Here is a 57671-nt window from a genome sequence, read left to right on the forward strand (position 1 = left end):
AAGCTTGTTTTTCGTCATTATCGTCACGGTCATTCACTCGTTTCAGTCGTTTGGACAGATCGATATCTTGACGCAAGGCGGCCCGGCGGAATCGACGAACCTGATCGTATACTCGATTTTCCAAAATGCGTTTATTCATTACAAGTTCGGCGTAGCGAGCGCACAGGCGATCATTTTGTTCATCGTTGTGCTTATTGTTACCGTTATTCAATTTAAAGTGGGCGAAAAGAAGGTGCATTACCAATGACAAGGACAATGGCTGGCAAGATCCTCTTTTATGTCATTTTGACGCTCATGGCCGTGCTGCTTTTTTTACCGGTCGTTTATGCGATTTCTGCCAGCTTAATGAGCACGCAAGAGTTGATGACAGGCAAGCTTTTTCCGAGCGTGCTTCATTTCAGCAACTACACGGCAGCGCTGGCCAATGTGCCGCTGCTGAAGTTTATGTTTAACAGCCTGGTCGTTTCCACTGCGGTAATGCTGGGACAGCTCGTTGTCTGCAGCTTGGCTGCTTACGCCATCGTATTTATCGATTTCAAGGGCAGAAACGTTGTGTTCTTCCTGCTGATCTCTACGATGATGATTCCTTGGGAAGCGACGATTATTCCAAACTACTTAACAATCCTCAATTTGAAGTGGGTCAATACGTATTACGGTTTGACGGTACCGCATTTTGCCATCGCCTTCGGGGTGTTTCTGCTGCGCCAGCATTTTATGACGATCCCGAGGGAACTGTCAGAATCTGCTCAAATCGAGGGCTGTGGCCGGTTCCGCTTCTTCCTGACGTTCGTCCTTCCGCTGTCGCGCTCAATGTTAAGCGCCTTAGGCGTTTACGGGTTCCTGACAACATGGAACATGTATCTGTGGCCTCTGTTAACGACAACTAATGACCGTGTGCGTACGGTCCAAATCGGCATCAAGATGATGCAGGCGCAGGAGACGAGCACGAACTGGCCAGTTGTCATGGCTGGAGTCATGATTGTATTGATACCGACGTTGCTTTTCTTGTTCCTGAGCATGAAGCAGCTAAAGAGAGGCTTAATGGCAGGGGCGTTAAAAGGATAAATTATAATGAAAAGGGGATAAAAACAATGAAATTGAAATCATTATGGCTCAGCTTATTGTCGCTTGTGATTGTATTTTCCCTTGTAGGCTGCAGTCCGGAGGCATCGACATCCGAAGCCCGTAAAACCGGTGACGGTAAAATCAAGGTTACGTTCTGGCATGCTATGAACGGAACGCCGGGCGACCTCATTAAGAGCATGGTAGACAAGTATAATGCGAGTCAGTCGAAATATTTTGTAGAAGCTTCATACCAAGGGACTTATGAAGAAGCGTTGACCAAGCTGAAGGCGGTAGGTGGGACGAAAGAAGCGCCTACGATTATGCAGGCTCAGGAAATCGCCACCAAATACATGATTGATAGCGGTTTCGTACAGCCCGTGCAGGATTTTATCGATAAAGACAATTATGATCTTTCCAAGCTCGAAGAAAATATTTTGGGTTATTATCAAGTGAATGGCAAGCTGTATTCCATGCCGTTTAACACTTCTAACTCCATTTTGTTCTATAATAAAGATAAGTTTAAAGCAGCAGGTCTGGATCCGGAGAATCCGCCGACAACGTACGCCGAGATTCGCGAGGCAGCCAAAAAATTGACTAACAGCAACGATAAAGGATTCTCCCTTGTTATTTACGGCTGGTTTGTTGAGCAGCTGTTGGCTAACCAGGGCGCAGATATGGTAGATCACGGCAACGGTCGCGATGCACTGGCTACCAAGTCGCTGTTGGACTCAAAGCAAAGCCTGGAAATTTTCAAATGGCTGGATGACATGAACAAGGATGGTTCCATCGGCAACTACGGCCGTAAGTTCGATGATGTTCGTGCAGCGTTCAGAGCAGGGAAAGTGGCGATGTTCCTGGACTCCACAGCAGGCACGCCGGGGAACGTGAAAGACGTGCCGTTCCAGGTAGGAACGGCATTCATGCCAAGTCCGGACGGCAAAAACAATGGTGTAATCGTCGGCGGCGCTTCGCTATGGATAATGAACAGCGTGGCGGAGGAGGAAAAAGAAGGCGCCTGGGATTTCATGAAGTTTATGACACAGCCGGAAACGCAAGCGGAATGGGCGGCCGGCACCGGTTATTTCCCGATCACGAAAGCCGCCTATGACCAACAAGTGCTGAAAGATACGTATGCCAAGTATCCGCAGTTTACTACGGCCGTTAAACAGCTTCAACAAACGAAATTGTCTTCTGCAACCAAAGGCGCTCTGATCTCCGTATTCCCGGAAGCGAGGCTGGAAGTAGCGACAGCGATCGAACGAGTCTATAAAGGCGAAGATCCGCAGAAAGTCGTAGATGAGCTGAATAAGAAAGTAACGGGCCTGATTGAGGAAAACAACAAGGTATCGCAAAAATAATAATTAAAAATGTGCTGAGACGGACATCGTCTCAGCACATTTTTAAAACAGAGGTGTTAAGGATGCTTATTATTGCGCATCGGGGAGCTTCCGGATATGCCCCGGAAAATACGATCGCTGCCTTTGAGCTGGCGATTAATCAAAATGCAGATGGCATGGAGCTGGATGTGCATCTCACGAAGGACGGCGAGGTGGTCATTTGTCATGACGATGATGTCAAAAGGACAACGAACAGTCAAGGCCTGATTAAGGACATGACGCTTGAGGAGCTGCGGCGTTTGGATGCGGGCTCATGGTATGGCGAGTCGTTCAGAGGGATAACGATTCCGACGCTGCAGGAATTTATGGCGCTCGCAGCCGACACCCATATGCTGATCAACCTGGAGATCAAAAATTTACCCTACTACCACAAAGGGATTGAGCAAAAGCTGATTCGTTCTGTTCATGAGCATGACATGCTCGACCGGGTCATCATTTCCTCCTTTGATCATTACGCGCTTGCGGAAACGGCACGTCTTGAGCCGGCGATGAAGCTCGGGGTGCTGTTCTCCACCAGAGTGATCGATCCTTGGGATTATGTACGCAAGCTGCCGTTTGCTGCATACAGCCTGCATCCGCATTATTCGTTTGTTGATGTGGAATATATTCGTCAATGTCACGCTCATGGCTACAAAGTGTATCCCTATACCGTTAACGAGGCGGAATGGGCAGGGCCTTTAGCCCAAGCGGGGCTGGACGGAGTGATCACTAATTATCCGGATCGTTTCCGGTGAGAGCAGGGTTGCAGATATGTCGTATGTTTTTCTTGGTAAACTGGGCTTTTCTCTCTTACTTGGGCTGTTGATCGGCATCGATCGGCAGCTCAAGCATAAGCCGCTCGGCATGAAAACGAGCATGGTGATCTCCGTCGCCAGCTGCCTGATCACGATTGTCTCCATCGAATCGGTGCACCAATATTCCGTTCCGGGGCATACGAACATGGATCCCCTGCGGCTGGCTGCACAAATCGTCAGCGGCGTCGGCTTTATCGGTGCAGGTGTCATTCTTCGGAGAAACAACGATGTGATTTCAGGTCTCACAACAGCTGCCATGGTATGGGCGGCGTCAGCTTTGGGGATTGCAGCAGGGGCCGGATTTTATTTGGAGGCGGTTACAGCCGTGATTCTCATTATTATGGCCATCAACTTGTTCCCCATGTTTATTAAGCTGTTTGGTCCTCAAAGGCTGAAAGAAAGAGACGTGTCTGTCAACATTATCGTGGAGAACAACGATGAAATGACGGCATTGATCGATGAGCTCCAGTGTGAAGAGATGCGGGTGAAGCATATTAAGGTGAAAGATGTCGACGAAGAAAAGCAGCAAATCCAAATGATTATGTCCGCTCCCAATAAACAGCGCACAACCTCGATCTATTACCGCATTAAGCAGTTAAGGCATGTTGTGGCGGTCGAAGTGGAAAATATCAGTTCGTAGCTTAGAAATAGAAACGGCGACCGCAGAGTGTCTGACGATAGCCAGACTTTGTGGCGGTGAGTAAAGCAGATGTTTTTGAGCATTATAAGCTTCTTGTACAAAGCGTCGACCGGATGGGATTCGGCGCTTTTTGGCGTGTTACAAAGAAGACGAAAACCATCTTTAAACCTGGTACATATGGTCGAACCATTCCTATAAGCTTGCCATACACTATTACCATCTCAAAAGAAAGGGTGGTAGATTTGGCAAACAGGGATGTAAGGCTTACTTTGTTCTCAGGCCTTAATTTTACAGGACGTCACCTCATCTTTAGACGCGGAGGGATTGCGGTCCGAAATCTGGGCGTGTTTCGTTTCAACAATATTCTCTCCAGCTTCCGGCTCAGAAACATTGTCAATCGGAATGAAGTTACACTGGTATTGTTTTCAGGCACGAACTTTCGAGGGGCATTCCGCATTTTTCGGGGGAGTCAGGACGTAGCCGATTTGCGGCGCTTTAATTTTAACAATGTTACCTCTTCTTTTATACTGGTAGGCCGTCGTCTTACGAGCGCTCAAATTAGAGAAATTCAACGTACAGGCCATCTTCCCGGAGATGTTATAACGATCTAACGGTCAGACCGTATTCCTATGAATCGGCAATAGACTTGAACCTTAGCTGTGGAATCTGTTCCATAAGCTAAGTTTTTTTCATTTTCAGCCAACTTTCAGGAAATGCACAACGATTCTTCAGTTGCCGCTCAGATGCAATTCAGGTAACGGGTCTATACTTCAACTTGTAAGAAAAAATAAAATGAAAAAGGTGGAAAAACGCTATGAAAACAATCGGTAAAAAAATGGTTGCAGGGACGATAATCGCCTCTTTTGTTCTTGGTGTCGGCTTTGTCGGGACGTTACATAATCAGGCCTTCGCGAATGAGTCGGCTGGCGCGAAGATTCAGAAGCCGGACTTCGGATCCGGGTGGGGAGACAAGGGCCGCGGAAAAATAAATCCGGGCGGCTTACGCGGCGGCCATGTCCTCCAAGAGACGGCAACCATACTAGGTGTGGAGCAGAGTGTAATTACAGATGCGATGAAGGAAGGTAAAACGTTACTGCAAATCGCACAGGAAAAAGGCTTGAGCGAAGAAGACTACCTGCAAAAGCTGGTTGACGTTCAAACGGCGGCCATCGACGCTCAAGTGACCGCCGGAACATTGACTCAGGAGCAGGCGGATCAAATGAAGTCCGGCCTATCCGACCGGTTGAAGCGGCAAATCGAAAACAAGGGCTTCGGTCACCCGGGTGAAGACCGCGGCAAAATGCCGTTTGGTCCTATGGGCAATCCGGAGGCATTGACACAGATTCTGGGTGTGACTCAAGAGGAGCTGGCTACAGAGTTGCAGGCCGGAAAGTCCCTGGCCGAATTTGCGGAAGCCAAAGGCATCACAAAAGAAGAACTGGTCAGCAAAATAAAAGATAGTATGACCGAGCAGTTAAACCAATTTGTTGATCAAAAGGGAGGCTGGCATGGAAAAGCAAAGTCCGCTTCCGATGCGGCTGCTTCGAGTGCCGAAGCCGTGAACTAATTCATACGAATCGTGCGGTCCGTTTCCGACGGATCGCACGATTTTTTTGCCCTATGGCATTCAGCGAATTTTCAGCATTCATTCAATTAACTTTCAGCTTGCGTTCAGATTGGATTCAGCAACCAATACTAGACTGTTATGGAAGGAAGCCGATGGAGAGGGGAAAGACGAATGGAGTTACGCCGCAGCAAAAAGTGGATGATTGTGATTCTAGCCGTGCTGTTATGCGGAGCGGGCACTTATTATTATGTACATAACTCGGCATCAAAGCCTGCAGCGTCCGGGGAAGCGCAGCGAACAACGATGAAAGTAACCAGGGGCGCCATTACTTCTACGGTGTCGGGGACAACCCAGTTCAAAGCTCAGGATATGCAAAATATTGTTGTTCCGGTAGACGGGATGATCAAAACGATGAACCTGACACAAAATCGGGCCGTAAAGAAGGGGGATGTGCTTGTAGAGCTTTCCGTCCCTTCGACGGAAACCAATTTGAAGGAAGCGCGGGTTGCTCTGCAGCAGATGGAAAAAGAGCTGGCCAAGCTTCGGGAAGAGCAAAATCACATGAGTTTTACCGCGCCGATCAGCGGAAAGCTTACATTGGCCTCCAATCTGGATGTGGGAAGTCAAGTCAATAAGCTGGCCAAGGTGGCGACCATTTCCGACCCGTCGCAATTCAAGGTCAAGCTGCCGTTTTATTTGCAGGAAGCCGTTCAGCTCAAAAAAGGCGATCCGGTGGAACTGACGGTTGACGGTTTTATGCTTACCAAAATGGGAACGGTGGAGACGGTCAGCAGAGACATCAAGGCCGATGCGAATGGAAACAAGCTGGTGGACGTCGAAGTGATCGTGAACAATGACGGGACACTCTCCGCGGGAACGGTAGTAAAGGGAAGCATCGCTTCATCTGACCGGAATAAGGAATCCGTGACGCAGGGTGCTCTTGATTATATACATACAGCCGCAGTTTATGCCGGGGCGAGCGGAAATATTCAAAAGCTGAACTTCAAGGATGGCGAGACGGTAAACCGGGGGGACGTGATTGGGACGATCTATAACGACTCGATCCAGGACGAGATCATCAGTAAGGAAGCGGCGATCGAGAGCCAGAAAATCAAAGTGTTCGATGCGGAGCAAAAGGTAAAGCAGCTGACCATTACAGCGCCGTTCGACGGTGTTTTTTCATCTGATTTCGCCAATAGCCAGACCAACGTGCTGAACAGCTATCCCGTAGGCGCTCAAATCGAAGCCAACACCATGCTCGGAGCGGTTGCCAGCTTAAGCACCATGCAGCTGCCCATTGCGGTGGACGAGCTGGACTTGACCAGCATCAGGGTCGGTCAAAAGGCGCAAGTGAAAGTGGACGCTTTGTCCGGCCGGACATTTGAAGGGGAAGTGACCTCTGTATCCAATGTGGGTACAACGAGCAATGGCGTTACCACTTATGTTGTTGTCGTTTCGGTGAAGAACACCGATCAGAACGAATTGAAGTATGCGATGACCGCCACAGCCGAGATTTATATTCAGGACAAGAAAGATGTTCTGATCCTGCCGATCGAGGCCGTCCAAACCCAAAGAGGAAAGACCTACGTTTCGCTCCAAAAAGCGGATGGAACAGTCGAGGAACAGCATGAAATCCAGATTGGCATTCGGAGTGAAACGCATGTTGAAATCATAAGCGGCCTGAAGGAAGGCGATCAGGTCGTTATGCCGACAAGGAGAGCGACGACGAACAATCCGCAGTTCCCCGGGGGCGGATTTCCTGGCGGGGGCGGCGGATTCAGGATTCAAGGCGGAGGCGGCATGGGAGGAGGAACATTCGGCGGCGGCGGACGAAACTAATGGGTTACATGGCGGAAGGAGTCGTTTCCATTGAATATTATCGAGTTGAATCAGATTACCAAAAGCTATAGGCGCGGAGAAGAGCAGCTTTCGATTTTAAAAGGAATCTCTTTGAATATCGCCAAAGGTGATTTTGTAGCCATTATCGGACCCAGCGGATCGGGAAAATCGACTCTGATGAATACGATCGGGCTTCTCGATTCACCGACGTCGGGGACTTATACCTTGGATGGCGTAGCGACGGAACATCTGTCCGATAACGAGCTTGCCGAGCTGAGAAACCGCAAGATCGGGTTTATTTTTCAACAGTTTAATTTGCTCCCGAGGCTGACGGCCCTTGAAAATGTGGAACTGCCCATGATCTATGCGGTGATGGGAGCAAAGGCGCGAAAAGAAAGAGCCCAGGCGATGCTCGAGGCTCTCGGAATGGGGCAGCGCGGCCATCATAAGCCGAGTGAGCTGTCGGGAGGACAGCAGCAGCGGGTAGCCATTGCCCGGGCGCTGGCCATTTCCCCGTCGCTTATCCTGGCGGATGAGCCTACGGGAGCGCTGGACTCGAGAACGGGCATTGAGGTGCTTGAGCTGATCAGAAAGCTTAACGAAGAAGGCAACACGATCGTTTTAATCACCCATGACAATCATATCGCCGATAACGCCAAACGGGTGGTCACCCTGCGGGACGGGGAAATCATCTCAGATGTGCGGAATGCTCCGATGCCTGCGAAGTCACAGGAGGCTGTGGTATGAGACCTTGGGAATTGGTTCGAATGGCGATGGCGACGGTGCTGGCCAATCCGCTTCGGACGGCGCTGACCATGCTGGGGGTCATTATTGGCGTCGCCTCGGTATTTACGCTGGTCTCGATTGGGCGGGGGTCGTCGGAAGCGATCGCCAAGCAGTATGAAAGTCTGGGCACAAATCTGCTCGTGGTCAATCTGATGGGCAATGGCCGGGCTACACAGCTGAACTATCAGGAGCTTATGCAGATGGAGAGCTTGCCCGGGTTTAAAGCGGTCGCCCCGACCATGACGAAAAACAACTCGAATATCAAATACGACCGGGAGACGGAAACCTTTAATGTGATCGGGACCAATGACCGTTATTTGGATATGCAGAAGGGAGAAGTGGCGAGCGGGCGATTCCTCGCCCAGGCGGATATCGACTTTCGGAATCACGTGGCTGTCATCGGCAGCGAGGTGGCTGCGAAGTTTTTTGGAACCGGCGATCCGCTCGGGGAGAAGTTGAATATTGACGGATATGTCTATACCATCATCGGATCGCTGAAAAGCAAAGGCTCGAATACGAGCGGAACCTCATTGGACAGTTCCATTTTTGTACCGCTGGATACGCTGAGCAGAGATTTCAAGCTTGGCAGCATTCGGACGACTTATATCGAAGCCGCAACGAGTGAGAATGTGGCCATCGTTCAGTCTATTGTGGAACGGTACCTGCAAAATAAATTTAACAGCACGTCGGGCTACAACATATTTAACTCATCCCAACTCATCAGCGCAAGGCAGTCGGCTTCGAGTACGATGACCAGTCAGCTCGTCAGTGTTGCCGCCATTTCACTGCTGGTAGGCGGGATCGGCATTATGAATATTATGTTGGTCACCGTGAGCGAACGAACGAGGGAAATCGGAATCCGCAAATCGATTGGGGCGAAGCGGCGAAACATTTTGCTGCAATTTCTGGTTGAGGCCGTCATCATCAGCGGACTGGGCGGATTGATCGGCTTCGTCCTGGGGATTGTGCTTTCCTTGGCATGGCCGTACATCAATCCGAATCAGACCACGAGTCTTTCTCTGGATATCGGGCTGTACGCTTTTTTGTTCTCCGTGCTGGTGGGCGTCGTTTTTGGGCTTTACCCCGCGAACAAGGCTTCCAAGCTCAAACCGATCGATGCGCTCCGTACCGATTGAGATCGCATGTTTAGTCTTTACTACCCCAGGGAGGTTGTTGGAATTGAAACGTAAATTACCGTCTGTTTCGTGGAAACATACAAGCATGGCCCTCTTATTGTCGGGTTCTCTAACCATCGTGTCGCCGCTAACGCCGGTATCCCTTGCAGCAAAGGAAGGGGTATACATTGCAGGCCAATCGTACTTTACGCTGGACCAAGCTGCTCTTTCTACTTCCACCCTGCAGTTTTCGGTTGTCCTGCACAATAGAGAAAGCCGGGCTATCGATTTCAACGCATACGGGGTTCGAGTAACGGACGATTCCGGACGCAGTTACACAGCCCGTCTAAGCGAAAAGAAGAGCGCTGTTGTGCTTCCGGGACAGGATCAGCGTTTCCGTTTTTATTCGGATATCATTCCGGGTATGACTGCGGCGCAACTCAAGGTGGAGATCTTCCGCTGGGACAGCAGCCAATCCGATTTTATGAAGCATTTGGGGAGGCTATCCGTAGCTTCTGTTGTACAGGAGGGTCAGGCGGCTGTTCCGGAGGAGATCATGAATTTGCATACAGTGGACAGCGCCCTGGCCAATGATGCCGCGGTCGCCTATCGATTGGGGCAAAGTGTTCGCGTGGTGGAGGACGGCAAGTGGTACTTGTACACGCAGTTGTCCGTAAAAAATATAGGGTCCGCCAGTGTGAAGCTTCCCGCCTCGCTTCAAGTACGGCTTAAAGGCGCCGACGGGTTGAAATACTCTGCTTCGTTCGCCGATGGCAGGGATCAAACCTTTTTTCCGAACCAATCGGGCATCGTAACATTAAAAACGGCGGTTTCAAAGGACCTGTCGGAAAAGGGCCTTGGGTTGGAGTTTTATTATATGAATCAGAGCGAAGAAGTATCGCTTAGCACCATGGACATCAGCTCCTCGCTGCGAACGGCCCGGTTGGGCGATACGTTGGATTATGCAAGGCAGCTTGAAGGGGAGCATTTGACCGTCAAAGCGGAGAAAGCGACCTATTCCAAGCAAGCGGACGGAATACATGTCCAAACGGTAGTTACTGTAAGCAATGAAGGGGATTCGATTGCTTCCGTGCCTTCCTTACTGGCTACATATCAGTTTGGGGGGGCCGGAGCGTCCATTACGTCAACCGATAATACATCGCGTATTTCTTACCTGTCTCCCAAAGAAACCGCGTCCTTTTACTTTAATGCGGTGCTTCCCGAAGGGATTGACCCGAATGCCGTCCGGCTCGTGCTCTGGGAGAAGAGTAAGACCGGTTCGTCTGCCAATACGGCTGCAGCAAGCTCTTCATCGAACGGTACATCGGGCAGTGGATCCGGCAATGCATCAAATAACACATCAAGCGATGCATCCGATGCGCCGGCGTCCACCGGGGCGGCAAGCACTTCATCTCAAGCCGCATCCGCTTCGGCAGCGCATGTTCCGGTTGCGGTGTACCTTTGGGAAGGGGCCAGTCAGGCAAGCAGCATGATCTCATCGGCTCCCGCCTACAAGCTGGGGGAAAAGTTGATTTTTAAAGATAACGGCGTTGTCGACAAAAATCTGGATGTATCTTTAGTAGAGCTTCATGTTCATGAAAACGATGATTTCGGCTACAAGACAGCCATCGGCAAATATAAAATTACGAATAAGGGTACGAGTTCCATTGCGCTTCCGAAGCTTCAAAACGAGCTGATTGACAAACAAGGAAAGTCATACACAGGCAGCAGACAAAGCTCGGTTCCGGAGCTCATCATGCCGGGCACCTCCTATGTGATCAGTTATTCTTACTTGCTGCCGAACTCGGTGGAGGATAAGACGTTTGCTTTGAATGTGTACGATGATCAATCCGTTTCGCAGGGAAAAGTTTCACTGGGCGCCTATCAGGTCGGAATCCAGGAGGAATCGGACAGCGATACGATATCTTTCTACCCGTTCCTGGTTCAGTTCCAAAATTATACGCTGGGCTGGTCTTACAGCAGCGGGTCTTATACGTATACTTTGAATCTTTCCATGGCGATAGAGCATCCGGATCCGGTCATTGTGGATTCAAATTTCTCCAAAATGCAGTTTGATTTGGTCGATGGGATGGATCGAGTCGTCGGTACACAGACGATGACCTTCACGGGAACCGACAGGCTCATAAACGGCAAACAAAAAATATCCTTCACCGGCTTAAAGGATGAGCAGGGTACCAACGGTATCCGAGTGAAAATCTATGAAGTCATCGAGACGGCGAATGGGACGGCCAAGCGTTTGGTTAAGGAATTAAAATATTAATATGTTCTCCATAGGGCGTCTGCAGTGTGCAGGCGCCCTTTTGGCGTGCAAAGAAGCATTTGCATCATCGCGTCGAATTAGCCATTTATTAAGTATTACTTTGACACACATAGTAATATGCGGAGGGCAGGCGCAAGTATTATAAAGTGACAGAATCGGGGATCCGGGCCTATAAACATAATCTTGCCGCCTGGAAAACCGCCAAAACGTTAATTGATCAGCTTATCGAATAGCAGGAGGTATCTTCATGGACCGTTTAAAACAACTTGTTGATCGGTTATTTTCCGGGCACAAGGAGCAGCCAAATTAGAGAGCTTAAGGAAGAAATTTTAAGTAATCTGGAAGCCAAAGTTGCGGATCTGACATCTAATGGTATGGAGTATTATCAAGCGGTAAGCACAGCAGTGGAGCAGTTCGATCATATCGATGGTTTAATTGACGATTAACAAGGAGGTTTACATGGGGAATGCTTCCAAGCAGAATTGCGGTATCCCTTAGAAGATTCCTCAGGATTAGCAACCTTGTACCGCTGGTGATATACTCAGAGATAATGACTGAGCCCAAAGGAGCTGAATAGGGTGGCGCAGATGGAAACAATGATTAAAGCCAGCGGCCTGGTCAAAAGATACGGCGACTTTACAGCGGTGAAAGGCGTGAATTTCGAAGTCTATAAAGGCGAGGTGTTCGGACTGTTGGGTCCCAACGGCGCAGGCAAGACGACGACGATGGAGATGATTGAAGGGCTCCGCCGTCCTGACGACGGCTACGCTGTAGTCGCAGGCTATGATACCCGAAAGGATCTGAAAAAAGTGAAAGAGGTGATCGGCGTTCAACTGCAATCCACCTCTTTGTTCGATCTGCTCAAGGTGCATGAAATTGTAAAAATGTACGCGAGCTTTTATCCGGAATCCGTACCGATCGACCCGCTGCTGGAAGATATGATTCTTCAGGAGAAACGGAACGACCGCGTCAGGAACTTGTCCGGAGGCCAAAAGCAGCGGCTGGCGATAGCGCTCGCGCTGGTGAACGATCCTCAGGTGATCTTTCTGGATGAGCCGACAACCGGACTTGATCCGCAAGCACGCCGGACACTGTGGGACATTGTGCTCAGGCTCAAGGAACGGGGAAAGACCATCGTCTTGTCCACGCATTATATGGATGAGGCGCACATGCTTTGCAATCGAATATGTTTAATGGACAGCGGCCAAGTTATTGCGCTCGATGCGCCGAGAAATCTCGTGCGAAGCCTGCAGTCGGAAAGCGCCATCGAATTCCGTTTGGAAGGAACGGAGGAGTGGGAACGGGAGCGCCTGAACCTGGCCCTCGTGTTGTTGGGCAGGGTGAGTGAAGTGAAGCAGGCGGATTACCGCAATGAGCTGTTCGTCCTGTATACCGACGATTTGCAGACATCTTTAGTCGAACTGATCGGTTTGGCTTCCCGGGAGCAGTGGAAGGTGCAGGATTTGCAAACGCGTACGGCGACCTTGGAGGATGTTTTCATTCATATGACCGGAAGGGGCTTGAGAGAGCAGTGAAGGCCTATATTCAATTAACGCTGGCTCAGCTCAGGCTGTTCGGGCGCAACAAACAGGTTTTGTTTTGGACGCTGTTATTCCCGGTATTTTTCATGGTCATGCTTGGGGCATTCCTCGGCAAAGATACCCCGGTCACGGTGTCGGGAGCGGTCATCGACCAGGACCGGACGGCGTCTTCGCAGGCTTTGATCCAAGCCTTGGAGGATCATCCGGTCCTGCAGCTTAAGGCCGCTCAGGATCTGGATGCGGAAGTGGAGGTGCTCAAGCGCGGGGATCATCAGCTTGTGATCGTCATTCCCCAAGGCTTTGCCAAGCACTTGGAGGCGAGGACGGGACCCGCCGCAGGGACGCCGAACCCGGAAAGCCGGACTTCTACAGCCATTAAGGTATATTATGACGAGACGAACGCCGCCGCATCGCAGATCGGTCTGCAGCTGATCACGCCCATTGTGGACGGCATCGACAAACAGCTGTCCGGCTATGTACCGGCCATCAAGATTGAGCCGGAAGGCGTGCAATCGTTGAAGCTCCGTTATATTGATTTTCTCGTACCGGGCATTCTGGCGATGATGATCATGTCCAACAATCTGAACGGCGTCGCCGCGCAAATATCATCGTGGAGGGAGCGGGGAGTTTTGCGCCGCATGCAGAGTACAACACTGCACGCTTCCACCTTCATTGCGGCGCAAATTACGGCGAGACTTATATTGAACGGGCTTCAGGCCGTCATTGTTCTGCTTGTGGGTTACTTGTTCTTCGGTACGCAGGTGAACGGGTCCTGGCTGACCCTGCTGTTCTTCATCATCCTCGGCACGCTGGCGTTCATGGCGACGGGGTTTATCGTGGCCGGTCTGGCCAAGACGCCGGAAAGCGCGGGACCGATTGCCGGTTTCATCTCGTTTCCGATGCTGTTTGTGGGCGGTGTCTTTTTTCCGATCAAAAATATGCCCGAGTTTCTCCAGCCGTTGGTGAAGCTCATCCCGATCAGCCATCTCACCACCGCACTGCGGCAGGTGATGAACGTCGGCGCGACGATGGGAACGATGTGGGTGGAAGCGGTATTTCTGGGTGCATGGTTAGTGCTTGCGTTTATCGCCGCCAGCCTGACTTTCAAATGGGAGTGAGACGGACACATCTTTTTGCTCAAAATGGGAAATACTAAATTCGTAAAGACGCATATGGTAATGGGGGAACATTTTTTAACAGTGCGTTGATGTTCCGTTAATCTTGTCCTCATGTTGGCAGGGTACCATGAAAGCAAGAACACCAAAAGCGAAGGGACGACGTTTAGCATGATCCTGTACCAAATGGCCAAAAGGCTGGAAGAGAGAAACCGGCTGCAGCAGTCGATCAACAATCGGACGGAAGGCGATGTCGCCGATCTCACGACGCTAAAGGAGCAGGTCGAAGCCCAACTAATATCGCAAGCCAGCGTATGGTCGGAAGAAGGGGAAGATGAATTCAGGCTGACCGTGTTGAGCCCGGAGACGGAATGGATGCAGTCGAACTCCCATATGCAATAACGGAAACAATGGATCCTGACGGTTCCATTTTTTTTGTTTTGTAGGTACAATTGATATGCAGACCATATCATCATGAGTCGCTGCCATACTTTTGTACGTGATAGGGGCTGGAGATCATGCCTACCCATGTGTCGGTTATCGAGGCAAAAGGGGATTTCGTTCAGGGGATTAAAGATTGTATCCCTACCCTGCTGGGATATTTAAGCATCGGATTTGCCGCAGGCATTATTGGAAAAACGGCGGGCTTAAGCACAGCTGAAGTCGCATTGATGTCCTTGCTGCTGTATGCCGGTTCGGCTCAATTCATTTTGGCTGGAATGGTCGCCGCGGGCCATTCGGCTACCGCCATTATTATTACCGTTTTCTTTGTCAATCTTCGCCATTTTTTGCTTAGTGCGGCCTTATCGCCTTATTTCCGCCATCTCACCCCGTTCAGAAACATGCTGATCGGTTCCCTGCTCACGGATGAAACCTTTGGCGTGGCGATAGGGCAGACGGCGAATCGAAAGGCTCTCGGCGAAAAGTGGATGCACGGCCTCAACTTGGCCGCTTACAGTAACTGGTTTGCAGCCAATGTAGCCGGGGCGATCCTGGGCCAATGGATTGCGCGGCCGGAGCAATTCGGGTTGGATTTTGCTCTGCCTGCCATGTTTATAGGCCTTCTGGTATTGCAGATGTTAAGCCGCGGCACCATTGCGATAGATATTAGCGTGGCGGTATTTGCGGTTATTGTGGTGATAGGCATCGGCTGGATGTGGTCGGGAAGCATCGCGATCATCGTGGCTACGGTGGCAGGAGCGACCTTGGGGATGGTGATCGAACGATGGAAGTAAGATGGGATATTTTATTGATTATTATCGGGGCATCGCTGGTCACGTTCATTCCCCGGGTCGTCCCCCTGATGGTTTTAAGCCGTATTCCACTGCCCGATTGGGCCCTGCAATGGTTAAAGCATGTCCCGATTGCCGTCATGGCCGCCTTGGTCGGGCAAGAGCTGTTCGTATCGGACAGCAAACTTGTATTGTGGAAGAATGTCGATCTGGCGGCCGGCCTGCTCACCTTTATCGTGGCCATCAAGACCCGGAGCCTGTTATGGACGGTGATTGCGGGTACCGCTTGCGCCATGGTACTGCGCATGGTGTTTCATTCATGAAGGGAACGCGGCAGGGGAGGCCGGTGATTTTGTCTTCCCTCCGGTTTGCGTGTACAATAGGTACAAATCGAGTAAGGCCAATTGTAAACAAAGAAGGTTTAAACCCAAGATGAAAAGCATTGTTTTATCCACACTTAATGCCAAATATATTCATACCTCTCTGGCTCTCCGGTATTTGAAGGCATATAGTCAAAAGGATTTTCCCGACATCCAGATTGCCGAATACACGATCAAGGACCCCGCGATGAACATCGTATCGGATTTGTATCAGCGAAAGCCGGATGTGGTCGGATTCTCCTGCTATATATGGAATATCGAAGAAACCATCGTCGTCATCGGCATGCTCAAAAAAATTATGCCCGACTTGGTTGTGGTGCTCGGCGGACCGGAGGTGTCTTACGACACGGACTATTGGATGAACCGTCTTCCGGAGGTTGACTTCATTGTCATGGGCGAAGGGGAAGAAACGTTCCACCATTTGCTGTCGGAGCTGCGGGGGGACCGCGCCTTCTACAGCGTGTTCGGCGCCGCTTACCGCAAGGATGGCCGTGTCGTCATCAACCCGCCGCGTCCGAAGCTGGCGCTGGATGATATACCGTCGCCGCATCGTTTTGCGGAGGACGTGCCGAGTCTTGCCAACCGGGTCGTTTATTTTGAAACCAGCCGCGGTTGTCCTTTCAGCTGCCAATTTTGTCTTTCTTCTATAGAAGTGGGCGTCCGGTATTTTGATATGGAGCGTACGAAAAGCGACTTGTTGTATTTGATCGAATCCGGCGCCAAGCTGATCAAGTTCGTGGATCGGACATTCAACATCAAGCGCGACTATGCCATGGAGATTTTCGAATTTCTCATCCGGAATCATCGCGGCTGCGTGTTCCAATTCGAGATCACTGCGGACATCATGCGTCCCGAGGTGCTGGATTACTTGGCGGAGCACGCGCCGCCGGGGATATTCCGCTTTGAGATCGGCGTACAGTCGACCAACGATCTGACCAACACGCTGGTGAAGCGGCGGCAAAATTTTGCCAAGCTGACTCGTACGGTGACGAAGATCAAAGAGAGCGGCAAGATTGACCAGCATCTCGACTTGATCGCCGGATTGCCGGAGGAGGATTACAGTTCCTTCCGCCGCACGTTCAACGATGTGTTCGAGCTGGAACCCGAGGAGCTTCAGCTCGGATTCCTGAAAATGTTGCGCGGTACCGGGATGCGCCACGATGCGGAAAAATACGGCTACATTTATATGGATCATGCCCCGTATGAAATTCTCGGCAACAACATTCTCCCGTTCAGCGATCTGGTCAGGATCAAGAGGGTCGAGGATGTGCTCGAAAAATATTGGAATGCCCACCGGATGGACCATACCGTAAAGTATTTGATCAAGCATGAGTTCCCGTCGGCGTTTGACTTTTTCCAGGAATTCGGAGATTACTGGGAGGAGCGGGGCTGGCAGAAAATCGGCCATCAGCTGGAGGATTTGTTTACCCGGCTGCACGCTTTCTTGAAGCATCGCGGGACGGAGGAGCTTGAAGTGATCGAAGGCTTCATGAAGCTCGATTATTTTCTGGGTCACAAGTACAGGCCCCGGAAAATTTGGTGGGACTTCACGCTGGATAAGCCCCGGCAGTCGGATTATATGCGGCTGCTCGCTGATCGCCCCCATGCCGTATCGGACGCTTTCGCGGCGCTGGCGATTGGAGAGAAAGAACTGCACAAGCATACGATGATCGAGGTGCTTCCGTTCCGGCTTGACCACTACCTGAAAACAGGCGACATCGACCGTTCCGCCGAACAGCTGCTGATTGTTCATTACCCGCCGGATGCGGCCGCCCGCGCGCAATATTTCACCATGAATGTAAAGAAGTCCGCTGTATAATCTTCAAAGCAAGTAAAAATAACACCGCCTCGCAAGGACTAAAACTTTAGTCTTAGAGGCGGTGTTATTTGGTTTATGGCAGATAGCTGCGAAGCACGGTCATGCTGCCGGTAAGCGAATAGCTGCCGAGATTGGCCGGGAGCAGGTAGCATTCGCCCGGTTTCACGGGGAGCTCACCGTCCGCCCAGCGGATGGTACCGGCTCCGTCGCAGATGATATGGATCACGAAGCTGTCCGGTGTCGTTTGCAGGCTCCAAATGCCTTCGACCTGCCCTTTGTCCGTTACGAAGAAAGGAGACCGGGCCAGTGTTAACCATTCATTAGAGGCGGACAGATCAGTTTTCATATAAGTAGCGCCAGAGCCTTCATAGGCGATCACATTCAGGGAATCTTCGATGTGCAGCTCTCTGGGCTTGCCGTCCAGACCCAGACGGTCATAATCGTACAAACGATACGTGCTGTCGGAATTTTGCTGGATTTCCGCCACCAGGATGCCCGCCCCCAGTGCGTGCACCGTACCGGATGGGATATAGAAAGAGTCGCCGGCCTGCACTGTAACTTCATTCAGGCAGTCCATGATGCGGTTTTCATTGATGGCGGCCGCAAGCTGTTCGCGGTTTACGCCGTCTTTCAGTCCGTAGATGATTTTGGCGCCGGGCTTGGCATCCAGAATATACCACATCTCGGTTTTCCCGAGCTCTCCTTGCGGAAGACGTTCATAATGATCGTTCGGATGCACCTGAACGGAAAGGTCGTCCTGGCAATCCAGCAGCTTGATCAGCAGCGGAAAGCGGCCGTTTTTCTCGGAGAAGCCTTTACTGCCGAATAAGACCTTACCGTATTTCTCCCTAATCTGATCCAGTCCCATTCCGGCCAGTTCCCCGTTTACAACGGTGGTTGTTCCGTTGGGGTGATCTCCGATCATCCAGCCTTCTCCGATGCGCCCTTCCGGCAGTTCGAGTCCGAACCGCTCCAGAGCCCGTCCCCCCAAACTCTTTCTTTAAATTCAGGTTTGCATTGCAGCGGATATGGTTTCATCGTATGACTCTCCTATTTTTTCTATTTTAAATAGAATTATATCAATTCGGATGTATCATTGGCTATAGGTTTGGAGAAGGAGGGAAAGATTAGGAAAAATGGAATGAATCGGATGGGTTGTGCTCATCAACGTTTCTCGACCGCAATCAAATAAGGAGGACGGTTGATTTGATTCATGAAACGATATTGCAGCACTTGAAACTGCTTCTGCGGAAGCTTAGAGGCCCACTGTTCGACGGCGGCCGCTTCTTCCTCCCCGCCGGGGTGCCCGGTATACAGAACTGCGGTTATGATGCCTCCGCGGCGGATCAGCCTGGCGGCCGCTTCCAAGGCGGTGACCGTTGAATCGGGCTGTGTTATCGTAGCGTGATCGGCCCCGGGCAGATACCCCAGGTTGAACATGACCGCGGCCACAAGGCCATGCTGATCCTGAGGAATGACCCGCAGCAGTTCGGCATGGCTGCAAAGATGCAGCATCACGTTCGTATCCGGCTGTTCCTTGGCTATGCGCGCCGCCGTATGATCCAATGCCTGCTGCTGAATATCGAATGCATGCACCGTACCTTCCGGCCCGACTATACGGGCCAGGAAGGCGGTGTCCACTCCATTGCCCGCTGTAGCGTCAATTGCCGTTTCCCCGGATTTAACGCGTTCTTCAATGAGTTTGTGGGTAAAGCCGAGAATCGAAACGAATCCCACGAAGGTCAGACCTCCCTGCAGATGAATTAGTTTTATCAAAGAGAACCATACTAATAGAAGGCAGACAATATGATGCCTGCCCTTCGTTACTATTCTTGACCGCCTTATTCCTGGAGGCGAAGCGATTCACTTATGCCGGACGGAATCCCTAAGCTGCTCTCCATCCTCTTCCCGGGAACGGCGGAAGATTGCGTCTCTTTAGCCGGTTCAGCGCTTATGGTCGGGGGTGCAATGGGCTCCGGCAGCATGGGGGCCGCCCGCTCTCCGTCAGGCTTGGCCGGATCGGCTCCCACCGTGGGCGGATCCACTATTCTCGTCACCGGATCCGTGGGCTTGTTGACAGACTCCGTCGATGGCGCAGAGGCTTTTCCGCTTTCCTGCAGCACCGTGGAGGCGGGAAGCTCAGGAACAGCAGGGGGCTTGGGAGCTATAGGCGCCGAAGATGCAGGTTTTGCCGCTTTCGGCGGCGACTCCGCCCGGCCGGTTTCGCTATCTTCAGCCGAATCCGCTGTCTTGGGAGGATCGGTCGCAGCTGGCGGAGCGTTCAGATCGGCCTTCGGAGTGTCCGTTTCCGCAGCGGGCGCAGGTATCGTTCCGGCCGGTGCCGGAGGAGAAGGCGGCTCGTTCGCACAGCCCGCCGCAATCAGCAGCACAGCGCCTAACGTCGAATATAGGAATTCCTTTGTGCCCCGCTGCATAGCGAACCACTCCTCGTATAGTATGTTTAGAATCTTCTTTTTGAAGAATTTCCAGTTAATCTGCAGTGAAACTATGGTGGACGTAGCCGACCCGCACCGCAGCCCGAAGGGCAAGGAGCGGAAGTCGGGGTCCAGAGAGAAAACCGCTCTTTGACAACTTTAAAAAATACAATTAGGGTCTTGGACTTTTCGTGATGTTCCCAGACAATGAGCTTAGGGTCATTTGGGGAAATTCGTCTCACTCCTGTAGTTCGACTACATCTAAAGTCTGTTTCCCCAGCACTCGTTTGAACTTCTTACCCGCTGGCTGTCCCCTTCGGCAACCCATGCTCGAAGATAGCAGCTTCGAGGCAGCTCATGGACCGAAGGAAGTTCTCATATGCGAGGGTGACTGATCGGCGAGCGCGCTGGGGGCATCCCGAAGAGTCCAATTCCCTAAATCCCGAATCCAGAAGGGAGGGATCACCCTTGAAATTATTTGTCGGTATTGACGTCAGTTCAGAAGAACTGGAAGCGTGTTTCATGAATCCGGAAGGCGATACGCTTGAAACGCTCAAGGTAGAAAACAATCTACACGGTGCCTCGCATCTGCGCGACCGCATCGTGGCTGCTGCGGACAAGCTGCCGGCTTCCGAAATCCATATCGGCCTTGAAGCAACCTCGGTCTATAGCTGGCATCCGGCTATGTACCTGCATGAGGATGCCTCGCTTCAAGAGCGGAAAACCAAGGTGTTCACGATCAACCCGAAGCTTATCAACAAGTTCCGGGAAGCCTACGCGGATATGGACAAGACCGATCGGATCGATGCCTGGATCATCGCCGAACGCCTGCGCTTCGGCCGTCTCACGACGACCATCGTCATGCAGGAGCAGTACATCGCGCTTCAGCGCCTGACGCGCATGCGGTACCATCTGGTTCACAACCTGACACGCGAGAAGCAGTACTTCCTGCAGAATCTGTTCTACAAATGCAATGCGTTTCGTTCCGAAGTCGACAGCTCCGTTTTCGGCCACGCCATCATGGAGATGCTCTCGGAAAAGTTCAGCCTCGATGAGATTGCCGACATGGAAGTCGCCGACTTGGCCGACTATCTCAAGGAGAAGGGAAAGAACCGTTTCCCTGACCCGGAGCATGTCGCCCGCTGCATCCAGAAGGCTGCACGAGCGTCCTACCGCCTTTCAAAGGTCGTAGAGGATTCCATTGATCTGGTTCTCGGCACTTCCATACAGGCCATCCGGAGTATTCAGAGCCAACTGAAAGAGCTGGACAAGGCGATCGAACGCATTCTGGCTGGCATCCCCGGCGCTCAGTGCCTGCGCTCCATTCCGGGCATCGACCGGGTGTACGCCGCCGGCATTCTGGCGGAGATCGGCGACATCGAACGCTTTAGCGATCAGGCCGCCGTAGCTAAATATGCAGGCCTGACATGGCGTAAACATCAGTCCGGGGGCTTTGAGGCCGAAGATACCAAACGCATTCGTTCCGGCAACCGATTCCTTCGTTATTACCTTGTTGAAGCTGCCAACTCGGTGAAAAACCGCGAACCGGAATTCGGCGAGTATTACCGGAAGAAGTACGTTGAAGTGCCTAAGCATCAACACAAACGCGCCCTCGTCTTAACGGCAAGAAAACTTGTGCGTCTGGTCGATGTGCTGCTACGCAACGGCCAACTCTACACGCCTGGAAGGAAGGTGACAACTGCGAAGGATTAACGCCTCCTTTGCCAAAGTCCTTCACGGATTCCCAGTTAAAATCTGGTAATTAACTCGATTTTCGACTGGGTTTAGTTTGGTGTTGCCTTTTTCCCTGAGTCATCGCGTTTTGGGCCAAAATAATTTCCAATTTCCACGAATCAGGGACTTGACATATTACCGCTGGACTTTCCATGGCCTTTACCGTATTATAACACGTAATCTATGCATTAACCTCCGCAGTCCTCAAGCTTTTCAGCCTTTTTTTGCCCTGCCAGGTATCACGGCGTCGAAGCTCCTCGTCGAAAGCGTTGAGAACCTCCCATTTTTTGAGACTCCACATCGGTCCGATGAGCAGATCGCGCGGAGCATCGCCTGTCAGGCGGTGTACGATCATCTCCGGAGGCAGAATTTCAAGCGTATCGACGACCAGGCTTACATACTCGTCTTTCTCCAAAAATCTCAGCAAACCGGCTTCATACTGCTTGACCATCGGTGTTTTGCGCATCAGGTGAAGCAGGTGGATTTTGATCCCTTGCACGTCCATGTCGGCGACCGCGCGTCCTGTCTCCAGCATCATCTCATGCGTTTCCTGAGGGAGACCGTAAATAATATGTGCGCAAACGCGAATCCCCCTTGCCCGGAGTTTGGCGACCGCATCCAGATAGCACTGCGTGTCGTGTGCGCGGTTAATCAGCCTCGACGTGGATTCATGGATCGTCTGCAGACCCATTTCAATCCATAAGTAAGTGCGTTCGTTCAGCTCGGCCAAGTAATCGATCACATCGTCGGGCAGGCAATCCGGACGCGTAGCGATGGATAAGCCGACTACGCCCGGCTGCTGCAGGATCGCTTCATAATATTCTTTCAGCACCTCTACGGGAGCATAAGTGTTTGTGTAAGCTTGAAAATAACCGATATAATGCGCTTCCGGCCATTTTTGGTGCTGGAGATCACGGATTTTGCCGAATTGTGTCACCAGGTCGTCGCGCCGGCTGCCCGCAAAATCGCCCGATCCCCGGGCGCTGCAAAAGGTGCATCCGCCTGTGGCGATCGTACCGTCGCGGTTCGGACAGGTGAAACCGGCGTCAAGCATGACTTTAAACACCTTGGTTCCGAATTGCTTCCGCATCTCGTAATTCCATGTATGGAAACGTTTATCTCCCCATGTCAGCGGTTCGATCGTTAAGGATGGATTCATAAGGCGTACTCCTTTTCTAGTAAAGCTTCTTTTTATATTTTATCAAAACCGGGCGGAAAAGCGAACTGTATCAATTTCTTCCTTTACAAAACACTCCTGTCTTGCGACAGGATAAAAAAAGTCCGCTTGATCCATGCTATATTTGCAAGGCTGCAAAACAACTCAGCTTTAGAAGGGAGAACTCCTATATCATGAACAAGCTTGGTAAAACGGTTCTTGCCCTTGCGTTGACTGCTTCGTTGGGATTTGGCGGCCAAGCCTTTGCTGAGGTATCCTCCACCGGAACGGGATTGTCCTCCACCCAAGGGACCAGCACAGCCACTGCACCCGGCAGTACGACAACGACAGGAACCGGTACGGCAACCTACACGGGCACAACCGGCACCGCGGGTACCGCCGGCAGGGGAACTGCCACTTATAACGATCCCGTTACCGGAACCCGTACGAATAATTACAATGATAATATGCTGGACCGGATGAACACCAACAATACGCGTACCGGATACGGTTATGGGGGGAATTACGACACGACAACCTACCGGACGAATGCGGCGACAGCCGGAAGAGGTATGGATTGGGGCTGGTTAGGTCTGTTGGGTCTTCTCGGGTTAGCCGGCCTGCGCGGACGCAATCGTGAAGAGGGCCGGGAGAAATAACCGATCCTTTCGGTTCCATCCCGATCCCGGAAAGTTCCCATTGACCGGTTCAGACCGCTTTAACACGGGCTGACCGGTCTTTTCATTCCTATCGTTTCAGAGTATAATCGTTCAATGACATTACGCAGGCTTGCGGCAAACTGCCGAAAGAAAATGCAAGCAGTTGGAGGACGGTACTATGCGTTTAAGAGGACGTAAGGGAATCAGGGAAGCGATCGAGGCACAGCCGGAGCTGGTAGTGCTGAATCCGGAGCCGTATAAAGGGAAATGGGCTGAAGTATTCGGCAATGACCGGCCGATTCATGTGGAGCTTGGGATGGGCAAAGGCCGTTTTATCAGCCAGCTTAGCGCTTTAAACCAGCATATTAACTACATAGGCGTCGATATGTACGACGAGCTGATTCGCCGTGCAAGCGAGAAAGCACGGGAATCACGTGAAGAGCAAGGGGGCGATCTGTCTAACCTGCGGCTGGTGCGAATGAACATAGAATCGATCGAGAACGTGTTTGAAGCTGGCGAAATTGAGCGTATTTATTTGAATTTTAGCGATCCGTGGCCCAAAAAAAGGCATGCCCGCCGACGGCTCACCCATGCGAATTTTGTAAATAAATATAGAACCGTATTAAATGAACGGGGAGAAATTCATTTTAAGACGGATTCCCGCTCTTTGTTCGAGTTTTCGCTAAATTCGTTCGCCGATCTGGGGCTTCGGATGCGCAATATCTCACTTGACCTGCATGCGGAGGGACCGCGTACGGACCTTATCATGACGGAATACGAGACGAAATTCTACGAGAAGGGCATGCCCATTCACCGGCTCGAGGTCGTCATAGGGGAAAAAGCCCTTGCCGAGCACCTTCGGCAGCTTGAAGCTGGCGAGAGCGGACAGGAATAATTCCTATATGAACGTAAACAACCTGGCGGGAGAGTCCCGGCAGGTTGTTTAACGTCCGTTCGTGCGCGGTGGTTTATCCTTGCAGCATATTTATAATGGCGCGGGAGCAATCCGCCGGATGGTATGCATCCGTTCTGCGTCTCAAGCTTCCGCGGCGCTTCTCCAGATCTGGATAATGCTCAACCAGAAACCGGAACCAATGGGCGACCGTTTCCGCCGATTTGATGGGTTCTCCAAACCCGTGCTGCGTAAAATACTGCAGATTCTCTTCCTCTTGTCCCGGTATCGGCTTATAGAACAGCATCGGAATTCCCTTGGCCAGCCCTTCGGTACAGGTCATACCTCCGGGCTTGGTGATCAGCAGATCGGAAACCTCCATCCATTTGTCGATTTCTTTCGTAAAACCCAAAAGCCGGATATGGGGATGCCGGAACCGTTCGTCTTTTTTCAGCTCGGCAAGAGCCTTCTCGTTGCTGCCGAGACAGACGACAAGCTGTATCCGGTCCCGCCAGCGGATCAAATCGGTTAAGAAATCCTCGTTTTTGACAAGACCCCAGCCTCCGCCCATGACGAGAACGGTGGGCAGCCGTTTCAGTCCGAAATGCGAGCGGAGCTCTTCTCTGTTGTGTCGCTCCCAGAAGTTCGGATGAATGGGAATTCCTGTGACTTGAATGCGCTCCGATGGGATGCCGCGGATCAGAAGCTTCCGCTTCACGTCGGGAGTGGAAACCAGGTAGGTGCTTACTTCTTTACTGACCCAAGTCCCGTGCGCATCGTAATCGGTAATAACGGTACACAGCGGAACGGTCAATCCGAAACGCTTCAGCCTGGAAATTACAACGTTCGGGAACGGATGGGTGCATACGATCGCATCCGGCTTCAGCTGGCGTATCACTTCTGCGGCTTGTGCATAAAAAATCCGGTGAAGTGCAAGCTGCGAGATGCGGTTCAGCGACTTTTTATATTGTGACCGATAGACGAGCCCGTAAAGCTTCGGCTGTTTCGATACAGTTTTGCGGTAGGCGGTCAAAATCCATGGAGCTAAGGTTGGATGTAAAAACGTACCGAGCTCAAGTACATGCGTCTGGATGTCGGGCGAGAGCATGCGAAGACTGTCTGCCAGCGCATAGGCCGCTTGCGTGTGGCCTGCTCCGAAGCCCTCGGATAATAATAAGACCCTCTTATTACGCATAACTCTTCACCATACCCTTGTTTCTTTTGAACTTATACCGAATTAACATTACTGCTTTTACCCCAAAAATGCAACGGTGGTCAGGGCGGTCGTCGTTCCGATCAGCAAGCCAGCCAGCACGTCGGACGGGTAGTGCAGTCCCAAATAGATCCGCGACATGCCAACGAGCGAAGCCACGGGAAGCAAAATTGCCGTGACCCAGGGAGTAATGAGCATCATGGGTACAGTTACTGAAAAAATGGCCGTCGTATGCCCGGAAGGGAACGAGTGGTCTTTCAGCGGTTTTTTGCATGTGTGGGTGCCTTCAAGAACAAGATAAGGACGCAGCCGCGGATATTTCTTTTTATGATGGCGACAGGAACATGACTGAGTCCCAACGCGACACAGCTCAGCATTCCGGCCGATTTCCATAATCCCTCGGCAAACAGGGCGATGCAAAGCGCCGTGGCGATGGATGCTGCAGCGCCCCCCAGATGGGTGATGATGTTGAAAAAGAAATCCAGCGCTTGATGCCGAATCTGTTGATTGACAAAACAGAACATCCGGTGCTCATGATACTGAAGCCGCGTGACTAATCTGTTCATCATAGGATATGCCTCCCTGCAGTAAAATAAGCTTTTGTTCGGTTCTCATATGATTGTAAGACGGAATTGTTATTGGAGTATCAACAGGATATGAAAGAATCTTATATTGACGAGGAGTTCATGGCCCTATATTATATTTGACAATGGGTTAACATGGTTCATTTACCATAAATTACGAATCATATGTACAGCTTTGTCCAATTTCCGGCGAGTTCATGTAGGAATAGTTTCGCGTGGCAGCAACATTTTTGCAGACAAGTTCGTCAGTAAAGTTGCCGGTGCAGATGACTGCCCATACAGGGGAGCATCCGCCGGTATGGAAAATGGCAGCCGGGGCGATTTGGTTTACGGAGCCGCGATGCGGATTCCGGGATAAGGGTTGTACAATCGTCGCCTCTACAAATTGGCAAAGAAAGTTTTTCCAGACGGCGCTTATAAAATAATTGAAAAACGATGAAAATAAGACGTAAAAAGCTGGATAGCAGAGAGTCCGACCGATACCGCTGCTGTTTTTCCCAAAAATGACAAAGAACCGACTTAATCAAGCGGTGTGAAGCTTTTGACAAATGACAGTAAAGAGAGGAAAATCATATTCGGCTACCCTCGCAATTGAAGAGGCATTATCGAATCCGTTATTAAACTGCTAAAGAGAAAAAAGACATAGGGGTACATACAAAAAAAGGGGGATGAATCATGCTGGACAGTATTATGCTAGGCCTTCAGTTTACGCTAATTGTCGTCGGGGCCTATCAACTGGGCCTGACGTTTTTTGGCTGGTATCGCCGTAAGAACAAGGCCCAGCACGCGCCGCAAAAAACGTTCGCCGTCTTGGTGGCGGCTCACAATGAGGAGCAAGTTATCGGAGCGTTAATTGAAAACCTGAAAAATCTGGATTACCCGAAAGAGTTGTACGATATATTCGTAATTGCTGACAACTGTACGGACAAGACTGCGCAAATCGCCCGCGATATGGGCGTATATGCCTGCGAGCGCCATAATCCGAACCTAAGAGGTAAAGGTTATGCGATTGAATGGATGCTCAAGGAGCTGTGGAAGATGCCTCGCCAATACGACGCCGTCGTCATGTTCGATGCGGATAACCTGGCGAGTCCCGATTATCTGAGACACATGAATAACGATTTGTGTGAAGGCTCGAAAGTTATTCAGGCTTATCTGGATACCAAAAATCCTAACGATTCCTGGATTACCGCTTCGTATGCCATATCTTATTTTTTCAGCAACCGGTTCTGGCAGCTGCCCCGAACCAATCTGAAGCTGGCGAACTTTCTGGGCGGCACGGGCATGTGCTTTGAAACAGGACTGCTCAAGCAGATCGGCTGGGGGGCGACAAGTCTTGTCGAGGACCTGGAATTTTCCATGCGATGCGTCAAACTTGGCGTAAAGCCCACCTTCAATCCGGATGCGAAGGTATACGATGAGAAGCCTCTTACGTTTAGGGCATCGGCAAGGCAAAGGCTGCGTTGGATGCAGGGGCATTTTGACGTTTGCCGCCGTTATTTCTTCGTTCTGCTTTGGCAGGGGATTAAAGAACGGAACTGGACGAAAATTGATGCCGCGATTTACTCGGCCAATGTATATAACTTTTTCCTTGGTTCGATTGTCACGATGGCGGTTTGGTTTGATAATATCGTGCTGGGCGGCTCGCATCTCACCAAGCTGTATGAAGTATCGCCTACGCTGTTTAACGTGGTGACGATCTCGATTTACGTCCTGCTGCCGATCTCCATGATCATGGATAAGGCATCTCTGAAAACCTATAAGTATTTGATATTGTATCCTGTCTTTATGTTTTCCTGGTGGCCGATCACGATTTATGCGTTCTTCACTCAAAACAACAAGCAGTGGAGCCATACGGAGCATACCCGCGTGATTCGTCTTGAGGACATGCACAGTAAACAGGCAGGTTGAATCTGTCGGACAAACCGATGTATCCGTTGACTTTTACAAACAGATTGTGGTATATTATTTGAGTGCAAAAGAAGAAGCGCCCGCTTCTCACCTGTCCGACGAAGGTTGGCTGGTTATGAATGATAGTGAGCTTACTTGAATATCTGATGCTTTATCGGATAGATCGATCACTTGAAACAAACTGCGTGGGCGTTTTTAACGCCCGCGTATTTTTTTTAATAACCTTTGGAGGTGGCAGGTTATCAGTACAGAGCACATGATTAATGATGAAATTCGAGCAAGAGAAGTGCGTTTGATTGGTGCGGACGGAGAGCAGCTGGGTATCAAGCCGATTCGTGAAGCGCTGCAGATTGCAATGGATCAGAATTTGGATCTGGTCAATGTGGCTCCGACGGCGAAACCGCCGGTTTGCCGGATCATGGATTACGGGAAGTACCGCTATGAGATGCAAAAGAAAGAGAAGGAAGCCCGTAAGAACCAGAAGATCGTTGAGCTGAAAGAAATTCGTCTGAGCGCGACAATTGACGAGCACGACTTTCAAACGAAGCTTCGCAATGTATCGAAATTTCTCAACGACGGCGATAAAGTAAAGTTGTCGGTTCGTTTCCGCGGCCGGGAGATCGCACATGCCGAAATCGGGCAGCGCGTTCTGGAGCGGATGGCCGCCGAGGTGGAGGATCTGTGCGTTGTGGAGCGCAGGCCGAAGCTGGAAGGCCGGAGTATGATCATGATCTTGTCGCCGAAGCAACAGCAATAATTTTACTCTTTAAGGAGGAACACCCCATGCCAAAAATGAAAACACACAGCAGCCTGAAAGGCCGTTTTAAAATTACAGGTACCGGTAAAGTAACGCGCTACAAAGCGTATAAGAACCACCTGCTGTCCGGCAAGTCCGCCCGCCAAAAGCGCGTGCTCGGCACGAACCCGGTTATGGCTCCCGGCGATGTAAGACGCCTGAAGCAGCAGCTGGCTAACATCAAGTAATTTCGTTAATATACTCAACAATTCTTGGAGGTAGATCGTCATGGCAAGAGTGAAAGGCGGATTTATCCGTACTCGTCGTCGCAAGAAAATTTTGAAGCTTGCTAAAGGGTACTTCGGTTCGAAACATAGATTATTTAAAACAGCAAAAGAGCAGGTTATGAAATCCCTGCTGTACGCATACCGTGACCGCCGTCAAAAGAAACGCGATTTCCGCAAGCTGTGGATCGTGCGTATTAACGCGGCTGCCCGTCAAAACGGTTTGTCCTACAGCAAGCTGATGCATGGTCTGAAGCTGGCCGGCGTAGAAGTTAACCGCAAAATGTTGGCGGATCTCGCCGTTAACGATATCAACGCGTTTAACTCCCTGGCTGAAACGGCAAAGCAAAAAGTCAACGCGTAATGCAAATGCATGAATATAAAAGCACCTGCTGCACAAGATACGTGAGAGCGCATCTTGGACAGCAGGTGCTTTTTTTTGTCAGCCAAACGATGGATATGGAAGAAAGCTACTGCGGTCCTTGACCGGATTTAAGCGGATTGCAGCTGCTGAAGATCCGCCGTTACTTTTTCGATCATCTGAACGAACGAGGATAATTCTTCTGCGCTGGCGGCCTGCGTCTGCGCCTGGGTGGTGGTGTGTTTTGACTCCTGCTCTACTTCTTTCAGCAAGCGGGAGATGGTTCCGAGCTTTTCCTGTATTTGTTCCAGAGCCTGTTTGGATCCGCCGGCTAATTTGCGGACCTCGTTAGCGACAACCTCAAAACCGCGTCCTTGTTCCCCCGCACGGGCTGCCTCGATGGCTGCATTGAGCCCAAGCAAGTGAGTTTGATCGGATATCTCCTGAATAAGCGTTCCCATATTTTGAATTTGTTTTACTTCCGCAGTCAGTTCCTGTATCAAGTAGTGGGATTTCTCCTGCGATTCCGCCGAATGAATGGCCGATTCCGCTACCGACTGGCTGCTGCTGCTCAATTGGACCATCATCGAAACCAGCTCCTGTACTGCGGAGTTGATCCCCTGCAGTAAACGCCCTTGTTCATCCACAAGCTCCTGAACCTTTTTCTTTTCATGGTACTCATAGGCTTCCAGAACCAGCTGCGAGTCGAAATTGAACATTTTGGTAAGGGCGTGAATGACCGGGAGCCATGCGTCCGGCAGCATCCTTTGGAAGTGGTTTGTCGCCAATTCGAGATACAGCATATAGGTTCCCAGGTACCATTGGGTCGTCAACCCGATCCGGGAGTGCACCTGGCCTATGTAAATTCTTTTTTCAATAAACGCTTCGTCAATCGTGCCTTCCGTGAGCGAAAGAAAATACCAGTGCTGCGTTTCTTTTAACCGGTCTACCGTGCTGTGTCTTTCTATGATTTGTTTGAGTTCCGGATGCTGCATGATTCGTTCATAAAGCTCGTCAACCAAATCCCGGACGATTGCCTTAAATTCGTTGGCCTTGCTTTTTAAGAGAAATAAATCTTCGTTGGTGATGCCGATGTAATCCAGTTGTTGTTTTCGTGTCTCGGATAGTTTGTTCATGTTGCTCCCCTCTGCCTGTGTAAATGTGATTGTTATCACAATTAGGATTCGCTATCGGAGTGTAATTTCCTTCAATTGGATATCAATAATTTTTTTTAGGCGCGATGCCCCATGATGGGCAAGGTCGGCGCGGAGCCCGCTGCCCCTGAGACCTGTTTTTTTGAACCATGAAAGAATGCCCGCCTGCAAAACAGCTCCCCGTAAGGCATGTCAACCGGGCGGAGGGATGGCTTTAATACCGCTTGACTAAAGCAAAGGTTCGGCATATAATAAACAAAAAAGTACAACAGTGTTATCGGCTATGAAGAGGACGAAGTGATAAGGGCTCTTATGTTCAGAGAGCGGCGGAGATGCTGAAACCAATGCCATTAATCCCTTATGTACGAGCTCACCTCGGAGCTGTTTTCCTGAAAAGCGCGGCGCCTTTAAAGCATCGCGGTTATTAGGGAGAATCGGAGTGGCACACGTTACCGTGCCGAGGGTAAGCGACATGCCTGCTAGCGGCGTGCATTACCTGCTAAGGTTATTTGCCGTGAGGCATTTAACAAATCTGGGTGGTACCACGGAAGATCAACCCCTTTCGTCCCGTCAGACGCAACCATTGCGTTTGGGGCGAAAGGGGTTTTTAGTTGTTATCGGACTTTTTGAGAGGAGGGCTACACATGATCGTTCAAACCAAACAAAAGTCGAAAGAGCAGCTGCGTGAAGAGCTGCTGAAGCCGGATGTGATAACAGGATCGGAAATGCTGCTGCGCAGCTTGCTGCTGGAGGATGTAGATTGCGTCTTCGGCTATCCTGGCGGAGCGGTTTTATATATTTACGATGCCATGCACGGCAATCCGGATTTCCGCCATTTGCTGACAAGGCACGAGCAGGGCGCCATTCATGCGGCGGATGGCTATGCCCGTTCGACCGGCAAGGTCGGCGTATGTATAGCCACTTCCGGACCGGGAGCGACCAACCTTGTCACCGGTATCGCTACAGCTTATATGGATTCGGTGCCGCTGGTGGTCATCACGGGAAATGTGGCGACGACGGTGATCGGTACGGACGCGTTCCAGGAGGCGGATATTACCGGCATTACGATGCCGATCACGAAGCACAGTTACCTGGTGCGGGATGTGAAGGATCTGCCGCGGATCATTAAAGAAGCGTTCCATATTGCTTCGACCGGCCGCAAAGGACCGGTGCTGATTGATATACCGAAGGACGTATCGAACGATACCGCGCCGTTCTACTATCCGGAAAAAGTGGACATCCGCGGCTATCACCCGACGGTACAGCCCCATAAGCTTCAAGTGGACCGTATGCTGGAGGCGATTGCGGAAAGCGAGCGCCCGGTCATTATCGCAGGCGGCGGCGTCGTTTACGCGGATGCGTCCAAAGAGCTGGTCGAATTCGTGGAGAAAACCCGCATTCCCGTCGCCACGACGTTGCTTGGCCTGGGAGGCTTTCCAAGCGCGCATGAGCTGTGGCTCGGGATGCCGGGGATGCACGGAACGTATGCGGCCAACCATGCGCTGCAGAATTGCGATCTGCTGATCGGCATTGGCGCGCGTTTTGACGATCGCGTGACGATGAAGGTGAACGGCTTTGCCCCCAAAGCGAAGAAAATCGTCCACATCGACGTGGATCCGGCGGAAATCGGCAAAATCGTTGAAACGGCGATTCCGGTGGTTGGGGACGTGAAAAAGGTGCTGCAGCTGGCTAACCTCAAAGCGAAGCCGTCCCAGTCCAAAGACTGGATCGCCTGGAACCAGGAAAACAAGAAGAACTTCCCGCTGACCTACCAGGATTCGGATACGGAGCTGAAGCCGCAGTATGTCATCGAGATGATCAATGAGACGACCAAGGGAGAGGCCATTATAACAACGGATGTAGGCCAGCACCAGATGTGGACGGCGCAGTACTACAAGTTCAACCATCCGCGTTCCTGGATCACTTCCGGCGGTCTCGGCACCATGGGCTTCGGCTTCCCGTCGGCGATCGGCGCGCAGGTAGCCCATCCGGATCGGCTGGTCATATCGATCAATGGCGACGGCGGCATGCAGATGTGCTCGCAGGAGCTGGCGATTTGCGCCATCAACCAGATTCCGGTGAAGATTGTCGTCATCAACAATCAGGTGTTGGGGATGGTCCGCCAGTGGCAGGAGATTATCTACGATAACCGATACAGCCATATTGATCTTGCCGGCAGTCCGGACTTTGTGAAATTGGCCGAAGCTTACGGCGTGAAGGGACTGAGAGCTGCCAACAAAGAAGATGCCCGCCGCGTATGGCAGGAAGCGTTGGACACCCCGGGTCCGGTGCTTGTCGAATTCATCGTGCCTAAAGGGGAGAACGTCTTCCCGATGGTAACACAGGGCTCGACGATAGACCAAATGATAATGGGGGATTCGTAAATGACTCGCAAACACACCATATCCGTTCTAGTGAACAATCAGCCCGGTGTGCTGCAGCGCGTATCCGGCCTGTTCGGCCGCCGGGGCTTCAATATCGAGAGCATTACTGTCGGCGAATCCGAGGAGCAAGGCTTGTCCCGTATGGTCATCGTTACCACGGGTGATGATCATACGCTGGAGCAGGTATCCAAACAGCTTTACAAGCTGGTCGATGTCATCAAAGTGGTCGATTTGAGCTCGAATCCGATGGTAGCTCGCGAGCTCGCGCTGATCAAGGTCAATGCGGAGCCGAACGTCCGTCCCGAGATTCTCGGCGTGGTCGAGACGTTCCGTGCAGCTGTCGTTGACATCGGTCCGAACACGCTGGTCGTGCAGGTGGTAGGCGATTCGGAAAAAATCGATGCGATGACCGAGCTGCTCAAGCCTTACGGGATCAAGGAATTGTCCCGAACCGGCGTCACCGCAATGATTCGAGGCATGGTGAAATAAGCGTTTGAAGATTTTCCGGAAATCGTAGTACAATGTTCTGTGAGCGGGGGCTCAATCGGATGACATAACTGGAAGACGCTCGTGGTCCGCTTGAGCACCCGCTCACAGGGTTTATATTAAAGGAGGAGCTATTATATCATGGCAGTCACTATGTATTATGAGAAAGATGCTGATTTGAACGTATTAAAGGGCAAGACGATTGCCATCATCGGCTACGGCAGTCAAGGACACGCCCAAGCGCAAAACCTGCGTGACAGCGGTCTGAAAGTGATTATCGGCCTTCGCCAAGGTCGTTCCTTCGATCAAGCGAAAAACGACGGATTTGAAGTATATTCCGTTGCGGAAGCGACCAAGCTTGCTGACGTCGTTCAAATTTTGATGCCGGACGAAACGCAAGCGAGCGTTTACAAGAATGAAATCGAGCCGAACCTGAAGCATGGTGCAACGATCATGTTCTCTCACGGCTTTAACGTCCATTTCGGTCAAATCAATCCATCTGCGGATAAAGACGTTCTGCTTGTCGCGCCAAAATCCCCGGGTCACATGGTACGCCGTGTATTCGTGGAAGGCTTCGGCGTGCCTGGTCTGATCGCAGTTCATCAGAATGCTACGGGTCAAGCCCAAGCCATCGGTTTGGCTTATGCCAAAGGTATTGGTTGTACACGTGCAGGAGTTATTGAAACCTCTTTCCGTGAAGAAACGGAAACCGATCTGTTCGGTGAGCAGGCCGTTCTTTGCGGCGGCGCATCCGCACTGGTAAAAGCCGGCTTTGAAACGCTGGTAGAAGCAGGCTATGCTCCTGAAATGGCTTATTTCGAGTGCTTGCACGAGTTGAAGCTGATCGTCGATTTGATGTATGAAGGCGGTCTGGCAGGCATGAGACATTCCATCTCCAACACGGCAGAGTACGGCGACTATGTAACCGGACCTCGTATCATCACAGACGAAACGAAGCAGGAAATGAAGCGCGTTCTGTCCGATATCCAACAAGGCAAATTTGCTCGCGACTTTATTCTTGAGAACCAATCCGGTCGTGCGTTCCTCACGGCTACCCGCCGTATGGAATCCGAGCATCCGCTGGAGCAAGTCGGTACCCAACTGCGTGAACTGATGCACTGGATCAAGAAGTAATCGAACTGACAATGAATGATTAGCGGCATAAGGTCAGCTTGGGAAACTGTGGGGAACGGACGGCAGGGCAAGTTCGTTCCCGGACGGTTCCCGGGCTGTACCTTTTTCTGCTTTAATAAAGTGGTTAAATTTTGATAAAGCGCAGGTGAGACGGCATGAGAAAAATTTATATTTTCGATACGACGCTGCGCGACGGCGAGCAATCGCCGGGCGTGAATTTGAACATGCAAGAAAAGGTGGAAATCGCCCTTCAGCTGGAGAAGCTGGGCGTAGACCGGATCGAAGCCGGTTTTCCGGCGGCCTCCCCAGGCGATTTGGCCAGCGTGAACGCCGTAGCCCGGACTGTGAAGAATGCCACAATCGTGGGTCTCTCGCGCTCCCGTGTGCAGGACATTGATGCGGCGCGCGAAGCGCTCAAGGATGCGCAGGATCCGTGCTTGCATTTGTTCCTTGCCAGCTCGCCGATTCACCGGAAGTATAAGCTGAAGATGGAGAAGCATCAGGTGCTGGAAACGGCGGAAGCGGCTATCCGGTATGCCAAAAAATATTTCGATAAAATTGAGTTTTCGCCCGAGGATGCCGGACGTACCGAGCTGGATTTCTTGTGCGAAGTGACGGAGATGGCCATTCGGGCAGGAGCAACCGTCGTGAATATTCCCGACACGGTTGGCTATATGACGCCTTACGAGTTCGGCAATATCTTCAAGACGCTGAAGGAAAATGTGCCGGGCATCGAGAAAATTCAGCTCAGCGCGCACTGTCACGATGACCTTGGCATGGCGACGGCCAATGCGCTTGCGGCCATTCTGAACGGTGCCGATCAAATCGAAGGAACGATTAACGGGATCGGCGAGCGCGCGGGCAACACGGCAATCGAGGAAGTAGCGCTGGCGCTGGAGACACGTCAGGAGTTCTACCAGGCGAAGACATCGCTTACGTTGTCCGAGATCGCCCGTACGAGCCGTTTGGTGAGCAAGCTGACAGGCATGGTCGTACCGGGCAATAAAGCGATTGTCGGGGCTAACGCGTTTGCCCATGAATCGGGCATTCACCAGGACGGCATGCTCAAGGAAAAAACGACTTACGAAATCATGTCTCCGGAGACAATCGGTCTGAAGGAAAGCAAGCTGACGCTCGGCAAGCTGTCCGGCCGCCATGCATTCCGTGAGAAGCTGGTCGATCTCGGCTATAACCTGAACGATGAGCAGCTTAATGCGGCCTTCGCCAAATTTAAGGATTTGGCCGATAAGAAGAAAAACGTGACGGACGACGATATCCTGGCCTTGATCGAGGAGAAGCTGATCGAGACGCCGGAAGTGTTCTCTCTCGAAACGATTCAAGTTTCTTACGGCAACCAATCGACACCGACCGCAACGATTCGCTTGAAGACGATCGAAGGCGAAACGCTGGAAGAAGTAGCGCTGGGCAACGGTTCCGTCGACGCGATCCTCAATGCGATCGATAAAGCGACGAAGGAAGAGGTCGAGCTCGAAGATTACTCGATCCAATCGGTCACGCAAGGCAAGGATGCGCTTGGTGAGGTGCATGTCGTACTGAACCAGGGCGATTATTCCGTACAGGGCCGCGGCGTAAGCACCGATATTCTCGAAGCAAGCGCGCGGGCCTATGTGGATGCGATCAACCGGCTGATAGAGAAGCGGAAGTCCCCGGCTCGCAGCCGTGATAATGTATCGTTGATCTAGCTATGTTCATGAATAAGGGGGTGTCCCAAAAGTCACCGAGGTGACGGGGATACCCCCTTTTTTAAACATATCAGAATCTTTAAGTCCTTTACAGAACTAAAGCGTAAGGGGGTACCCTTTCTAAGAAATTTTCGGTATGCTAAGGACATGGAGACGAACGTACTGAAACGGATCTTTCTGGAGCATTGGCCCCAGTTTTATGAAAAGAATAAAACACGAATCCGGCTGGTTGTCGTTAAAGAGATCGAGAAATTTCTTGGTTGCGGGAATCCCAGGAACGGCTTTAAGTTGCTGGTTTGTGAAGGGTGTCATGACACGAGAAAAATTCCTTACCGCTGTAAGGGACGGTTCTGTACGACGTGCTCATGCGGAGAAACAGAAGAGTGGAGCCGTGTGATGGCGGAAGACGTGTTTCAAGTGAACCATAGGCATGTCATCCTTACCATCGATGAAGGATTACGCGACATTTTTCTGAAATACCGGGAAATGCTGAAAGAGTTCATGGACGAAGCAGCCCGACTGGTTCAAGAACACTTTGAGAAGAAACATAAAGTAACGCCTGGGATTATTGCAGGCTTACATACCTTCGGATCGAAACTGAATTTTAACCCGCACGTGCATATGCTTGTGACAATGGGAGGTATGACAGCGAACGGGGAGTGGAAGACCTACGACTACATTCCGTTTAAGAAACTGCGAAAACAATGGCAGACGGTGGTGCTGAAGCTCATTCGCCGTCACTTAACGGAAGAGCAGAAGAAACAGGTACAGCCGTTGCTGCAAAAAGCCTACTCCGAAAATGAGGAAGGCTTCTATGTACATGGCCCAAAACAGAAAGGGGACGTAAAAACGCAACTGGGGTACATTGGACGTTATATCCGTCGTCCGGCCATAGCGATCGAGCGAATTAAGGAATACGATGGAGAGTATGTCGTATTTCGCTACCATGACAAGACGGATGATATGGAAAAAGAAGAGAAAGTAACCGTGGAGGAGTTTATTTCGCGGTTAATTCGTCATATTCCAGATGAGCATTTTAAGATGATCCGCCATTATGGACTATACGCGCGGCGGATCAAGAAAGAATGTAAAGAAAAAGTACAGACATGGCAGGAGAAGGTTAAGAAGACGATTGTGAAGGTACAAAAGCTGATTCGTCGGCGGAACTGGCAAGAACGGATCAAAGCGCAGACAGGGAAAGACCCTATGGTTTGTCCAAAATGCCAATGTTATTATGAGTACAAGGGAGAAGTCTGCCTTGAAGAGGGGCAGCTTGTCGTAAAGCATGCCGTTTGTGCAAAAAGCAAGGCGGTGTTAGAAAGGATGATTAACGATCTCACCGGTATCGAAGAAACGAAAACCAGCGAAGAAGAAGAAACCAACGCAGTTAAGCCTAAGCAAGCACCTGCAGTCCAAAGAGGTCGTCAAATATCTATGTATGACGTGCTCGCAGAGCGAAGAAATACCGCTTAGTGTGGTCAGAGATTTTGACATGATGGACGATGGGGATCCGGAAGTTCCGCCACAATTCGCTTGTGAATCCTGTGGTGGAGAAATGTATCCGGAATACTATAAGGGTGTTCATGGATATGAATACCGCATCGAAGATCGGTTAAGGAAAAGAGAAGTGGAAGAGAGTTCGAAGTCGATCAGATGAGGGAATGGGTATGGGGTGGAAAGTTTACGGGCCGCCTTTGAAATCGTGTTATTTCCGCCTAATCAATTCAATAAAACACGATTTCAAGAGCGGTTGGAACCCCATACCCATCCCTCCCCACGCTCAAATGTATGGGTTTGCACAAGGATTTTAGAGGACCTGGCCAGCGGCCAGGTTTTTCTTAATTTTGTGCGGGAAAAGCTGCGAAGTGAGGAAGGCTATGCGTTGTCGGTTCGACGTATGATCGAACCGGAGAGTGTGTTCGGACAAATGAAAAACAACCGGAACTTCCGGCGTTTCCTGCTTCGCGGCTTGCCCAAAGTGAGCCTGGAGGTCGGGTGGCTTTCCCTTGCCCATAATTTATTAAAGTGGGCGGCGATGAACCAAAAAGGTCGGGTAAGAGAGCAAGTATAGCCCTCTACTCGACCTTTTTTTCTGTATGGAAACGAGAAGTTAAGAAAACAGGGCCGTCCCTGCGTAGTTAAAAACTACTTATGGGACGGACACTTTGTAGTTTTGTGCAAGCGGCCGGGACCGGCCCGCAGCGGAAGCGCAAAAGCCCGTCCGGATTCAGGCGTTTCCGGACGGGCTTTGAGCTGATCTACTATCAGTGAGCGGCGGTTTTCATGCGCTGCAGCGCTCGTTCCAGCCGGTCAAAAGCAAGGACCATCTCCTCGCTGTCCGTATGCGTAAAGTTTAGGCGCATCGAGTTCCTTTGAGGCTCGTCCGCAAAAAAGCTGATTCCTGGAACGAAGGCGACGCCTTCCTCGACGGCCAGCTTGAACAGCTCCTGCGTATCGATCCCTTGCGGCATCTCCACCCAGATGAACATGCCGCCCTTCGGCTCGTTCCAGCGGACCCCTTCCCAGTTTTTGGCCTGCAGCAATCTGACCATCTCGCGCATCCGCGATTCGTATTGCGTCCGGATCAGATCGATATGCGAGTACAAGTCAAACTGCTGGAACAGCTCGTGCAGCGCCTGCTGGTCCATGGTGCTGGAGTGCAGATCCGCAGCTTGCTTGGCGCGGGTCATATGAAGGATCACGTTCTTGTCGCCGACAACCCAGCCGGTACGCAGCGCCGGGGCGACGATTTTGGAGAAGGTGCTCGTGTATACGACCGCTCCTCCGTTCGGACCGTCGTCCAACGAATAAATGGACGGGAAGGTTTCGGTGTCGTTGAAACGCAGCTCTCCATAAGGGTCGTCCTCCAGAATAAGCACGCTATTGGATTTGCACAGGTTCAGCGTGCCCTGCCGGCGCTCCAGGCTCCATGCTTTGCCAGTCGGATTTGCGAACGTAGGAATGACATAAATCATTTTAGGACGATGCTGCTTGATTTTGCGTTCCAGATCTTCCAGATTCATTCCGTTTTCATCGCAATCTACGGAAACGAGCTTGGCTTTATAGGATTGAAACACTTGAATGGCAGCGAGATAAGTCGGTTTTTCGACCAGAATGACGTCACCCGGGTCGATATATATGCGAGTCAGCAAATCGATTGCCTGCTGAGAGCCGGTGGTCAGCAGCATGTTTTCTATGCCTGCTTTGATTCCCTTGCGAGCCAGATGCTTCGTCAGGCTTTCCCGAAGCGGCGTATAGCCTTCCGTAAGCCCGTACTGCAAAACGGATTTGCTCCCCCGCTCAAAAACGCGCGCGAAGGCGTCGCGCACCGCTTCATGCGGAAAATACTGCTCGTTGGGAAGTCCTCCGGCCAGTGAAATGATCGAACGGCCCTGCGTCAGCTTGAGAATTTCGCGAACGGCTGAGGATTCAAAGCTATTAATCGTATCTGAGAAATGATAGTACATAAGCGCAAGGCTCCTTTTTATTAAAAAGAAGTAAAGTCATTGTATAAATTTCATTTTAATCCTTTCCAAGCCCTGTGACAACTGTGAAAATGAACTGATCGTTTGCCGGTCCATTCATTGCGTCATGCCATGGCGATTCAAAAGTCGGGTAGAGGACGCAGCCGGCGGCCCGAGAAGGCGTCGCAGCATCGTCGCGGCTGCTGTATTGTCGGCAGTAGGCATAAGTTCTTGCTGCAATATGATACGATATGTATAATTATTTGATACATATTGTATCATGGAGGAGATTGAATGAATGCTAATGTCGTGAGCGAAATTTTTTGGTTGTCGCATTCCTCATTAATTTTGTATATCTCGCAGCGTTTAACCTGACAGACCCGGTATCGGGTGTTCCATTTAGCGGGTATATATGGAATCGCGGTTACTTTATGTTATTCCCGGGATGGATTTTCTACTTTGCCCTGGGATACTATTGCGGCGCTCATTATGACATCTTAAAGTCAAACCTTCACAAATACAGAGTTATCGTTCTGCTTGCGCCGATATTAACTTTTTTGTTGTCCGTCTCCATTCTCAACTATACGGGAATTGACCTGTCGTCGAAGCGGTTTGACAATATATTATTTTCGACTTCCATGATTTTTTTACTGATGTACATTACATCAAAGCTTAAAAATGTCCCCCGCTTTATTTATTTAATAAGTAACTATTCATTCAGTATTTACTTATTACATCTGGCTTTTATTTTGGTATTGCGTCCATTGCCCATAATGGGCGCAATAGCTTATATCATTTACTTATTTGTTACAGCGATTGCGGGGTCCATCCTGCTGGCGGCGATCTTGAACAGATTTCCATTCGGTAAATATATCGTCGGCAACGTGCAGACAAGAGGCAAATCCAAAAAGAAAGAAAGGTTATCCATTCCAATACTATCGGCTAATGAAGTTGGTGACAGGAAGAACCTTTGATTTGCATATGTTTTTCATTTTCATAAGGATTATATCTATAGCTTTTGCCTATCAAGATGATAGATTTTATATCTTTGTAAAACAGAGGGAAATATGCTACAAAAGATATAATGAACTAGATTAGGAGTGAATGCAACTCATGGCAGACGTGAAAAAAATTGCCGTAATCGCCGGAGACGGTATCGGTCCCGAGGTTGTGGCGGAAGCAATTAAGGTTATGAAGAAAACAGAGGAAGTGTTCGGCTACCGTTTTGAGTTTGAACACGGCCTGTTTGGCGGAATCGCCATTGATGAGAAAGGAACGCCGCTGCCGGAAGAAACGCTGGAGATATGCAAAAAGTCCGATGCCGTTCTGTTGGGGGCTGTCGGCGGGCCCAAATGGGACAACAATCCGAAGGAGCTGCGTCCGGAAACAGGGCTTCTGGGTATCCGCAAAGCGCTTGGATTGTTCTCCAACATTCGTCCCGCGGTCATCTTCGACTGCCTGAAGGATGCTTCCACGTTGAAGCCTGAGGTTCTGGAAGGGACGGATCTGATCGTTGTCCGCGAGCTGACCGGCGGCATCTATTTCGGCGAGAAGTTCCGCCGCGAAGGAGAGAACGGCCAGGAAGCAGTGGACACCTGCGTTTACAATGTAGCGGAAGTGGAGCGCATCGTTCGCCAGGCCTTCGACATTGCCCGGACCCGCAGAAAGAAACTTGCGTCCGTCGATAAAGCGAATGTACTCGAAACGTCCCGCCTGTGGAGAGAAACGGTCAACCGCATCGCGCCGGACTACCCGGATGTAGAGCTTGAGCATGTGCTTGTAGACAACTGCGCGATGCAGCTTCTGCGCCGGCCGTCGAGCTTCGACGTTATCGTGACGGAGAATATGTTCGGTGACATTTTGAGCGATGAAGCGGCTATGCTGACAGGCTCTATCGGTATGCTGTCCTCCGCTTCGCTGGGTGAAGGAGCCTTCGGTTTGTACGAGCCTGTACACGGTTCCGCGCCGGATATCGCAGGTCAAGGCATTGCCAACCCGATTGCGACGATCCTCTCTGTAGCATTGATGTACAGACTGACATTCGGATATCATGATGCTGCGGAAGCGATTGAGCGGGCCGTGAAAGAAGTGCTGGACGCCGGCCACCGTACGGGAGACATCGCCGTAGACAAGAGCAAAGCGATCGGAACGAGCGCTATGGGTGAATTGATTGTAAACGCCATCCGAAAATAAAATATAAAGCAATCGGAAAACTCTTGAGAAATAGGACTTCTTAAGAGTTTTTCTGCACACACAGAAACAAATGTCAGAAATATAACAGATTATAATATTTATAATAAGATAAGGATTCCAATTATTGACTTTCTATAGGTCAAAATGTTACCATCTATACCATGATAACCATTATCAATTAAGGAGGATTTTCAGATATGACGGAAAGATTGGTAGGCAAACCGGCACCGGATTTCACCATGGCAACGGCAACCGGAGACGGCCAAGAGTTCGGTAAAGTTTCTTTGTCTGATTACAAAGGCAAATGGCTCGTACTGTTCTTCTATCCGCTCGACTTCACATTCGTATGCCCGACTGAAATTACGGCGCTTAGCGAAGCAGCCGGTCAATTCAATGCTATTAATGCTGAAATCCTCGGCGTATCGACGGATAGCATTCACTCCCACCGTGCATGGATCAACACTCCGGTTGACCAAAACGGTCTTGGCAAGCTGAACTTCCCATTGGCTTCCGACATTACGAAGCAAGTTGCCCGTGACTACGGTGTATTGATCGAAGAAGAAGGTATTGCGCTGCGCGGCCTGTTCATCATCAATCCAGAAGGCGAACTGGTATATCAAGTGGTACATCACAACAACGTTGGCCGCAGCGTGGAGGAAACCTACCGTGTGCTTGAAGCGCTGCAATCCGGCGGTTTGTGCCCTGTAGGCTGGAAAAAAGGCGACAAGCACCTGGTTGCGAAGTAATCGTCTTTAAAAATAGATTCCTCAACCCGCCTCCCCGGCGGGTCTGAGGTTTTTTACTACATAAGCAAAGGGGAGCAGGAATGGAAATTTTACAAGGGCTCAAATATAGCGAGAACCATGAATGGGTGCGGTTGGAAGGCAAGCGTGCGATCATCGGATTGACGGATTTTGCCCAAGAGGAATTTGGCATGATCGTCTTCGTGGAGCTGCCCGAAGCAGGAGATGAACTGCAGGCGGGAGAGCCGTTCGGCAGTATGGAATCGGTAAAAACGGTAACGGAGCTTTACGCGCCGGTATCCGGTAAAGTGATCGAGGTAAACCGCAAGCTGGCGGACAACCCCGGATTGATCAACCTGTCGCCATACGGAGAGGGATGGATGATCGTAGTCGAGCTGACCGACCCCTCCGATCTGGAACGGTTATGGGACGCGGACAAATACGAAGCAACCTACGTTCATGAATAAGAAGCAGCCTGACGAAGGTCGGGTTGCTTTTTTTACTAAAAAAAGGTTTCAGCGGAGAAGAGCCATGAAGGCCGGATTCAAAGAACTGCCCGGTTGAATCCGGCTTGTTTATCGTCAGGCCTTGGCCGGGGGCTTCAGCTTTTGGTATTTCTCGATGTATTTCACCACGGCCAGCACGTAGGTTGCGTGGGACCAGGAGAGCGGGGCGACGGATACCGGCCCGCCGTCGAACGGATCGAGCTGCTCCGGCAGAATGCCGCTTTCCATCGCATGCTGGACGACCCACTCCAGCGTGCGTCTTGGAGCCTCCAAATCCTCCACCGTCTTGGCACATTCAATTTCCCATTCAGCGATCCACAAAGTGCAGATGATCCAGGGATTGCCCGGGATGTTCTTAATGTCGGACGAGCGCTGAAAGTAATAATCGTGATGATAGCGGGCAACGCCGCCGACATCGGTTTTGATCGTAAGCCCGGCGCGGTTGGCTTCGATCGTCTTGACCACGCGGGGGTCATCGGCGGGCAGAACGCCGAACTCGAAGATGCCGTAGACGCTGCTTTCGAGCGTTTTGTCCTGGATCCAAACGCCGTTATCCAGAACCAAACCGCGCACAAAACGGCCTTCCTCCTCATTGTACAAATGCTTCAGGATTCCAGACTTGATCTTCTCCGCCGTATGGCGGTAACGGCTGGCCCGTTCTTCGTCGCCGAACAAGCTGCAGAAGTTGGATGCGGCGATGAGTCCGCCATACACCGCCGATGAGGTGAAGGTGAAGATGCCGTACCGCTCCTCCCATAAGTCGTAGCTGGGCTTCGGCAGGTTCAGGTCGTGCTCGATGTAGCTCGACATGAACCGTGCGGCGGGGCGGATCAGCGTTCGGTACAACGATTGCGGGAGCTCGATATCGCCGTGTCTGACATAATCCTGCCAGAGCGCGAACAGGACAAGCGCCGTTTCGTCCTCTTGAATGGGGAGCTGCATTTTTCCGCCGTTCAGATAAGGATGCCAGCTGGAACCGACCGTTCCGTCCGGGTTGTATTTATGATGCAGGTAGCCTTCCGGCGACAGGCTGTTCGCGCAAAAATGAAAGAAAGGCGTAATCATTCCCTGATATCCCGCCATGGTCATCGCATAGGCGATCAGAGCGCCGTCGCGCGGCCACATATAGCTGTAATGATCGCGGTTGGACTGCATGATATCGGAATCGTTCGCGGCGATAATGGCGCCGTTCACATCCGTCTGGGTACGGACGATCAGAAGGCTCTGCTTGTAAAGACGAATACAGGCCTTGCTCAGGTTGCCGTAATCGCGTTCCGATTTATTCACCCAGCGCTGCCAGTAAATTTTAACCCTGTCCAGAAGCTTGCCGGGATGGCTTTCTTTGACATAGGCGTCGAGCTTCTTGACCTCTTCGAGGTTTTTGCCCGCCGTCATCCAATAGTAAAGCCATTCATCCGAATTCGGGGGCACATGAAGCCGGAAGCTGATGGTGCTGTCGACAGACCCCTGGGCGATGGCGTTGCCCATCAGATGGCCGTCCTCCGCATCGCGCCAGGTGCCTTCGGCGTTGTAGAAACGCTTGACCCCGGTTGTATATTGAAACAGACCCTCGCTGCCGGTCTGCCCGTTGAACATAAAGTAGCGGTCTTTTTTATAATGAAATACCGTGTTGTTCTGCGGGTAGTAGGCCGCCGTATCTCCGACTTCGGTCTCGTTAATGACCAGATCCTGATTGAAGAACATCCTCACTTCGCGTACTTTGTCCCAATGATTGTGAACTTGCACCCGCTTCAAATATATATTTTCACGCTGGTGGACGCCGTCGTTAATGAGCAGGGTAATTCCAAGATGATAGTGGGAGGCCTTGACCTCGGTGACCAACGAATCCTCTGCATAGGAAAGCTCAATATTCCAGTCCGGATCGGAGAGCCAGCTGAACGCGCCGTCAACCCACAGGCCGATTCTGCACTGATAGCCGCCGACATGGTTTAATTGGCCTACATAAGGATAATACAAATCGCGGATATACGTTTGACGATCCAAATTGATCAAAAATTTGCCGTTCCCGATGACTAAATGCCTTGGCAATCCACCCACATCCTTCTCTATCCAGAATGCAATCTAGTTTTCAGAGTACCTTTTTATGACAATCCGGTCAATCCATGAAAATGGAATGAAAACGGAGACCGGCGCGCTTTCGGCGAAAGCTCAAGGGTGAAATCGCGCTTCGATCCTATGAAACTATTATTTCCGGTTTTCCAGGGCGTATACGGAAATAATAAAATCTCCAATCCGAAGCTGCGGTCCGGGTGCATCTTCTTCGATGTCCGCCGCCAGCCAAGTGGAGATTGGGGTGAAGCTTTATTCGTTATTCGTTATCCTGTGCTTATGCGTTTATTGGATGCGAGGGGGCAAAAAACTTTGCTCGGTTGTCAGCTTCATGATCATATCGTACCGGTTGGGGGATTGCAGCAGCGACTGGTATTGCTCCGGTTTTATGCCGCTGCAGGTGAGCGTTTGGCCCGTATGATACTGAATATGCATTTGCGAGGATTGATCGTCATAGCTCACAAATGCGATCTGCTTCGAACCGATCGGAAGCAGCTTCATAAACTCATCTCTCCTTTTAGAGGCTGATCATGAACAATCCGTCTGCGTGAGGAAGTACCTGCGGCGGAGTTTTTTGTTTTGGATGGATACCTTACCTTATGCCGAAGGCGGAACATTTAGAATCGTTTAGCTGAGGAGTCGCAAGTTTGAAAAGTATGCTCCAGCCGTATATGCAAAAAGACCTCGTCCGCATATGATATAACATAAAAGGACGACCTTATTTCATACAGTTGACATGACCTATGCAGTTCGTGGTAAGACCTGGTAAAGTTCTGGTCTGGGTGTAACCCAAAGAAGCATTAAATAATGCTCTGGCCAAAACAATTCAATTAGTCTTGCAAATTGCCGCACTTGTATGTCACAATCAATAGAGATTCGCTGAATGCCCTTGTGGTTTTTCACGCGAACCTGACAACGAGTGTGGAAGAGGCCACGAACCATTTCGCCGTGGGTGTAGCCTTCATCACTCGTTTTTTCTTTGTTCAGTTCGAAAAGCGCAACGGCTAATAATGTCTCAGCGGCGAACAATAGCTCGAAATGAGCATGGTGATGCGCTTCGGATTGGGCATGGCACTTTTCAAAAGCCAGTTCCTGCTTGGCTGCACGAAAGAACACTTCGATCCGCCAGCGTTTTACGTAGGTCTGCAATGCTTGCTCCGGCGCATCAAAGCGGTTACTGATGAGCAAGTACGCGCCTCTGTAAGTGGCAGGGGACTCTTCCTCTTCTGTCTGGACGGGATTCGAATCGGGTTGTTCATCTTCCTTTAATCGCATGGCGACAACAGCGGCGATCGGTACAAATCGTTGTTTGGTCACTTGCTTTCCTTTTCGATTTATAGTGGTGTAAGGGCGCTTCATGTAAATACCCGGAATGGAAATGGAACTCAATCCGGATGTCGCTTGACGAGTCAAATCCTTGAACACTTCGCGGATGAGCATGACCGGAGTCAGCGGCACGAAGCGTTCTCGACGGGTACCGGGTTCAATGACTTTACGGAATAAAGCGGTGTTGCGCTTGGCCTTGGTTACCCAATCAAAGTTGTTTTCTTCTAGGAATACGAAAAATTTCTTGCACAGATACCACCGGTCCATCGCCACCCACAGTCGGCATGTGACGGATTCACGCAGCATCAAAAGCATCTGTCTGGCCAGATCCAGCTTCGTAAGACCCTCACCCTTCGTTTCCGGCTTATGCCACACGCGGTAAAACAACGGATATTCCAATCCGCTTTTTAGGACAGCTTGCAGGACCACAAGATTCATCGCCCATGCATATGTTTTTGTGGAATGGTCGTAGAGCCAGCTGAGAAACGGAAGTTGTTTGGCGTAGGGATGCGCACTATGCGTATCATCGAGATTGACCACATCCCCATCGGAGAGTCGGGTCAGGGTATCTTGCTGCAATCGCTCGACACGCTTTTTTCCAAAGGTCATCCAGGCAAAGCTAGTCGTGAAGAAGCGGCTCAACGTATACTGAGTGAGCTTCCAGGGCTGGAACATGACTTTCAGCAAGGCATCCTTGTCGGCTAACTGTGCCATTTGAACAACGGATGAACAATTGGAAACGAGACCGACGACATAAAGGAAGCAAAGGAGCCAAGACGGTGTTCCACTACGCTTCATCATGCCGGATTGGGAGAGCAGCAGAGAGAAGTCAAAACGATCCCACAAACTTTTTAGGACGGGGGCTCCCGCGCATTCACTATGATTGAGCTCAGTAAATCTCGGTTTTTGTAACGCTGACATTGGCAAACCACCTATAATCTAGAAGATATACCCTGCAAATAGAGGTATCCTTCGCGATTATGGGGGTGTTTCCAAAATGTCAAGTGGTTTTTCGTCCTAATTTCGAGAAATTAGTGACATTTGTGCAGCAAAAACCACCGTTTACCAGTTAATGACACGAACTGCATAGATCATACAGTTGAAATAACGCTGTATTTCATTTCAAGTTTGTCCAAATCCTAGGCGAAAGGCGGTTTTTGAACGGGGTCAGGAAAGATTTAACTGGCCTTCAAAAGATGAAAAAAGAGGATTTTTGTATCCTTAGGTCGAATATAAGTCTAGGATATCGGCATGTGTTTTTTTGGCTCGGATTGAATATAAGTTGAATGAATATAGGTTGAGAGGATTTTAAACCGGGATTTGGAGGCGAAAAGGATGAGCTTTTGCTGCGGTGCCAGCATGTTGGGAACGAAAGGGACGTTAAAACATATCAGAACGTATATACACAATGTACCTCTGTTATTCTGCCCAGTGTGCCACCGAGTGGAAGTGCACCATCTGGTCGAGAACGAGTATGAAATCCTGGCCGAATATGCACACGGAGACGGTGCCCCTGAAGTAGATTTTGGAGATTATGTTGACGGCCACGATTCGTCGAAGCTGTTTGAGAATTGCGTAAACCATGAGGACGAGGAGCCGCTTGAGGTTGTCCGCAGCCAGATCGATATGGCGCTGGACCTCCTCATGGTGGCCAAAGAAATCGGGGACGCCGAATGGGAGCGGCAGCTGAAGAAGCGGCTGAACGTACTTAGCCAGCGGCGGCATAAGTTAAAGAGCAAAAAAACCATGCGAGGCCTGTCCTAGGCCGTCTAAACCATAACGTCCCTTCATTAGCCCGCTTCTTCCAGGCTGGTGCATAAGACCGCTTGTCGGCCTGTGCATTCAGCCGGGAGCCGCGCTTTCGGCAGCATAGAGCATGCAGCCCAGGCCAGCGGGACCGATCCGCAGGAATTGCGGCTCGGGAGGGGATGTTTTTTTGTTGTCGGACGATATGGAAACGATAACCTGGGCATCCAAAATATTGTGAAAATTTAGAGAGGGAAGACCCTAAGCTTACCCCCGTAATCGTTAGGGAACCAGCGAAAAATTTGTAGTGTGAGGTGGAACGATTGCTGCTCGTTTTATTTAAGAAGTTTTTAGGAAAACGCCAGTCTCCCCACCCGGATAACGCGGATTCGCAATCGCCGGAACAAATCGTAATTCGCATTCAAGAGGGTGATTTGCGCCTTCGCAATCAATTTATTACGGATTATCAGCCGTACGTTGCCAAGGTGACGAGCAGATTTTGTAAAAGATATATAGATCCTACCCGGGACGATGAGTTCAGCATCGCGCTCGGAGCTTTTAATGAGGCGATCAATCAATTTTCTCCTCAGGCAGGACGTTCGTTTCTTGGTTTTGCCGAACAGGTGATCCGCCGTCGGCTTATTGATTATATTCGAAAGGAGCAGCGGTTCTCGCAGCAGATCCCTTACAGTACGTTTGAGGTGGAGGACGAGGAGGATAACATTGTTAATCCCATCGAGATCCACCAGGCGATCGAACAGTATGAGAAGCAAAAAGGCAACCAGGAGCGACGTAGTGAAATTATGGAGCTGAACCGTTCACTGACCGATTTCGGGATTGGTTTTGCCGATCTGGTCGACGCTTCGCCCAAGCACGACGATTCGCGCCAGGCGCTCTTCGCAATTGCGAAAAAGCTGTCCGAGGATGCCGGGCTGATGCAGACGATGATGTCAAAGAGAATGCTGCCCATCAAGGAATTGCTGGATCAAGTGGAGGTGTCGCGCAAGACGCTGGAACGAAACCGTAAGTTTATTATCGCTGTCGCTCTGATATATAAAGGACCCTATCCGTATCTTAGAGATTACCTTCATATCAGAAGCGATTCGGAAGAAGGGGGGGACGTGAATTGAACAAAGGGATCGTGATGGAAATCACGGAGAAAAGCGTCATTGTCATGCGGCCCGATGGCCGGTTTCAGCGGTTGGCCCGCAAAAAAAGAAACTGCGAGATCGGGGAAGAAATCACTTATGCCGACGAAGGCATCAACTGGAGGAATTTGTCTGTCGCCGGGCGTTCGGCCATCGTGGCGGCGGTGGTGTTCTGTCTGGTGCTGTTCGCGAGCTTTCACGGCAAGCTCGGAAGCCAGGAGGTTGTGGCATATATCTCAATCGACATTAACCCGAGCGTGGAGATGGGCATCGACATCCGGGAGCGGGTTGTTGAGCTTCACGGTCTGAATGAAGACGGCGAGGCGCTGATTCAACAGGTCGATTATAAGAAAAAGCCTCTGGAAACCGTGACGGCGGGCATTTTGAACAGGGCTGAATCCATGGCGTTCTCCAAAGGAGAGGCCGAAATCGTCATTGCCAGCACGGTCATTCAGCCGGACAGCAAGATCAGTGACATACTGATTGCGGAAAAGCTGCGCCTGCAGGTGAAGGAATACATACAAGCATCGCACCCGACGCAAGTAGATTCATATCAGATAGCCTCCTTCGCCGCTCCCCAGGAAGTTCGTGAGGTCGCCAGCCAGAACGGTGTGTCTATGGGGAAATATACCGTATATCTGAATGCCAAAAGCAGCGGCGCCGCCATTACGCTCGATGAGCTGAAGACGCGTTCGGTATTGAGCATCTTCAAGGAAAGCCCGGAAATGGCTCAGATGATGGCGCCCGACCGTCTTCCGACGAAGGCGGCCATCAAGCAGTTGATGGAGGAAGAAAAGTCCGGCGAGCTGGATAAGAGGCTTCAGGAGCGGCTGATCAATAGGGAAAAGGCCGATACGAATAAGGGAAGTACGATAAGCCTCCCGGACAATACTGCCCCTGCTAACGAACAGAAGAGCTCGACTGTTCCGTCCGGCAGCGGGAAAAATGACAATAATAAGGATGACAAGGATTCAGGGAACTCCAGAACCGTCAATGCCAGGCCGGGCTCACCCCATTCGTCCGTCGTCACGATTCCGGGTGTAGTACGTCAGGCTGATAAAAAGGACGACCGGGATGACAGGGACGACCGGAGGAGAGGCAACAATCGCGACGACGATGACGACCGGAACTCACGCAGCATCTGGGATAACAGGAATAGCGCAGAGAAACGCCTCCGCGAGGAAGCGGCAAAGCGCCTAGAAGAGCAGAAGAAGCGGGAGGAAGAAGCGCGCAAGAAGCTGGAAGAGCTTCGCGAGAAGGCTGAAGAGCTGAAGAAAAAACAGGCCGAAGAGTATCGCAAACGGTTGGAAGAAGAAAGGAAAAAGGCTGAGGAACAGCGGGGTAAGGACGAGGAGAAGCGTAAAGAGCAGGGGAACAGAGACGAAAACCAGCGTAAGAAGAAGGATGACGATGACTCCGACTCGAAAAAAGAGCCGGCTTCCGGAGGCCAATCGCTGCAGAACGCCGACAGGGAGCCGGAGAAGGTTTGGAACGGGTCGTTCACTTTTCCGATCTTTAATCCGCATCCATAGAAAAATCATTTGCCGCCCGACCCAAGTCCCCGCAGCAGCCGACGCCATCAGCGTCGGCTGTTTTTTTTGAAAGATATGTTCCGTCAGCGGGTATCAGGCGCCGGAAGCGCTGGAAAATTTGGCGGACAGCATTGAGATTAAGGATCGGGGGTCGCCACAGTTCTGCTGTTTTTTTGCCGGAGATCGTAATATAATGGCATAAAGGTTAGATTCAGCTTATCGGGCAAGCGCAAGGTTGACGAATGGGGAGGGAAATCTGCGATGCGGTATACCATGTTCGGCCATACAGGGCACCGCGTATCCTCGCTGGGGTTTGGGGCGATGAATCTGCCGGGAGTCCCTTTTGAGCAGGCCAAGGCAGCCCTGAATTACGCGCTGGATGAAGGCATTAATTATATCGATACGGCGGCGGGCTACCGAAACAGTGAGGAGATTATCGGGGAAAGCATTTCACACCGCCGCTCGGAATTTTTTCTGGCGACGAAAACGAAGAATCGGGATTATGCCAGTGCGATGGAAGATATGGAACGCAGCCTGAAGCGAATGAAGACGGATGTCATCGATCTGGTGCAGATTCATTACGTCAATACGGTTCAGGAGTTTAAAGCGGCGATGAATGAAGGCGGCGCTTATGAGGCCGCGCTGGAAATGAAACGGAAGGGGTACATACGGTTTATCGGCATTACCGGACACCGGCCTGAGCTGCTCGCGAAGTGGATAGCGAAAAGACAGTTCGATCAAGTGTTGTTTCATTTGAATCTGGCGCAGCCTTTTTCTCTGGATGAGCTGATCCCCGAGGCGACACGGCTAAATATGGGCAAAACCGCGATGAAGCCGCTGTCGGGAGGATTTATTCAGCCTGTATCCAAGGCGATGCGTTATCCCTATAGCCAGGACGTGCACGTCGTGCTGTCGGGTATGGTGAGCGTTGAGGAAGTCAAGGAGAACCTGGCCGCCATCCGCGAGGAAGTGGGCGACGACGAACGACGGGAGCTGGAAGCCTTGGCGGCGGAGCTGGGGAATCATAACTGCCGGCGCTGCAACTACTGTACCTGTCCTCTTGAGATTAAAATTCCCGATGTGATGATCTCCAGCCAGATCCGCAAGACATTGGGATTATTGCCGAAGGGCGACGAATTTTACCAAATCAACAAGGATAAGATATTATCCTGTGCGGATTATGAGCCCTGTAAGGACAAGCCGCTGTGCGAGCAGCAGTGCCCATACCACCTGCCGATGCGGCGGATGGTCATGGAGGCGGCGAATGATTACGATAAACAACTAACGACACGATGAACCCGGGCCGTCAAGACACGTGCCCGCAGGGACGGAGGGATGAATGAAGTGGAACCGCTTGACCGGTTGGTGACGCAAGAACTCAGCATGAAGATTCGTCCGGTTTGGGATGAGCCGCGGGAAGACAACGAAGCGGAGGAGGACGCTTCGCAGGCGCTCGCGGTGTTTATCACGCGGGAGGAGCTGGAGTCGGGCGCATGGACGGCGGCTGCCGGTACGGAGGTGCCGGCAGCCATCGTCGGCGCGGTCCGCGAGCTTGCGGCGCGCGGGCGGTTCTCGGGCCGCCTCGGGGAGACCGAGGCGCTGCCCACGCTCGGCCTGATGCCGGGCTATCAGGCCCTGCTCTTGTGCGGGCTGGGCGAGGCCGCCCGCGCTGAAGGCACAGACGCCTGGCGCGATGCCGGCGTCTACGCGGCGCGCGCGGCGCTCGGCCAAGGGCTCGAGCGCCTGGCGGCGCCGCTGCCGCGCGCCGGGCGCGCGGCTGTCCGCGAGCTCGTCTACGCGCTCGCGGAAGGGCTCTGGCTCGGCTGCTACCGCATGCCGAGCTTCGCCGCTTCGCGCGGGACCCGGCCGCCCGCGCTGAAAGAAGTCGCCCTGCTGTGCGGCAGGGCGACAGCGGACGAGCGCGCCGGGCTGCAGCGCTCGCTGGAAGCGGCGTACGCCATGGCCCTGGCGACGCATTACGCGCGCGACCTCACGAACCTGCCCGGCAACTATCTGGTGCCGGAGACGCTCGCCCGCGAGGCGCAAACCCTGGCCGCCCGTTACGGGCTGGAATGCACGGTGCTCGACGAGCACGGCATTCGCGAGCAGGGCATGGGCGGCTTGGCCGCTGTCGGCGGGGGAAGCGCCAACCCGCCGCGCATGATCGCCATCCGTTACCGCGGGACGGCGGAGGAGAACGCCGATGTGATCGGCCTCGTCGGTAAAGGGATTACGTTCGATACGGGCGGGATCTCCCTGAAAAAACCGGAGGGTATGGAAGAGATGATCAGCGATATGGGCGGCGCTGCGGTGCTGCTCGGTCTCATTCATGTTTTGGGGCGGCTGCGGCCGCAAGTTCACGCGGTGATCGTCATCCCTGCCGCAGAGAACATGCCGTCCGGCTCCGCCTTCAAGCCGGGGGATGTCATCAGCGTCATGAACGGGCAGACGGTTGAAATCCTGAATACGGACGCGGAAGGGCGCGTCGTGCTTGCGGACGGCGTGCTGTACGCCAAAGCGCTGGGCGCTACCCGGCTCATTGACGTGGCTACCCTGACCGGCGCGGTGCTCGTAAGCTTTGCCGACGTAGCGACCGGCGCAGTAAGCAACGACGAGCCGTTCCTGCAGGAGCTGCTGTCGTATGCGCGGCAGGCGGGGGAGAAGGTTTGGCCGTTTCCCAATTATCCCGAATACCACGACATGCTGAAAAGCCGGGTGGCCGATATTAAGAACGCCGCGTCGCGGGACCGCTGGGCGGGCAGCATAACCGCCGGGTTGTTCATTGGCTTTTTTGCGGGAGACGCTCCCTGGGTGCATCTGGATACCGGCGGCACGGCATGGCTGTGGAATGAACGGGGGACGGAGCCGCAAGGCGGTACGGGAGCAATGGTGCGGACATTGGGGCATTACTTGTGCGGATCGCCGGCGGCTGAAGGGGATATTTGACTTGCAGGAATGTTTGAATCACACCTGCAGCTGTTTCCCGGTGCCGGAGGGCAACCCGGTTTGGGGCGCAACGGGCATGACCACAGCTTCCAAATCGCTCATGCGAATCAGCAGCCGCGTTACCTCGCCTGCCGTATAGGGCAGGGTGCCGGCGCGCTGTGCGAGCTGGCCGAGATCGATGCCGACCCAGCCCTGCTTACGCGGATGAACGGACAAATCAAAGGGAAGCACGGTTAAAGAGGCTTCTTTGTGCCCCTGGCCGGGAGTTTCGTCAAGCTCCGGATTCCCGCTGATTTGACTCCATTGAAAATACAGCTTGCCGGTCGCCCGTTTCCAACGGATATACCCCGGGGAAAACGATATGGCGAGCATGGGATCGCCGCCGATCGTGAGCTTGGCGAATTGTACGTTTTTATTCTTGGCTGCATCCGCATACCGATGCTTGGCCATATCGGGCAGCAGCGGCACAATCACAACCGGAAGCGCGCTTGCTGCGTACAAATAGACGGCAGATTCAAAATAAACGGCAAGGCCCAGTAAAGTGATGAACACAATAATGGAGAGACTGAGCCATAACGCTTTGGACTTCCATTTCAAAGTGAATTCCCCCAGATGTTAAGCTTGTGTGTTGCAGCAGTGAACGTATTTATCTTATCATAATGACGTATAGTCGTTGTACCGGTTGGATGGATGGAAAATAGTAAACATATTGTAATGATATGGTGCGACGCTTCCTCCGGGGCCTCAAGCGATGAATACCGGTTAAGACGGCCGGGAAGTTAATGATTCTCTGCGATCCGGGACAAATTAAACAGGTAATCATTGCTTTTATGATCGGGCATCACGGAGGCACAATGGTTATGGAAAGCGGCATCCATGCAGGAAAGGCAATGGAAGTGACTTTACCCCCGCTGCGTCATAAGATAAGGCGTCAATTAACGAAGAGGAGTGAGAATTAATGAACTTCGAACAACGATCGGAAAGCAAAGCTTCGTTGGCGGACCGCATCCCTCCCGGGCAGACGCTGACCACCGGTTTTCCGGTGCTGCATTACGGCGACGTGCCTTATTACAGGGATATGAGTAAATGGAATTTGCGCATTTTCGGTTTGGTGGAGGAAGAGGTCACCCTCAGCTATAATGAGTTTATGAGCTTGCCGCGGCAGGAATATAAGAACGATATCCATTGCGTGACCACCTGGTCGAAGCTGGATAACGTCTGGGAAGGCGTTGCCGTATCCACCGTTATGGAGCGCGTAAAGCTGAAGCCGGAGGCGCGCTATGTGATGCTGCACGCGGAACAGGGCTGGACGACGAACCTGCCGATCGAGGACTTTACCCGAGAAACCAGCTTCTTCGGCATCAAGCACGGCGGCGAACTGTTGACTCCTGAGCACGGCTATCCGGTTCGCATGGTCGTCCCGCACCTGTATTTCTGGAAAAGTGCCAAATGGCTCCGCGGCATCGAGTTTATGGAGAAGGATAAGCCGGGATTCTGGGAGCGCAACGGGTACCACATGTATGGCGATCCGTGGCAATCTCAAAGATACGATTTTGATTGACGGGGAACAAGCTCTATAATGACCGGCATACTGTAGCGACCAGGTGCCGGTTTTCCTTCTGGCTTCTCGGCATCAACGGTAACCCTCTCGAACAACTCTCTAATAAATGCCTTCTTCTCGGCTTCATCCGCGCTCTGCATTGCCTCTTTGGCGTCGACAAGGATGTCCGCAATCATTTCCTTTGACCAAACGTTTGAAGTCCCCTGTGGTAGTGTAGCGAGTTCCTGCGAAATCTCCTTTTCCCGTTCAGCGTCTTCCCTGGTACGCTCCCGTAAATCTTCTAGGGATATAACGTCGTCCGCATAAGCCATTTGCCATTTTTTCTTACGCTTTCGAATTTGCTCTATCTCTGCTTCGAGAGCTTCCCGTCTGCTCTTTACTTCGTCGGACCGGTCTGGAACGTCGATTAGGTTACGCACTTGGTCGGAATCGTAATCCAGCGACGCGAGAAAAGCCTGCTCTAACCTCCCCGAATGAATAGCTGGCATATCGCATGTACCGGCGTTCGCCCGGCCTGTGCATCGGTAGAATCTCGCACCGCGGCTAAACCCAACCATCGCCTTACCGCATCTTCCGCATCTGAGGACGCCAGAAAAAGCATATTCACTTGTTGCAGCTTTCCCGCCTCTTTTTCGTGACACAATTTCACCGTACACTTTTTCGAACAATTCAACTGGAATGATTGGCGCGTGATCGCTGTCCGCAATTATTTCTTTCCCCGTAGGTTTGCCAGAAGCTTTACGGTAGTTCCAGCGAAGTTTACCACAATAGACTGGGTTCATTAAGGCATATCGGACGCTTGAATACGTCCATTCCCGCCCATTACCTCGATTCAACTTGACAGCGATTTCTCTAAAGCCACATGGTCCGTTCTCGTCACCGTAGGCGTACCAGTTAAATATTTTCCGTACGACTTCCGCTTGTTCCTCGTTCACGATCAACTGGCCGTTTTTTAGGTCATACCCATAGGGAGGTTTAGCGCCGTTACGCAGCCCTTTGTTATGTCGCTCCATCATGACGAAATGGACACGCTCTGATATTTGTTCCCTCTCGAACTGTCCTAAAAGCACGTTTAGCCCGACGTTGAAGCGTTCAAACGCTGTCCCTTCGCTCAAATTTTCGCCTATTGCGCTGCGGAGGGTAACACCGTAGGGCTTGAGCTTATCATTAAGAGCGTGCCAATCGCGCCCGGCCCGCGTCCAGCGGTCGAGCTTCCAGAAAGCAATAAAGTCCGGTTTAAGAGTTGCAATGTCGTTCATCAACCGTTGTAGATCGGGGCGGCGAATGTCTTTAGCTGAATACCCGTCGTCTATGTAGACCCCTGCGACCGTCGCGCCCCACTCTGCAAATTTGCGGTCTAGCAGGGCCTTTTGCGCTGTGATCGAATAGCCTTCAACAGCCTGTTCCTCATCGGAAACCCGAATGTATTGGAATCCACGCATAAATGCACCTCTTTGATTTCAGTGTGTATTCAAAGGTAAAACATTCCCTAATGGCCTGGCCAGAATTTGCCGTGGCCTGAAACTGGCGGGCGGGTACAAACAAGAAAAAAATGCTACTGAGTAGCAAAGCAAAGATGCTTTATTCTTCCGCAAATAGGTATTTAATTACGCCTGTTACCCTCATTCGATCATGGTCAGAAAGTGTCTTTCCCATATAGGTAATGCCTGGCTTTTTCAGGAATTCGGATAGGTCTTTGACCCTTTCCAGTTCCTCTAAAAATTGCAACTCATATTCAGCTATTTGCAGTTCCCGGTTTGCTACTTCAAGGTCTTTATCTGCTTGTAACTGGCGTTTGGTAGCTTGTTGGAGTTCAGTTTGCAAACCTTTCAGCAAGGTTAGACGGTCAATGTTCTGGGATAGTTCTTCCGGTACATAACCAGCTTTAAGCATTAGTTCTGCGTAGCTGATATTAAGCGCAGCTGCCAGTTTTTTCAGTATTTCTGGTGACGGTCCACGCTCACCCCGCTCAATCTGTGAGATGTAAGGTTGTGATACACCGGATTTTTCAGCTAATACGGCCATTGAAAACTTTGCCG

The 57671-nt window shown here is 51.4% G+C and carries 51 protein-coding genes, 3 pseudogenes and 1 other annotated feature (2 of these 55 cut by a window edge); of the genes and pseudogenes, 40 read left to right on the plus strand and 14 right to left on the minus strand.

Going from position 1 to position 57671, the window contains the following annotated elements:
- The 17 genes from EXW96_RS20595 to EXW96_RS20670 all read left to right on the plus strand — a co-directional run.
- Positions 1 to 247, plus strand: the 3' portion of a protein-coding gene (locus EXW96_RS20595; protein WP_174351285.1) for a carbohydrate ABC transporter permease. The gene continues 686 nt to the left of window position 1, outside the view; the window shows 247 of its 933 coding nt (coding positions 687-933); the start codon falls outside the window, past its left edge; it ends in the stop codon at positions 245 to 247.
- Entirely contained in the window at positions 244 to 1065 is an 822-nt protein-coding gene (locus tag EXW96_RS20600) for a carbohydrate ABC transporter permease (RefSeq protein WP_174351286.1), read from the plus strand. The genes EXW96_RS20595 and EXW96_RS20600 overlap by 4 nt, the downstream gene beginning before the upstream one ends.
- 26 nt (positions 1066 to 1091) lie before the next feature.
- Positions 1092 to 2423, plus strand: coding sequence for an ABC transporter substrate-binding protein (locus tag EXW96_RS20605; protein ID WP_174351287.1), 1332 nt, complete (start codon positions 1092 to 1094; stop codon positions 2421 to 2423).
- Positions 2424 to 2485: 62 nt separating this feature from the next.
- Positions 2486 to 3196, plus strand: coding sequence for a glycerophosphodiester phosphodiesterase (locus EXW96_RS20610; protein ID WP_174351288.1), 711 nt, complete (start codon positions 2486 to 2488; stop codon positions 3194 to 3196).
- 16 nt (positions 3197 to 3212) lie between these two features.
- A complete protein-coding gene (locus EXW96_RS20615; protein WP_174351289.1) occupies positions 3213 to 3896 on the plus strand; it encodes an MgtC/SapB family protein in 684 nt (227 codons plus the stop codon).
- 814 nt (positions 3897 to 4710) lie between these two features.
- On the plus strand, positions 4711 to 5463 hold the full coding sequence (locus tag EXW96_RS20620; RefSeq protein WP_174351290.1) for a DUF2680 domain-containing protein: 753 nt from the start codon (positions 4711 to 4713) through the stop codon (positions 5461 to 5463).
- 171 nt (positions 5464 to 5634) lie between these two features.
- Entirely contained in the window at positions 5635 to 7302 is a 1668-nt protein-coding gene (locus EXW96_RS20625) for an efflux RND transporter periplasmic adaptor subunit (RefSeq protein ID WP_074729184.1), read from the plus strand.
- Positions 7303 to 7332: 30 nt separating this feature from the next.
- A complete protein-coding gene (locus EXW96_RS20630) occupies positions 7333 to 8049 on the plus strand; it encodes an ABC transporter ATP-binding protein (protein WP_217437446.1) in 717 nt (238 codons plus the stop codon).
- A complete protein-coding gene (locus EXW96_RS20635) occupies positions 8046 to 9224 on the plus strand; it encodes an ABC transporter permease (protein WP_174351291.1) in 1179 nt (392 codons plus the stop codon). Before EXW96_RS20630 ends, EXW96_RS20635 begins: the two co-directional genes overlap by 4 nt.
- A 43-nt stretch (positions 9225 to 9267) precedes the next feature.
- Complete coding sequence (locus EXW96_RS20640; protein WP_174351292.1) at positions 9268 to 11484, plus strand: hypothetical protein; 2217 nt, start codon at positions 9268 to 9270, stop codon at positions 11482 to 11484.
- A gap of 269 nt (positions 11485 to 11753) precedes the next feature.
- Complete coding sequence (locus EXW96_RS28670; RefSeq protein ID WP_375256470.1) at positions 11754 to 11930, plus strand: permease prefix domain 1-containing protein; 177 nt, start codon at positions 11754 to 11756, stop codon at positions 11928 to 11930.
- Positions 11931 to 12071: 141 nt separating this feature from the next.
- Positions 12072 to 13019 carry an ABC transporter ATP-binding protein gene (locus EXW96_RS20645; RefSeq protein ID WP_137670453.1) on the plus strand — a complete coding sequence of 316 codons (948 nt, stop codon included), beginning with the start codon at positions 12072 to 12074 and terminating at the stop codon, positions 13017 to 13019.
- Positions 13016 to 14143: an ABC transporter permease gene (locus EXW96_RS20650; RefSeq protein WP_062409855.1), complete on the plus strand. Its 1128-nt coding sequence runs from the start codon at positions 13016 to 13018 to the stop codon at positions 14141 to 14143. Before EXW96_RS20645 ends, EXW96_RS20650 begins: the two co-directional genes overlap by 4 nt.
- 168 nt (positions 14144 to 14311) lie before the next feature.
- Positions 14312 to 14542 carry a hypothetical protein gene (locus tag EXW96_RS20655; protein WP_174351293.1) on the plus strand — a complete coding sequence of 77 codons (231 nt, stop codon included), beginning with the start codon at positions 14312 to 14314 and terminating at the stop codon, positions 14540 to 14542.
- 116 nt (positions 14543 to 14658) lie between these two features.
- Positions 14659 to 15375 (plus strand): AzlC family ABC transporter permease, encoded by a 717-nt coding sequence (locus EXW96_RS20660; protein ID WP_174351294.1) that lies wholly within the window; start codon positions 14659 to 14661, stop codon positions 15373 to 15375.
- Positions 15366 to 15695, plus strand: a complete 330-nt coding sequence (locus tag EXW96_RS20665; RefSeq protein ID WP_054818190.1) for an AzlD domain-containing protein — start codon at positions 15366 to 15368, stop codon at positions 15693 to 15695. The genes EXW96_RS20660 and EXW96_RS20665 overlap by 10 nt, the downstream gene beginning before the upstream one ends.
- Positions 15696 to 15804: 109 nt before the next feature.
- Entirely contained in the window at positions 15805 to 17571 is a 1767-nt protein-coding gene (locus tag EXW96_RS20670) for a B12-binding domain-containing radical SAM protein (RefSeq protein WP_074729192.1), read from the plus strand.
- 73 nt (positions 17572 to 17644) lie between these two features.
- Here the strand turns inward: EXW96_RS20670 and EXW96_RS20675 are convergent.
- The 3 genes and pseudogenes from EXW96_RS20675 to EXW96_RS20685 all read right to left on the minus strand — a co-directional run bounded on the left by EXW96_RS20675 (position 17645) and on the right by EXW96_RS20685 (position 20006).
- Positions 17645 to 18609: pseudogene (locus tag EXW96_RS20675) on the minus strand (type I phosphomannose isomerase catalytic subunit).
- A gap of 126 nt (positions 18610 to 18735) precedes the next feature.
- Positions 18736 to 19308, minus strand: coding sequence for a tRNA 5-(aminomethyl)-2-thiouridylate-methyltransferase MnmM (gene mnmM, locus EXW96_RS20680; RefSeq protein WP_174351295.1), 573 nt, complete (start codon positions 19306 to 19308; stop codon positions 18736 to 18738).
- Between the two features lie 104 nt (positions 19309 to 19412).
- Positions 19413 to 20006, minus strand: coding sequence for a hypothetical protein (locus EXW96_RS20685; RefSeq protein ID WP_174351296.1), 594 nt, complete (start codon positions 20004 to 20006; stop codon positions 19413 to 19415).
- A 468-nt stretch (positions 20007 to 20474) separates the two neighbouring features.
- Here EXW96_RS20685 and EXW96_RS20690 point away from each other — a divergent pair, with 468 nt between their 5' ends.
- The gene (locus EXW96_RS20690) at positions 20475 to 21719 is read left to right on the plus strand and encodes an IS110 family RNA-guided transposase (RefSeq protein ID WP_074730232.1); all 1245 of its coding nucleotides are present in this window, start codon (positions 20475 to 20477) and stop codon (positions 21717 to 21719) included.
- A gap of 202 nt (positions 21720 to 21921) precedes the next feature.
- On the opposite strand, the gene mnmL is transcribed toward EXW96_RS20690, so the two are convergent.
- The gene (gene mnmL, locus EXW96_RS20695) at positions 21922 to 22899 is read right to left on the minus strand and encodes a tRNA modification radical SAM protein MnmL/YtqA (RefSeq protein WP_174351297.1); all 978 of its coding nucleotides are present in this window, start codon (positions 22897 to 22899) and stop codon (positions 21922 to 21924) included.
- A gap of 191 nt (positions 22900 to 23090) precedes the next feature.
- On the opposite strand from mnmL, the gene EXW96_RS20700 reads away from it, so the two are divergent.
- Together EXW96_RS20700 and trmB are read left to right on the plus strand one after the other, a co-directional pair.
- On the plus strand, positions 23091 to 23555 hold the full coding sequence (locus EXW96_RS20700; RefSeq protein ID WP_062409848.1) for a WGxxGxxG family protein: 465 nt from the start codon (positions 23091 to 23093) through the stop codon (positions 23553 to 23555).
- Between the two features lie 178 nt (positions 23556 to 23733).
- Positions 23734 to 24450, plus strand: coding sequence for a tRNA (guanosine(46)-N7)-methyltransferase TrmB (gene trmB / locus EXW96_RS20705; RefSeq protein ID WP_174351298.1), 717 nt, complete (start codon positions 23734 to 23736; stop codon positions 24448 to 24450).
- Positions 24451 to 24523: 73 nt separating this feature from the next.
- Here trmB and EXW96_RS20710 read toward each other — a convergent pair whose 3' ends face one another.
- Together EXW96_RS20710 and EXW96_RS20715 are read right to left on the minus strand one after the other, a co-directional pair.
- Positions 24524 to 25642, minus strand: a complete 1119-nt coding sequence (locus EXW96_RS20710) for an MGDG synthase family glycosyltransferase (protein WP_137670395.1) — start codon at positions 25640 to 25642, stop codon at positions 24524 to 24526.
- Between the two features lie 57 nt (positions 25643 to 25699).
- Positions 25700 to 26226, minus strand: a pseudogene (locus EXW96_RS20715) (phosphatase PAP2 family protein).
- Between the two features lie 693 nt (positions 26227 to 26919).
- Here EXW96_RS20715 and EXW96_RS20720 point away from each other — a divergent pair.
- From EXW96_RS20720 to rplT, 4 genes are all read left to right on the plus strand, one after another.
- Positions 26920 to 28155 (plus strand): glycosyltransferase family 2 protein, encoded by a 1236-nt coding sequence (locus EXW96_RS20720; protein ID WP_062409845.1) that lies wholly within the window; start codon positions 26920 to 26922, stop codon positions 28153 to 28155.
- A gap of 62 nt (positions 28156 to 28217) precedes the next feature.
- Positions 28218 to 28375, plus strand: a sequence feature (ribosomal protein L20 leader region).
- 36 nt (positions 28376 to 28411) lie between these two features.
- Complete coding sequence (infC, locus tag EXW96_RS20725) at positions 28412 to 28912, plus strand: translation initiation factor IF-3 (protein ID WP_062409844.1); 501 nt, start codon at positions 28412 to 28414, stop codon at positions 28910 to 28912.
- Positions 28913 to 28938: 26 nt separating this feature from the next.
- Positions 28939 to 29139, plus strand: coding sequence for a 50S ribosomal protein L35 (gene rpmI / locus EXW96_RS20730; protein WP_062409843.1), 201 nt, complete (start codon positions 28939 to 28941; stop codon positions 29137 to 29139).
- A gap of 40 nt (positions 29140 to 29179) precedes the next feature.
- Complete coding sequence (gene rplT, locus EXW96_RS20735) at positions 29180 to 29539, plus strand: 50S ribosomal protein L20 (RefSeq protein ID WP_025849278.1); 360 nt, start codon at positions 29180 to 29182, stop codon at positions 29537 to 29539.
- A gap of 128 nt (positions 29540 to 29667) precedes the next feature.
- On the opposite strand, the gene EXW96_RS20740 is transcribed toward rplT, so the two are convergent.
- Complete coding sequence (locus tag EXW96_RS20740; RefSeq protein ID WP_062409842.1) at positions 29668 to 30672, minus strand: globin-coupled sensor protein; 1005 nt, start codon at positions 30670 to 30672, stop codon at positions 29668 to 29670.
- A gap of 662 nt (positions 30673 to 31334) precedes the next feature.
- Between EXW96_RS20740 and ilvB the strand changes: the two genes are divergently transcribed.
- The 6 genes and pseudogenes from ilvB to EXW96_RS28125 all read left to right on the plus strand — a co-directional run.
- A complete protein-coding gene (gene ilvB, locus EXW96_RS20745) occupies positions 31335 to 33074 on the plus strand; it encodes a biosynthetic-type acetolactate synthase large subunit (RefSeq protein WP_174351299.1) in 1740 nt (579 codons plus the stop codon).
- A complete protein-coding gene (ilvN, locus tag EXW96_RS20750; protein WP_054818194.1) occupies positions 33075 to 33563 on the plus strand; it encodes an acetolactate synthase small subunit in 489 nt (162 codons plus the stop codon).
- Positions 33564 to 33701: 138 nt separating this feature from the next.
- Positions 33702 to 34694, plus strand: a complete 993-nt coding sequence (gene ilvC / locus EXW96_RS20755) for a ketol-acid reductoisomerase (RefSeq protein WP_054818195.1) — start codon at positions 33702 to 33704, stop codon at positions 34692 to 34694.
- A 155-nt stretch (positions 34695 to 34849) separates the two neighbouring features.
- Complete coding sequence (locus EXW96_RS20760; RefSeq protein WP_054818196.1) at positions 34850 to 36397, plus strand: 2-isopropylmalate synthase; 1548 nt, start codon at positions 34850 to 34852, stop codon at positions 36395 to 36397.
- Between the two features lie 147 nt (positions 36398 to 36544).
- Complete coding sequence (locus tag EXW96_RS20765) at positions 36545 to 37870, plus strand: IS91 family transposase (RefSeq protein WP_254611157.1); 1326 nt, start codon at positions 36545 to 36547, stop codon at positions 37868 to 37870.
- A gap of 376 nt (positions 37871 to 38246) precedes the next feature.
- Positions 38247 to 38468: pseudogene (locus tag EXW96_RS28125) on the plus strand (transposase); the annotation flags it as partial.
- Between the two features lie 193 nt (positions 38469 to 38661).
- On the opposite strand, the gene EXW96_RS20775 reads toward EXW96_RS28125, so the two are convergent.
- Positions 38662 to 39864, minus strand: a complete 1203-nt coding sequence (locus EXW96_RS20775; protein ID WP_174351301.1) for an aminotransferase-like domain-containing protein — start codon at positions 39862 to 39864, stop codon at positions 38662 to 38664.
- Positions 39865 to 40184: 320 nt separating this feature from the next.
- Between EXW96_RS20775 and EXW96_RS28675 the strand changes: the two genes are divergently transcribed.
- The 4 genes from EXW96_RS28675 to gcvH all read left to right on the plus strand — a co-directional run bounded on the left by EXW96_RS28675 (position 40185) and on the right by gcvH (position 43264).
- Complete coding sequence (locus tag EXW96_RS28675) at positions 40185 to 40835, plus strand: acyltransferase family protein (RefSeq protein ID WP_375256469.1); 651 nt, start codon at positions 40185 to 40187, stop codon at positions 40833 to 40835.
- A 139-nt stretch (positions 40836 to 40974) separates the two neighbouring features.
- Positions 40975 to 42054, plus strand: coding sequence for a 3-isopropylmalate dehydrogenase (gene leuB, locus EXW96_RS20780; protein ID WP_174351302.1), 1080 nt, complete (start codon positions 40975 to 40977; stop codon positions 42052 to 42054).
- Positions 42055 to 42251: 197 nt separating this feature from the next.
- Positions 42252 to 42800, plus strand: a complete 549-nt coding sequence (locus EXW96_RS20785) for a peroxiredoxin (RefSeq protein ID WP_062409835.1) — start codon at positions 42252 to 42254, stop codon at positions 42798 to 42800.
- An 80-nt stretch (positions 42801 to 42880) separates the two neighbouring features.
- A complete protein-coding gene (gcvH, locus tag EXW96_RS20790; protein ID WP_062409834.1) occupies positions 42881 to 43264 on the plus strand; it encodes a glycine cleavage system protein GcvH in 384 nt (127 codons plus the stop codon).
- 114 nt (positions 43265 to 43378) lie between these two features.
- Here the strand turns inward: gcvH and EXW96_RS20795 are convergent, their stop codons facing one another.
- The 3 genes from EXW96_RS20795 to EXW96_RS27760 form a co-directional block, all read right to left on the minus strand.
- Positions 43379 to 45352 carry a glycoside hydrolase family 15 protein gene (locus EXW96_RS20795; RefSeq protein WP_074729923.1) on the minus strand — a complete coding sequence of 658 codons (1974 nt, stop codon included), beginning with the start codon at positions 45350 to 45352 and terminating at the stop codon, positions 43379 to 43381.
- Between the two features lie 306 nt (positions 45353 to 45658).
- Positions 45659 to 45874 (minus strand): KTSC domain-containing protein, encoded by a 216-nt coding sequence (locus tag EXW96_RS20800; protein ID WP_054820132.1) that lies wholly within the window; start codon positions 45872 to 45874, stop codon positions 45659 to 45661.
- A gap of 240 nt (positions 45875 to 46114) precedes the next feature.
- Complete coding sequence (locus tag EXW96_RS27760; protein ID WP_203237022.1) at positions 46115 to 47620, minus strand: transposase; 1506 nt, start codon at positions 47618 to 47620, stop codon at positions 46115 to 46117.
- 414 nt (positions 47621 to 48034) lie between these two features.
- Between EXW96_RS27760 and EXW96_RS20810 the strand changes: the two genes are divergently transcribed.
- The 5 genes from EXW96_RS20810 to EXW96_RS20830 all read left to right on the plus strand — a co-directional run bounded on the left by EXW96_RS20810 (position 48035) and on the right by EXW96_RS20830 (position 54071).
- Positions 48035 to 48463, plus strand: coding sequence for a hypothetical protein (locus EXW96_RS20810; protein ID WP_062409832.1), 429 nt, complete (start codon positions 48035 to 48037; stop codon positions 48461 to 48463).
- A gap of 305 nt (positions 48464 to 48768) precedes the next feature.
- The gene (sigI, locus tag EXW96_RS20815) at positions 48769 to 49575 is read left to right on the plus strand and encodes an RNA polymerase sigma factor SigI (RefSeq protein ID WP_062409831.1); all 807 of its coding nucleotides are present in this window, start codon (positions 48769 to 48771) and stop codon (positions 49573 to 49575) included.
- Complete coding sequence (locus EXW96_RS20820; RefSeq protein ID WP_174351303.1) at positions 49572 to 51125, plus strand: anti-sigma factor domain-containing protein; 1554 nt, start codon at positions 49572 to 49574, stop codon at positions 51123 to 51125. The genes sigI and EXW96_RS20820 overlap by 4 nt, the downstream gene beginning before the upstream one ends.
- Positions 51126 to 51386: 261 nt before the next feature.
- Entirely contained in the window at positions 51387 to 52421 is a 1035-nt protein-coding gene (locus tag EXW96_RS20825; protein ID WP_137670389.1) for an aldo/keto reductase, read from the plus strand.
- Between the two features lie 39 nt (positions 52422 to 52460).
- Positions 52461 to 54071 (plus strand): leucyl aminopeptidase, encoded by a 1611-nt coding sequence (locus EXW96_RS20830; RefSeq protein ID WP_254611487.1) that lies wholly within the window; start codon positions 52461 to 52463, stop codon positions 54069 to 54071.
- Positions 54072 to 54089: 18 nt separating this feature from the next.
- On the opposite strand, the gene EXW96_RS20835 is transcribed toward EXW96_RS20830, so the two are convergent.
- A complete protein-coding gene (locus EXW96_RS20835; RefSeq protein WP_174351304.1) occupies positions 54090 to 54668 on the minus strand; it encodes a hypothetical protein in 579 nt (192 codons plus the stop codon).
- Between the two features lie 361 nt (positions 54669 to 55029).
- Between EXW96_RS20835 and EXW96_RS20840 the strand changes: the two genes are divergently transcribed.
- Positions 55030 to 55632: a sulfite oxidase-like oxidoreductase gene (locus EXW96_RS20840; protein ID WP_062409826.1), complete on the plus strand. Its 603-nt coding sequence runs from the start codon at positions 55030 to 55032 to the stop codon at positions 55630 to 55632.
- Here EXW96_RS20840 and EXW96_RS20845 read toward each other — a convergent pair.
- Positions 55611 to 57074, minus strand: a complete 1464-nt coding sequence (locus EXW96_RS20845) for a recombinase family protein (protein WP_174351305.1) — start codon at positions 57072 to 57074, stop codon at positions 55611 to 55613. The two genes, EXW96_RS20840 and EXW96_RS20845, sit on opposite strands and share 22 nt — an antisense overlap.
- A 139-nt stretch (positions 57075 to 57213) precedes the next feature.
- On the minus strand, positions 57214 to 57671 hold the 3' portion of the coding sequence (locus EXW96_RS20850) for a helix-turn-helix domain-containing protein (RefSeq protein WP_174351306.1). 43 nt of this gene lie beyond the right edge of the window; 458 of the gene's 501 nt are visible here — the last part of the coding sequence; its start codon lies beyond the right edge, outside the window — the gene reads right to left on this strand; it ends in the stop codon at positions 57214 to 57216.

The organism is Paenibacillus sp. JMULE4 (assembly GCF_013337105.1).
GTDB classification, from domain to species: domain Bacteria; phylum Bacillota; class Bacilli; order Paenibacillales; family NBRC-103111; genus Paenibacillus_G; species Paenibacillus_G naphthalenovorans.

Coding starts and splice junctions, on each gene's coding strand:
- EXW96_RS20700 (WP_062409848.1), top strand. CDS start 23,091: ATGAACAAGCTTGGTAAAACGGTTCTTGCCCTTGCGTTGACTGCTTCG.
- EXW96_RS20765 (WP_254611157.1), top strand. CDS start 36,545: ATGGAGACGAACGTACTGAAACGGATCTTTCTGGAGCATTGGCCCCAG.
- EXW96_RS20610 (WP_174351288.1), top strand. CDS start 2,486: ATGCTTATTATTGCGCATCGGGGAGCTTCCGGATATGCCCCGGAAAAT.
- leuB (WP_174351302.1), top strand. CDS start 40,975: ATGGCAGACGTGAAAAAAATTGCCGTAATCGCCGGAGACGGTATCGGT.
- ilvC (WP_054818195.1), top strand. CDS start 33,702: ATGGCAGTCACTATGTATTATGAGAAAGATGCTGATTTGAACGTATTA.
- EXW96_RS20620 (WP_174351290.1), top strand. CDS start 4,711: ATGAAAACAATCGGTAAAAAAATGGTTGCAGGGACGATAATCGCCTCT.
- EXW96_RS20600 (WP_174351286.1), top strand. CDS start 244: ATGACAAGGACAATGGCTGGCAAGATCCTCTTTTATGTCATTTTGACG.
- EXW96_RS20720 (WP_062409845.1), top strand. CDS start 26,920: ATGCTGGACAGTATTATGCTAGGCCTTCAGTTTACGCTAATTGTCGTC.
- EXW96_RS20665 (WP_054818190.1), top strand. CDS start 15,366: ATGGAAGTAAGATGGGATATTTTATTGATTATTATCGGGGCATCGCTG.
- EXW96_RS20635 (WP_174351291.1), top strand. CDS start 8,046: ATGAGACCTTGGGAATTGGTTCGAATGGCGATGGCGACGGTGCTGGCC.
- gcvH (WP_062409834.1), top strand. CDS start 42,881: ATGGAAATTTTACAAGGGCTCAAATATAGCGAGAACCATGAATGGGTG.
- ilvB (WP_174351299.1), top strand. CDS start 31,335: ATGATCGTTCAAACCAAACAAAAGTCGAAAGAGCAGCTGCGTGAAGAG.
- EXW96_RS20645 (WP_137670453.1), top strand. CDS start 12,072: ATGGAAACAATGATTAAAGCCAGCGGCCTGGTCAAAAGATACGGCGAC.
- mnmL (WP_174351297.1), bottom strand. CDS start 22,899: ATGAATCCATCCTTAACGATCGAACCGCTGACATGGGGAGATAAACGT.
- ilvN (WP_054818194.1), top strand. CDS start 33,075: ATGACTCGCAAACACACCATATCCGTTCTAGTGAACAATCAGCCCGGT.
- EXW96_RS20685 (WP_174351296.1), bottom strand. CDS start 20,006: ATGCAGCGGGGCACAAAGGAATTCCTATATTCGACGTTAGGCGCTGTG.
- EXW96_RS20840 (WP_062409826.1), top strand. CDS start 55,030: ATGAACTTCGAACAACGATCGGAAAGCAAAGCTTCGTTGGCGGACCGC.
- EXW96_RS20785 (WP_062409835.1), top strand. CDS start 42,252: ATGACGGAAAGATTGGTAGGCAAACCGGCACCGGATTTCACCATGGCA.
- EXW96_RS20605 (WP_174351287.1), top strand. CDS start 1,092: ATGAAATTGAAATCATTATGGCTCAGCTTATTGTCGCTTGTGATTGTA.
- EXW96_RS20775 (WP_174351301.1), bottom strand. CDS start 39,864: ATGTACTATCATTTCTCAGATACGATTAATAGCTTTGAATCCTCAGCC.
- EXW96_RS20740 (WP_062409842.1), bottom strand. CDS start 30,672: ATGAACAAACTATCCGAGACACGAAAACAACAACTGGATTACATCGGC.
- EXW96_RS20760 (WP_054818196.1), top strand. CDS start 34,850: ATGAGAAAAATTTATATTTTCGATACGACGCTGCGCGACGGCGAGCAA.
- EXW96_RS20710 (WP_137670395.1), bottom strand. CDS start 25,642: ATGCGTAATAAGAGGGTCTTATTATTATCCGAGGGCTTCGGAGCAGGC.
- EXW96_RS20615 (WP_174351289.1), top strand. CDS start 3,213: ATGTCGTATGTTTTTCTTGGTAAACTGGGCTTTTCTCTCTTACTTGGG.
- EXW96_RS20670 (WP_074729192.1), top strand. CDS start 15,805: ATGAAAAGCATTGTTTTATCCACACTTAATGCCAAATATATTCATACC.
- infC (WP_062409844.1), top strand. CDS start 28,412: ATGATTAATGATGAAATTCGAGCAAGAGAAGTGCGTTTGATTGGTGCG.
- trmB (WP_174351298.1), top strand. CDS start 23,734: ATGCGTTTAAGAGGACGTAAGGGAATCAGGGAAGCGATCGAGGCACAG.
- rplT (WP_025849278.1), top strand. CDS start 29,180: ATGGCAAGAGTGAAAGGCGGATTTATCCGTACTCGTCGTCGCAAGAAA.
- EXW96_RS20655 (WP_174351293.1), top strand. CDS start 14,312: ATGATCCTGTACCAAATGGCCAAAAGGCTGGAAGAGAGAAACCGGCTG.
- EXW96_RS20845 (WP_174351305.1), bottom strand. CDS start 57,074: ATGCGTGGATTCCAATACATTCGGGTTTCCGATGAGGAACAGGCTGTT.
- EXW96_RS20800 (WP_054820132.1), bottom strand. CDS start 45,874: ATGAAGCTGCTTCCGATCGGTTCGAAGCAGATCGCATTTGTGAGCTAT.
- EXW96_RS20830 (WP_254611487.1), top strand. CDS start 52,461: ATGAATGAAGTGGAACCGCTTGACCGGTTGGTGACGCAAGAACTCAGC.
- rpmI (WP_062409843.1), top strand. CDS start 28,939: ATGCCAAAAATGAAAACACACAGCAGCCTGAAAGGCCGTTTTAAAATT.
- EXW96_RS20625 (WP_074729184.1), top strand. CDS start 5,635: ATGGAGTTACGCCGCAGCAAAAAGTGGATGATTGTGATTCTAGCCGTG.
- EXW96_RS20660 (WP_174351294.1), top strand. CDS start 14,659: ATGCCTACCCATGTGTCGGTTATCGAGGCAAAAGGGGATTTCGTTCAG.
- EXW96_RS20825 (WP_137670389.1), top strand. CDS start 51,387: ATGCGGTATACCATGTTCGGCCATACAGGGCACCGCGTATCCTCGCTG.
- EXW96_RS27760 (WP_203237022.1), bottom strand. CDS start 47,620: ATGTCAGCGTTACAAAAACCGAGATTTACTGAGCTCAATCATAGTGAA.
- EXW96_RS20810 (WP_062409832.1), top strand. CDS start 48,035: ATGAGCTTTTGCTGCGGTGCCAGCATGTTGGGAACGAAAGGGACGTTA.